Origin of the sequence: Pseudarthrobacter sp. AL07 (assembly GCF_029960665.1) — a bacterium.
In the GTDB taxonomy this organism is placed as follows: domain Bacteria; phylum Actinomycetota; class Actinomycetes; order Actinomycetales; family Micrococcaceae; genus Arthrobacter.
This window is the reverse complement of record NZ_JASBRB010000004.1, coordinates 1-55945: the sequence shown is the minus strand read 5'-3', so window position 1 is coordinate 55945 and position 55945 is coordinate 1. Positions and strand designations below refer to the sequence as shown.

General features: G+C 66.1%; 53 protein-coding genes, 3 tRNA genes and 1 pseudogene (1 of these 57 cut by a window edge). 34 read left to right on the top strand and 23 right to left on the bottom strand.

From position 1 onward, the window contains the following. Both QK290_RS05520 and QK290_RS05515 read right to left on the bottom strand, forming a co-directional pair. Positions 1-323 carry the 5' portion of a tripartite tricarboxylate transporter TctB family protein gene (locus tag QK290_RS05520; protein WP_282329679.1) on the bottom strand. The gene continues 190 nt to the left of window position 1, outside the view, so only the first 323 of its 513 coding nucleotides appear in the window; it begins with the start codon at positions 321-323; the stop codon falls past the left edge of the window. After that, positions 320-1330, bottom strand: a complete 1011-nt coding sequence (locus tag QK290_RS05515; RefSeq protein ID WP_282329678.1) for a tripartite tricarboxylate transporter substrate-binding protein — start codon at positions 1328-1330, stop codon at positions 320-322. The genes QK290_RS05520 and QK290_RS05515 overlap by 4 nt, the downstream gene beginning before the upstream one ends. A 225-nt stretch (positions 1331-1555) precedes the next feature. Between QK290_RS05515 and QK290_RS05510 the strand changes: the two genes are divergently transcribed. Further along, entirely contained in the window at positions 1556-3133 is a 1578-nt protein-coding gene (locus QK290_RS05510) for a sensor histidine kinase (protein WP_282329865.1), read from the top strand. After that, complete coding sequence (locus QK290_RS05505; protein WP_282329677.1) at positions 3130-3795, top strand: response regulator; 666 nt, start codon at positions 3130-3132, stop codon at positions 3793-3795. The genes QK290_RS05510 and QK290_RS05505 overlap by 4 nt, the downstream gene beginning before the upstream one ends. Positions 3796-3828: 33 nt before the next feature. On the opposite strand, the gene hutG is transcribed toward QK290_RS05505, so the two are convergent. After that, positions 3829-4812, bottom strand: a complete 984-nt coding sequence (gene hutG, locus QK290_RS05500) for a formimidoylglutamase (RefSeq protein WP_282329676.1) — start codon at positions 4810-4812, stop codon at positions 3829-3831. Between the two features lie 202 nt (positions 4813-5014). Here hutG and QK290_RS05495 point away from each other — a divergent pair, with 202 nt between their 5' ends. Then, a complete protein-coding gene (locus QK290_RS05495; protein WP_282329675.1) occupies positions 5015-6319 on the top strand; it encodes a cation:proton antiporter in 1305 nt (434 codons plus the stop codon). A 1-nt stretch (position 6320) separates the two neighbouring features. Here QK290_RS05495 and QK290_RS05490 read toward each other — a convergent pair whose 3' ends face one another. Continuing rightward, positions 6321-7760, bottom strand: coding sequence for an NCS2 family permease (locus QK290_RS05490; RefSeq protein WP_282329674.1), 1440 nt, complete (start codon positions 7758-7760; stop codon positions 6321-6323). Between the two features lie 107 nt (positions 7761-7867). Between QK290_RS05490 and QK290_RS05485 the strand changes: the two genes are divergently transcribed. Together QK290_RS05485 and QK290_RS05480 are read left to right on the top strand one after the other, a co-directional pair. After that, the gene (locus QK290_RS05485; RefSeq protein WP_282329673.1) at positions 7868-10261 is read left to right on the top strand and encodes an excinuclease ABC subunit UvrA; all 2394 of its coding nucleotides are present in this window, start codon (positions 7868-7870) and stop codon (positions 10259-10261) included. A gap of 111 nt (positions 10262-10372) precedes the next feature. Then, a complete protein-coding gene (locus QK290_RS05480) occupies positions 10373-11002 on the top strand; it encodes a copper resistance CopC family protein (protein ID WP_282329672.1) in 630 nt (209 codons plus the stop codon). Here the strand turns inward: QK290_RS05480 and QK290_RS05475 are convergent. Further along, positions 10999-11619, bottom strand: a complete 621-nt coding sequence (locus QK290_RS05475; protein WP_282329863.1) for an FAD-binding protein — start codon at positions 11617-11619, stop codon at positions 10999-11001. The two genes, QK290_RS05480 and QK290_RS05475, sit on opposite strands and share 4 nt — an antisense overlap. 419 nt (positions 11620-12038) lie before the next feature. Between QK290_RS05475 and QK290_RS05470 the strand changes: the two genes are divergently transcribed. The 5 genes from QK290_RS05470 to QK290_RS05450 all read left to right on the top strand — a co-directional run bounded on the left by QK290_RS05470 (position 12039) and on the right by QK290_RS05450 (position 19041). Beyond that, a complete protein-coding gene (locus QK290_RS05470) occupies positions 12039-13076 on the top strand; it encodes a universal stress protein (RefSeq protein WP_282329671.1) in 1038 nt (345 codons plus the stop codon). A 30-nt stretch (positions 13077-13106) separates the two neighbouring features. After that, complete coding sequence (locus QK290_RS05465; RefSeq protein ID WP_282329670.1) at positions 13107-15833, top strand: PEP/pyruvate-binding domain-containing protein; 2727 nt, start codon at positions 13107-13109, stop codon at positions 15831-15833. Positions 15834-15930: 97 nt separating this feature from the next. Continuing rightward, positions 15931-17193, top strand: coding sequence for a hypothetical protein (locus tag QK290_RS05460; protein ID WP_282329669.1), 1263 nt, complete (start codon positions 15931-15933; stop codon positions 17191-17193). Positions 17194-17267: 74 nt separating this feature from the next. Further along, positions 17268-18212, top strand: coding sequence for an ATP-binding cassette domain-containing protein (locus QK290_RS05455; protein ID WP_282329862.1), 945 nt, complete (start codon positions 17268-17270; stop codon positions 18210-18212). Further along, complete coding sequence (locus QK290_RS05450; RefSeq protein WP_282329668.1) at positions 18202-19041, top strand: ABC transporter permease; 840 nt, start codon at positions 18202-18204, stop codon at positions 19039-19041. Before QK290_RS05455 ends, QK290_RS05450 begins: the two co-directional genes overlap by 11 nt. A 60-nt stretch (positions 19042-19101) precedes the next feature. Here the strand turns inward: QK290_RS05450 and QK290_RS05445 are convergent, their stop codons facing one another. The 5 genes from QK290_RS05445 to QK290_RS05425 all read right to left on the bottom strand — a co-directional run bounded on the left by QK290_RS05445 (position 19102) and on the right by QK290_RS05425 (position 24650). Next, a complete protein-coding gene (locus QK290_RS05445; RefSeq protein ID WP_282329667.1) occupies positions 19102-20490 on the bottom strand; it encodes a C40 family peptidase in 1389 nt (462 codons plus the stop codon). 210 nt (positions 20491-20700) lie between these two features. Further along, positions 20701-21621, bottom strand: a complete 921-nt coding sequence (locus QK290_RS05440) for a cation diffusion facilitator family transporter (protein ID WP_282329666.1) — start codon at positions 21619-21621, stop codon at positions 20701-20703. 10 nt (positions 21622-21631) lie between these two features. Beyond that, complete coding sequence (locus QK290_RS05435; RefSeq protein WP_282329665.1) at positions 21632-22060, bottom strand: metallopeptidase family protein; 429 nt, start codon at positions 22058-22060, stop codon at positions 21632-21634. Positions 22061-22608: 548 nt separating this feature from the next. Further along, positions 22609-23547 carry a DMT family transporter gene (locus QK290_RS05430; RefSeq protein ID WP_282329664.1) on the bottom strand — a complete coding sequence of 313 codons (939 nt, stop codon included), beginning with the start codon at positions 23545-23547 and terminating at the stop codon, positions 22609-22611. A 53-nt stretch (positions 23548-23600) separates the two neighbouring features. Beyond that, on the bottom strand, positions 23601-24650 hold the full coding sequence (locus QK290_RS05425) for a PHP domain-containing protein (RefSeq protein ID WP_282329663.1): 1050 nt from the start codon (positions 24648-24650) through the stop codon (positions 23601-23603). A gap of 167 nt (positions 24651-24817) precedes the next feature. On the opposite strand from QK290_RS05425, the gene QK290_RS05420 reads away from it, so the two are divergent. The 12 genes from QK290_RS05420 (at position 24818) to QK290_RS05365 (ending at position 32642) form a co-directional block, all read left to right on the top strand. Then, positions 24818-24890: transfer RNA gene (locus tag QK290_RS05420), tRNA-Glu, on the top strand. A gap of 90 nt (positions 24891-24980) precedes the next feature. After that, positions 24981-25054, top strand: a tRNA-Asp gene (locus QK290_RS05415). 48 nt (positions 25055-25102) lie between these two features. Continuing rightward, positions 25103-25178 (top strand) — tRNA-Phe (locus tag QK290_RS05410). A gap of 225 nt (positions 25179-25403) precedes the next feature. Next, positions 25404-25880, top strand: a complete 477-nt coding sequence (locus tag QK290_RS05405) for an Asp23/Gls24 family envelope stress response protein (RefSeq protein ID WP_282329662.1) — start codon at positions 25404-25406, stop codon at positions 25878-25880. Further along, positions 25877-26068, top strand: coding sequence for a hypothetical protein (locus QK290_RS05400; protein WP_282329661.1), 192 nt, complete (start codon positions 25877-25879; stop codon positions 26066-26068). Before QK290_RS05405 ends, QK290_RS05400 begins: the two co-directional genes overlap by 4 nt. Further along, entirely contained in the window at positions 26065-26445 is a 381-nt protein-coding gene (locus QK290_RS05395) for a hypothetical protein (RefSeq protein ID WP_282329660.1), read from the top strand. The genes QK290_RS05400 and QK290_RS05395 overlap by 4 nt, the downstream gene beginning before the upstream one ends. A gap of 74 nt (positions 26446-26519) precedes the next feature. Continuing rightward, a complete protein-coding gene (locus QK290_RS05390) occupies positions 26520-27089 on the top strand; it encodes a DUF6286 domain-containing protein (RefSeq protein WP_282329861.1) in 570 nt (189 codons plus the stop codon). Next, entirely contained in the window at positions 27086-27697 is a 612-nt protein-coding gene (locus QK290_RS05385) for a hypothetical protein (RefSeq protein WP_282329659.1), read from the top strand. The genes QK290_RS05390 and QK290_RS05385 overlap by 4 nt, the downstream gene beginning before the upstream one ends. Positions 27698-28100: 403 nt before the next feature. Further along, the gene (locus tag QK290_RS05380) at positions 28101-29441 is read left to right on the top strand and encodes an extracellular solute-binding protein (protein ID WP_282329658.1); all 1341 of its coding nucleotides are present in this window, start codon (positions 28101-28103) and stop codon (positions 29439-29441) included. A 92-nt stretch (positions 29442-29533) separates the two neighbouring features. Then, positions 29534-30499 (top strand): sugar ABC transporter permease, encoded by a 966-nt coding sequence (locus tag QK290_RS05375; protein ID WP_282329657.1) that lies wholly within the window; start codon positions 29534-29536, stop codon positions 30497-30499. Continuing rightward, entirely contained in the window at positions 30496-31473 is a 978-nt protein-coding gene (locus QK290_RS05370; protein ID WP_282329656.1) for a carbohydrate ABC transporter permease, read from the top strand. Before QK290_RS05375 ends, QK290_RS05370 begins: the two co-directional genes overlap by 4 nt. Positions 31474-31589: 116 nt before the next feature. Next, positions 31590-32642 (top strand): LacI family DNA-binding transcriptional regulator, encoded by a 1053-nt coding sequence (locus tag QK290_RS05365; protein ID WP_282329860.1) that lies wholly within the window; start codon positions 31590-31592, stop codon positions 32640-32642. 38 nt (positions 32643-32680) lie between these two features. Here QK290_RS05365 and QK290_RS05360 read toward each other — a convergent pair whose 3' ends face one another. Together QK290_RS05360 and QK290_RS05355 are read right to left on the bottom strand one after the other, a co-directional pair. Next, positions 32681-33652, bottom strand: coding sequence for a hypothetical protein (locus QK290_RS05360; RefSeq protein WP_282329655.1), 972 nt, complete (start codon positions 33650-33652; stop codon positions 32681-32683). Positions 33653-33686: 34 nt separating this feature from the next. Beyond that, positions 33687-34493, bottom strand: a complete 807-nt coding sequence (locus tag QK290_RS05355; RefSeq protein WP_282329654.1) for an exodeoxyribonuclease III — start codon at positions 34491-34493, stop codon at positions 33687-33689. Positions 34494-34647: 154 nt separating this feature from the next. Here QK290_RS05355 and QK290_RS05350 point away from each other — a divergent pair, with 154 nt between their 5' ends. The 4 genes from QK290_RS05350 to QK290_RS05335 all read left to right on the top strand — a co-directional run bounded on the left by QK290_RS05350 (position 34648) and on the right by QK290_RS05335 (position 38974). After that, positions 34648-36147, top strand: coding sequence for a CoA-acylating methylmalonate-semialdehyde dehydrogenase (locus QK290_RS05350; protein WP_282329653.1), 1500 nt, complete (start codon positions 34648-34650; stop codon positions 36145-36147). Beyond that, positions 36147-37226 (top strand): enoyl-CoA hydratase/isomerase family protein, encoded by a 1080-nt coding sequence (locus QK290_RS05345; RefSeq protein WP_282329652.1) that lies wholly within the window; start codon positions 36147-36149, stop codon positions 37224-37226. Before QK290_RS05350 ends, QK290_RS05345 begins: the two co-directional genes overlap by 1 nt. After that, entirely contained in the window at positions 37219-38133 is a 915-nt protein-coding gene (gene mmsB / locus QK290_RS05340) for a 3-hydroxyisobutyrate dehydrogenase (RefSeq protein ID WP_282329651.1), read from the top strand. Before QK290_RS05345 ends, mmsB begins: the two co-directional genes overlap by 8 nt. Before the next feature lie 64 nt (positions 38134-38197). After that, positions 38198-38974: an enoyl-CoA hydratase gene (locus tag QK290_RS05335; RefSeq protein WP_282329650.1), complete on the top strand. Its 777-nt coding sequence runs from the start codon at positions 38198-38200 to the stop codon at positions 38972-38974. Between the two features lie 5 nt (positions 38975-38979). Here QK290_RS05335 and QK290_RS05330 read toward each other — a convergent pair whose 3' ends face one another. Both QK290_RS05330 and QK290_RS05325 read right to left on the bottom strand, forming a co-directional pair. Next, the gene (locus QK290_RS05330; RefSeq protein ID WP_282329649.1) at positions 38980-39489 is read right to left on the bottom strand and encodes a MarR family transcriptional regulator; all 510 of its coding nucleotides are present in this window, start codon (positions 39487-39489) and stop codon (positions 38980-38982) included. Between the two features lie 2 nt (positions 39490-39491). Beyond that, positions 39492-41219 carry an AMP-binding protein gene (locus tag QK290_RS05325; RefSeq protein ID WP_282329648.1) on the bottom strand — a complete coding sequence of 576 codons (1728 nt, stop codon included), beginning with the start codon at positions 41217-41219 and terminating at the stop codon, positions 39492-39494. Between the two features lie 164 nt (positions 41220-41383). On the opposite strand from QK290_RS05325, the gene QK290_RS05320 reads away from it, so the two are divergent. Then, positions 41384-42517: an acyl-CoA dehydrogenase family protein gene (locus tag QK290_RS05320; RefSeq protein ID WP_282329859.1), complete on the top strand. Its 1134-nt coding sequence runs from the start codon at positions 41384-41386 to the stop codon at positions 42515-42517. 81 nt (positions 42518-42598) lie between these two features. On the opposite strand, the gene QK290_RS05315 is transcribed toward QK290_RS05320, so the two are convergent. The 3 genes from QK290_RS05315 to QK290_RS05305 all read right to left on the bottom strand — a co-directional run bounded on the left by QK290_RS05315 (position 42599) and on the right by QK290_RS05305 (position 44858). After that, positions 42599-42802 carry a cold-shock protein gene (locus tag QK290_RS05315; protein WP_013599688.1) on the bottom strand — a complete coding sequence of 68 codons (204 nt, stop codon included), beginning with the start codon at positions 42800-42802 and terminating at the stop codon, positions 42599-42601. A 170-nt stretch (positions 42803-42972) separates the two neighbouring features. Continuing rightward, positions 42973-43599, bottom strand: coding sequence for a response regulator transcription factor (locus QK290_RS05310; RefSeq protein WP_282329645.1), 627 nt, complete (start codon positions 43597-43599; stop codon positions 42973-42975). Next, a complete protein-coding gene (locus QK290_RS05305; RefSeq protein WP_282329644.1) occupies positions 43596-44858 on the bottom strand; it encodes a sensor histidine kinase in 1263 nt (420 codons plus the stop codon). The genes QK290_RS05310 and QK290_RS05305 overlap by 4 nt, the downstream gene beginning before the upstream one ends. Positions 44859-45107: 249 nt before the next feature. Here QK290_RS05305 and QK290_RS05300 point away from each other — a divergent pair, with 249 nt between their 5' ends. Together QK290_RS05300 and QK290_RS05295 are read left to right on the top strand one after the other, a co-directional pair. Next, positions 45108-45695 (top strand): heme-binding protein, encoded by a 588-nt coding sequence (locus QK290_RS05300; RefSeq protein WP_282329643.1) that lies wholly within the window; start codon positions 45108-45110, stop codon positions 45693-45695. Between the two features lie 10 nt (positions 45696-45705). After that, positions 45706-46419: an ankyrin repeat domain-containing protein gene (locus QK290_RS05295; RefSeq protein ID WP_282329642.1), complete on the top strand. Its 714-nt coding sequence runs from the start codon at positions 45706-45708 to the stop codon at positions 46417-46419. 99 nt (positions 46420-46518) lie between these two features. Here the strand turns inward: QK290_RS05295 and QK290_RS05290 are convergent, their stop codons facing one another. From QK290_RS05290 to QK290_RS05280, 3 genes are all read right to left on the bottom strand, one after another. Further along, positions 46519-47715: an acetyl-CoA acetyltransferase gene (locus tag QK290_RS05290; protein ID WP_282329641.1), complete on the bottom strand. Its 1197-nt coding sequence runs from the start codon at positions 47713-47715 to the stop codon at positions 46519-46521. After that, positions 47712-48386, bottom strand: a complete 675-nt coding sequence (locus QK290_RS05285) for a CoA transferase subunit B (protein ID WP_282329640.1) — start codon at positions 48384-48386, stop codon at positions 47712-47714. Before QK290_RS05285 ends, QK290_RS05290 begins: the two co-directional genes overlap by 4 nt. Positions 48387-48461: 75 nt before the next feature. Beyond that, the gene (locus QK290_RS05280; protein ID WP_282329639.1) at positions 48462-49181 is read right to left on the bottom strand and encodes a CoA transferase subunit A; all 720 of its coding nucleotides are present in this window, start codon (positions 49179-49181) and stop codon (positions 48462-48464) included. A gap of 199 nt (positions 49182-49380) precedes the next feature. Between QK290_RS05280 and QK290_RS05275 the strand changes: the two genes are divergently transcribed. Beyond that, the gene (locus tag QK290_RS05275; RefSeq protein ID WP_282329638.1) at positions 49381-50151 is read left to right on the top strand and encodes an IclR family transcriptional regulator; all 771 of its coding nucleotides are present in this window, start codon (positions 49381-49383) and stop codon (positions 50149-50151) included. A 123-nt stretch (positions 50152-50274) separates the two neighbouring features. On the opposite strand, the gene nadE is transcribed toward QK290_RS05275, so the two are convergent. Together nadE and QK290_RS05265 are read right to left on the bottom strand one after the other, a co-directional pair. Next, positions 50275-51096: an ammonia-dependent NAD(+) synthetase gene (gene nadE / locus QK290_RS05270; protein WP_282329637.1), complete on the bottom strand. Its 822-nt coding sequence runs from the start codon at positions 51094-51096 to the stop codon at positions 50275-50277. 118 nt (positions 51097-51214) lie between these two features. After that, positions 51215-51496 (bottom strand): annotated as a pseudogene (locus QK290_RS05265) (substrate-binding domain-containing protein); the annotation flags it as partial. On the opposite strand from QK290_RS05265, the gene QK290_RS05260 reads away from it, so the two are divergent. From QK290_RS05260 to QK290_RS05250, 3 genes are all read left to right on the top strand, one after another. Continuing rightward, positions 51405-52151, top strand: a complete 747-nt coding sequence (locus tag QK290_RS05260) for a glycoside hydrolase family 3 N-terminal domain-containing protein (RefSeq protein ID WP_348994656.1) — start codon at positions 51405-51407, stop codon at positions 52149-52151. The pseudogene QK290_RS05265 and the gene QK290_RS05260 sit on opposite strands and share 92 nt — an antisense overlap. Before the next feature lie 239 nt (positions 52152-52390). Continuing rightward, positions 52391-52972 (top strand): orotate phosphoribosyltransferase, encoded by a 582-nt coding sequence (gene pyrE, locus QK290_RS05255; protein WP_282329636.1) that lies wholly within the window; start codon positions 52391-52393, stop codon positions 52970-52972. A 130-nt stretch (positions 52973-53102) separates the two neighbouring features. Beyond that, positions 53103-54143 carry an alpha/beta fold hydrolase gene (locus tag QK290_RS05250; protein WP_282329635.1) on the top strand — a complete coding sequence of 347 codons (1041 nt, stop codon included), beginning with the start codon at positions 53103-53105 and terminating at the stop codon, positions 54141-54143. On the opposite strand, the gene QK290_RS05245 is transcribed toward QK290_RS05250, so the two are convergent. Then, a complete protein-coding gene (locus QK290_RS05245) occupies positions 54140-54970 on the bottom strand; it encodes an HAD-IIA family hydrolase (protein ID WP_282329634.1) in 831 nt (276 codons plus the stop codon). The genes QK290_RS05250 and QK290_RS05245 overlap by 4 nt on opposite strands. Positions 54971-55061: 91 nt before the next feature. Here QK290_RS05245 and QK290_RS05240 point away from each other — a divergent pair, with 91 nt between their 5' ends. Further along, the gene (locus QK290_RS05240; protein WP_282329857.1) at positions 55062-55715 is read left to right on the top strand and encodes a TrmH family RNA methyltransferase; all 654 of its coding nucleotides are present in this window, start codon (positions 55062-55064) and stop codon (positions 55713-55715) included. Positions 55716-55945: the final 230 nt, after the last annotated feature.

The following is a 55945-nucleotide window of genomic DNA, read 5'->3' as shown; positions in this document are numbered from 1 at the left end:
AGGATGTTGGCCACGAAGGCTGCCACCAGTGGCAGGACCGTCTTCCAGTCGGCGGGGTGCGAGAGATCCACGTCCTCACCGCCTTCGGCTTCTCCCTGTCCGCCCCGCAGCACGTTGACTGCCAGCAGGACGGCGCAGACCAGGAGCAGACCCGCGATGATGTAGGGCAGGGTCTTCGGTCCCACCGGATCGGACTGGGAATACGGGGTGACCAGTGCGATGGCGTCGACCAGGACGACGACGCCCGCCACTCCGAGCAGGAGGGCAACCCCCAGCTCGGAGCGGCCTTTTAGCCTGGACGCCGAAGTTGGGAAGGAGCTCACGCCAAGCCAAGCTTCGTGAGGACGTCCGCCACCCGCTTGTCCTGCTCGGTCAGGAAGGTTTCGAACTCGTCACCGGTGACGAAGGCATCAGTCCAGCTGTTTTTCTTAAGGGCTTCCTTCCAGGCGTCGGTGCCGTGCATCTTTTCGAGCGCGGCAATCAGCTTGGCTTTGTCGGCTTCGGTGATTCCCGGAGGAGCCACCATGCCGCGCCAGTTGCTGAACACCAGGTCGATGCCGGATTCCTTCAGCGTAGGTGCGTCGACGCCTTCGAGCCGCTCAGTGCCGCTGGTTGCCAGGACTCGGACATCGCCGGATTTGATCTGCTGGAGGTACTCTCCGGCGCCGGAGGCCGCGAAGCCCACCTTATTGCCAAGGATGGCCGGGAGTAGGTCTCCACCGCCGTCGTAGGAAACAAAGTTCACCTTGGTGGCGTCAATTCCGACGGCTCCCGCAAGCTGCATCGGCAGCAAGTGGTCCGGTCCACCGGGGGAGGAGCCGCCGCCGACGCTGATGGAACCGGGGTCAGCCTTCCATGCGCTGACCAGGTCATCGATGGATTTGTAGGGGGAGTTCTTACTGACCATGATCGCGCCGGGCTCTTCGATGAGCCGGGCCAGCGGGGTGGTGTCCGTCAGTTTGGACTCGGACTTGTTGGTGTAGCTCGCGCCCACCACTCCCAGGCCCATGAGCATGGCGAGGTCGCCGTTGCCCTTTTCGTTGACGATGCGGGCCAGGCCGACAGTTCCGCCTGCACCCGCCAGATTGAAGACCTCCGTGTTGGTGGCGACCTTCTCGTCGTCGAGAACCTTCGCTGCGACGCGGGCGGTAGTGTCGTAGCCGCCGCCCGGAGTGTTGGGCACCATGATCTGGAGCCCGGTCACGGGGCCTGCTGCAGCGCCGGTGCTGGCGCCGTCGGTGGAGCTCTTGCCGGTGGCACCGCAGCCGGTGGCCATCAGGGCGATGCCGGCGGCGACGGCGGCAATTCGCAATGCGCGGATCTGGCGCATGGTGTTCCTCTTCTCATCAAGACTGATCAGCTGGGCTGATTTGTAATTCTGATGCTAGGCCCGGCCGTGACCGGCATCACTCTTGTGTACGCAGAGAAAGTTAAGTTCATTGCGTTCACGTTTCCGGTATGCCACCGGGACTCTGCAGTGGGCATCGTTCAGGTAGCCTGACCACCAGAGACCCGCCAACAAGAGGACAGAATTACAGTGACTCGACGAAGAGGAATGTCCCTTGCGGGGCAGTACCTGGTCCTGCAGTTGCTGATAGTCCTCGCCGTCCTGGTTGCCGTAGTAGGCATTTCGCTGGCGCAATCGGCCGCAGCGTTCGAGCGGATCGAGGGCCGCCGGGCGCTGTCCGCCGCCGAAGCTTTAGGCAATAACCCCACGGTCCGCGAACTGCTCCCCGCTGCCGAGCCGCGGGCCGGCGCCGTCCTTCCGGCCGTGGCGGAGTCGGTCCGGACCGTTTCCGGCTCATCCCATGTGACCTTGGCCAAGCTGGACCGGACCATCGTGGCCGCCTCCGATCCCGAACTGCTGGGCACACTCCTGGAGCTTGGCGCCAGCCGAGTGCTGGAAGGCCGTTCGTGGACCGGCGTGGTGGGCGGATCCGGCACCGAGGAACTCTCTGCCCATGTTCCGGTCCTGGATGACGCCGGGATCATGATCGGAATTGCATCCATCAGCCGGAACTACCCCTCCACGTTGGAGCGGCTGGGGGACGCCGTACCTAATCTCCTCACCTATCTCGGCGTGGCCAGCGTGCTGGGTGTTGCCGGCTCGCTGCTGCTCTCCCGTCGGGTGAAGCGGCAGACCCTGGGCATGGAACCGAGCGAAATTACGGGCCTGGTCGAAAACCGCGAGGCCATGCTGCATGGCCTGAAGGAAGGCGTGGTGGCGCTGGACCCGCACGAGCGCATCACCGTCGCCAACGATAGTGCCCGCGCGCTGCTCGGCCTTCCCGCTGATTGCGTAGGCCAGAAGTTGGCCAGCCTCGCCGTGGAGCCTGCGCTGAAGGAGGTCCTCACCCACGAGCAGCCGGAGCCGGACCGGCTGGTGCTCGTCGGGGACAGGTTGGTGGTGCTGAACCGCGTGCCCATCCAGTCGCGCGGCCGGGACATCGGATCGGTCACCACGCTGCGCGATCGTACCGAACTGTCCTCGCTCGAGCAGGAACTCGGCGTAACCCAGACGGCCACCGACACACTCCGCGCCCAGGCCCACGAATTTGCCAACCAGCTGCACGTGATCTCCGGCCTGATCCAGATCGGCGAATACGAATCCGTGGTCCAGTTTGTCAACGGTGCCACGCTGGACAGGACCCGGCTCAACGATGAAGTCACCAGCCGCATCCAGGACCCTGCGCTCGCCGCACTCCTGATCGCCAAGTCGAGTCTCGCCACCGAGCGCGGGGTCACCTTGCAGCTTGAACCCGCATCCGGGCTGGGGCGCGTTGATGAGGATCTGTCCCGCGACCTGACCACCGTCGTCGGGAACCTCGTGGACAACGCGTTCGACGCCGTCGCTGGGCTTCCGGAGGCATTGGTCAGGGTGCTCGTGGAGGACACAGCCGACGGCGTGACGCTCACCGTCCGCGATTCCGGCCCCGGCGTCACCGGGGATCCGGGGGAGATCTTCCGGCAGGGTTTCACCACCAAGGACCCCGGCCCCGGCGGCAGCAGGGGCTTCGGCCTGGCGCTCTCCCGGGTGGTCTGCCGGCGCAGCGGCGGCGACCTCACGGTAACCAACAACAACGGGGCGGTCTTCACCGCCCGGCTGGAACGAACACGGAGAATGCAGCAATGATCAAAGTCCTGATCGTCGATGACGACTTTATGGTGGCCAAGGTCCACGCAGGGTTCATCCAGCGCACTCCCGGGTTCGCCGTCGTCGGGGTGGCCCATACCGGCGCCCAGGCGGTCATCGAAACGGAGCGGCTGCAACCGGACCTGGTGCTGCTCGATATCCACCTGCCGGACATCAATGGCCTGGACCTCATGCACAAACTGCGCGAAGTGGCCCCGGAACTGGATGTCCTGGTGATCAGCGCCGCCCGTGAGGTGGACACGGTGCGCAAGGCCCTCCGCGGCGGGATTGTGCACTACCTCATCAAGCCCTTCTCGCAGACTGACCTGCACGAACGGCTGGAGCACTACCGCAGCGCCTACCAGGGCCTCGACTCGGCCAAGGACGTGGCGGAGCAGTCGGACGTGAACCGGGTGTTCGGGCTGGACCGGACGGACCCGCCCCTGCCGAAGGGCTGCAGCATCGAAACACTGAAGCTGGTGGAAGCTGCCCTGAACGAGGCCGACGGCGACCTCTCCGCCGCCGAGGTGGCCGTCCAGTTGGGCACGTCCCGGGTCAGTGCGCGCCGGTATCTTGAGTACCTCCACGATGAAGGGGTGCTGGAGGTCCGGCTCAAGTACGGCGTGGGCAGGCCCGAGCGGCGCTACGTGCTTAAGGCTTAGCTGTACCGGCAGCCAGCATCCCCAGCCGGGGACTTAGCGCAGCAGCGTGTTAACCAACCGCGCCGCCACCTTCGCGGTCCGGCCGTCGATGTCGAACTCCGGATTCAGCTCCGCCACGTCCAGATGCAGGAGCTTTCCGCTCTCGGCCACCTGCCGACAGACGGCACTGATCACCGGCAGGGGCACTCCATACGCCGCCGGCGCGCTCACACCGGGAGCCACCGACGCCGGCAGGACGTCCAGGTCGATGGTCAGATACAGTACGTCCACGCGGGCCAGGAACGCGGCCACAAATTCCCGCACCCGCTCGGCCGTGCAGTCCTCATCCGGCAGGTACCGCACGCCCAACCGCTCCGCGGTGTTGAAAAGCGCGCGGGTGTTGTTCGGCTCAGATATCCCGACGACGGCGTAACGGAATTCGCGCCCCGCGGCGGCTTCCGCCTCGGCCATCTGGCGGAACGGCGTGCCGGAACTGGGCAGGGCTTCATCGCGGAGGTCGAAGTGGGCGTCCAGGTTCAGGATGCCCAGTCGCTTGCCGCCGCGCACTGCGTCTGATCCGGCCACGCCCAGGTAGCTGGCGAACGCGGTCTCATGCCCGCCGCCCAACACCACCGTGAGCCGGCCGGCGTCGAGCATGGCCGTGATCGCGTGCCCGGCTCGGGCCTGGCCGGCCTCCAGGGCGCCGTCCGAGACCACGACGTCCCCGGCGTCGCACACGGTGCGGTCAAGGTGGAACGCGAGCGGGCCGAGCGCGCCGCGGATGGCTGCCGGCGCCAGTGCGGCGCCGGTCCGGCCCTTGTTGCGGCGCACACCCTCGTCGCTGGCGAAGCCCAGGATTACGGCAGGGCGTGCAGTGAGGGGTGCAGCAGAATCGTGTCCAGGGCTGTCAGACGATTCAGCGCCGGGTGCGTAGGGCGAAACAGCCTGCCACCAGCGCCGGTGCCCGCCGCCGTCGCCGTCGAACCGCCCACTCCAGGGCTGAGGGGGGAAATCGGCGGTGAATGCGGAGGGGGCCATGTTCCAAGCTCACCGCATGCGGACCGCCAAAGCCAGCGGGGCCGCCGTCGTCGTGTCTGTAATTACGGAACCACAGGCCCGGGGTGAAAGACTGGCAGCAGGTGTGGTCTCGGCAGCCGCACGCTAAGGTGGAGCAATCCCTCCGCGGGGCGGGCCCGTCCGCAGGGCAGGCGCCTCAGGGCAAGTCGCAGGTCGGAGCACCATGTTCGAATCCACCAGCATCCTCTTCGCCGTGGCGGGCGTTGCGGTTTTTGTCGCCGCGATTCTCCCCAAGATCCTGCGCCACGTACCGTTCTCCATGCCAATGGTGTTCCTGGGTGCCGGGATCGCAGCTTTCTCGCTGATCCCCAGCCTGCCGGATCCAAATCCGATAGTGCACAGCGACATTGCCGTCCACCTCTCGGAGGTCTGCGTCATTATTTCCCTGATGGGCGCGGGTCTGGCCCTGGACAGGCCCCTGGGGCGCCGGAACTGGGCCACAACCTGGCGGCTCCTGGGAATAGCCATGCCGCTGTGCATCATTGCCCTGACACTGATGGGTTTGTGGTTCCTGGGGCTGGGGCTGGGGGCGGCCTTGCTGGTTGCCGCCAGCCTCGCCCCTACGGACCCGGTGCTGGCCGCTGAGGTCCAGGTGGGCGAACCGGCCGATGATGACGACGAAACGGACAAAGAGGACGAGGTCCGCTTCGGCCTGACGTCGGAAGCCGGCCTGAACGACGGACTCGCCTTCCCGTTTGTGTACCTGGCCATCGCCATTAGTCTGGTGGGCGCGTCGCCGTCGGAGTGGTTCCCCCAGTGGTTCGGTGTAGACGTGGTCTGGCGCCTGGCCATTGGGGTCCTCGGCGGCTTCGCCACGGGCAAGCTGCTGGCCAGGCTGTTTTTCTCCGCGAGGAAGGAAAGCCTGCGGCTCGCCAACCACTCCGAAGGGTTTGTGGCCTTGGCGGCAACGTTCCTGGCGTACGGCCTCACCGAGATGATCGAAGGCTACGGTTTCATCGCGGTGTTTGTCTGCGCGGTCACCATCCGGTCCGCCGAGCATACCCACGGCTACCACCGTGTGCTGCACTCCTACGTGGAACAGCTGGAACGGCTGGTGACCGTGGTGATCCTCGTCCTGCTGGGCGGCGCGATTGGCCGCGGACTCCTGGCCGAGGTCGGCTGGGCGGAACTCCTGGTTGCGTTGGCGTTCCTGCTCCTGGTGCGGCCCGCGGCCGGCTGGATCGGACTGCTTGGCGGAAAGACGGGCCCCTACGAACGCGTTGCCCTTTCTTTCTTCGGGATCCGCGGCATCGGTTCCTTGTACTACCTGGCGTATGCGCTGGGAAAGGGCCGGTTTTCCGAGCAGGCTGAGTGGCTGTGGTCCTTCGTGGGCCTGGTAGTGGCCCTTTCCATCATGATCCATGGGGCCACTACTTCGCCGTTGATGAACCGGCTCGACCGCATGCGGGAGCGGAAGGCCCTGGCAGAATCCGGCGATGAGGGCAAGGCCCCCACCACTGCCGTGTAAGTCACATTCCCAGGGCGGCCTCGATCGGTCCCACGGCGAAGAACAGCAGGAAGGCGGCAGCCACGGCCCACATCAGCGGGTGGATGTCCTTGACCCGGCACTGGACGGTACGGATGATGACGAACGCAATGAACCCGGCACCAAGACCGTTGGCGATCGAGTACGTAAACGGCATCAGCGTGAAAGTCAGGAAAGCAGGGATGGCGATGCCCCAGTCCTGCCAGTCGATCTTGCCCACCTGGGAGACCATCATGAAGCCCACCACCACCAGGGCCGGAGCCACGGCCTCGAACGGGACCAGGTTGATCAGCGGGGTGACGAACATGGCCACCAGCAACAGCAGGCCGGTGACGATGGAAGCAATGCCGGTGCGGGCACCTTCGGCGATTCCGGCGCCGGCCTCAACGTAGATCTGGTTCGAGGAGACGGACGCGCCGCCACCCACGATAGCGCCCAGCGCGTCCACCTGGAGCACACGGTCCACGTCGGGGATGTTGCCGTCCTTGTCCACCGTTCCCGCCTCGTTGGCCAGGCCCACCATGGTGCCCATGGCGTCGAAGAAGATGCTGAGCAGGATCACGAAGGCCAGCAGCGTTGCGGCCACAAAGCCCAGGTGTTCAAAAGCGCCGAACGGGTTGGCCTTCCCGATCAGCGACAGGTCCGGGGCGCTCCACCCCGTAAAGGACGGCGCCACCAGGGACCAGCCCTGCGGGTTGGCGGTGGTGCCGTCAAAGCTGGGACCGATGTGGAGGGTCATTTCCAGGATCACGGAAATGATGGTGGAGGCAATGATGCCGATCAGGATGGCACCCCTGACCTTGCGGACCACGAGGGCGATGGTGAGGATCAGGCCGAAAACAAAGACGGCCGTGGGCCAGCCCAGAAGTTTGCCGTCGTAGCCCAGGCCCACGGGAACAGTGGTGCCGGCAGCGTCGGGGATCCGGCGGACAAAACCGGCATTCACCAACCCGATCAGGGCAATGAACAGTCCGATGCCCACCACGATGGCGGTCTTCAGCCCGTCCGGGACGGCCTTGAAGACGGCGGTCCGGAAGCCGGTGAGGACCAGGATCAGCATGGTCACGCCGGACAGGACCACCAGGCCCATCATGTCCGGCCACGTCAGGCCGGGGTTAGTAGCGACCGTGACGGCAACAAACGCGTTCACGCCCAGCCCCGCGGCCAGCGCGAAGGGGTGCCTGCCCCAGGCGCCCATCAGGATTGTAAGGATGCCCGCCACAAACGCCGTCACAGCAGCCACTGCGGCAAAGCCCAGTGTGGTGCCGGTGGAATCCGGGCCGGAGAGGATCAGGGGGTTAAGCACCACGATGTAGCTCATGGCGAAGAATGTGGCAAAGCCGCCGCGGATCTCGCGGGAGAGGTTGGACCCCCGCTCGGAGATCTTGAAGTACCGGTCCAAGGCAGAGCCCTGCTTAAGCATTAGTCCTCCGGATGTGTTGTTGGGGTTACTCGATCCTAGAGGGCGGAAGCGCGCGCCTAGAATGTCTGTCAGGAACCTCACAAGGCCGAGCATATGTTGGAGACACCATGACTACTGACACATCGACAGGCCAGCAGGTCCCCGCGGCGCACGTCGCCGACAGCCACGATCTGATCAGTGTGCAGGGCGCCCGGGAGAACAACCTCAAAGACATCAGCCTAGAGATCCCCAAGCGCCGCCTGACAGTATTCACCGGGGTGTCCGGCTCTGGCAAGAGCTCACTGGTGTTCGCGACGATCGCTGCCGAGTCCCAGCGGATGATCAACGAGACCTACAGCGCCTTTGTACAGGGGTTCATGCCCAACCTGGCGCGGCCTGACGTGGACCACCTCGAAGGGCTGACCACGGCGATCATCGTTGACCAGGAGCGGATGGGCGCGAACCCCCGCTCCACGGTGGGAACTGCCACGGATGCCAACGCCATGCTTCGGATCCTCTTCAGCCGGCTGGGCATCCCGTATGTCGGGCCGCCCACGGCCTTCTCCTTCAATGTCCCGACGCGGAAGGCCAGCGGTGTAATGAGCACCGAGAAGGCCGGCGGCCGGGTGGAGAAGGCCGTGGTGCAGAACGTTGTGTATCTGGGCGGCATGTGTGCGCGCTGCGAGGGCATGGGCTCGGTCTCCGACGTTGACCTGACCGCTTTGTACGATGACACCAAGTCCCTCGCCGACGGGGCCCTGACCGTCCCCGGCTACAGCATGGACGGGTGGTACGGCCGGCTGTTCGAGGGCATGGGCCTGCCGATGGACAAGCCGGTTGCCACGTTCACGAAGAAGCAGCTCGAGACGATGCTGTATGCCGAGCCCACCAAGATCAAGGTTGAGGGCATCAACCTCACGTTCGAGGGCATCATCCCCAAGATCCAGAAGTCCATGCTGTCCAAGGACGTCGAGGCGATGCAGCCACACGTGCGGCGCTTCGTGGAAAGCGCCATCACTTTCCAGGCCTGCCCCGAGTGCGAGGGCACGCGGCTCAGCCCCGAGGCGAGGTCGTCGAGGATCCAGGGCAAAAACATCGCCGAGCTCTGCGAGATGCAGATCAGCGACCTGGCCGAGTGGGTCCGCGAGTTCGACGAGCCGTCGGTTGCGCCGCTCCTCAAGGGTCTGCGGCACCTGCTGGATTCCTTCGCCGAGATCGGGCTGGGCTACCTCTCGCTGGACCGCCCCGCAGGCACCCTCTCCGGCGGCGAGGCGCAGCGGACCAAGATGATCCGGCACCTGGGCTCGTCCCTCACCGACGTCACCTACGTCTTCGACGAACCCACCATCGGCCTGCACCCGCATGACATCGAACGGATGAACCAGCTGCTGCTGCAGCTCCGGGACAAGGGCAACACCGTCCTCGTGGTTGAGCATAAGCCCGAGACCATCGCCATCGCCGACCACGTGGTCGATCTCGGCCCCGGCGCCGGCACCGCGGGCGGCAGCGTCTGCTTCGAGGGAACTGTGGACGGGCTGCGGCGGAGCGACACCATCACCGGCCGCCACCTCGATGACCGTGCGAAGGTCAGGGGATCCGTGCGAACTTCCACCGGCGCCCTCGAGGTGCGTAGCGCCTCCACGCATAACCTCCAGGATGTCGACGTCGACGTTCCGCTCGGCGTGCTCTGCGTGGTCACAGGTGTCGCGGGTTCGGGCAAGAGCTCGCTGATCCACGGTTCCGTGGCAGGACGTGACGGCGTGGTGGTAGTCGACCAGGGCGCCATTAAGGGCTCGCGCCGCAGCAACCCCGCCACGTACACAGGCCTGCTCGAGCCGATCCGCAAAGCTTTCGCGAAGGCCAACAACGTGAAGCCCGGGCTGTTCAGCTCCAACTCCGAAGGTGCCTGCCCCACCTGCAACGGCGCGGGCGTCATCTTCACCGAACTGGGCGTGATGGCCACGGTCGAGTCCGTGTGCGAGGACTGCGAGGGCCGGCGGTTCCAGGCGTCAGTGCTGGAGTACACGCTGGGCGGCCGCAACATCTCTGAGGTGCTGTCCATGTCCGTGACAGAGGCTGAGGTCTTCTTCAGCGAAGGGGAGGCCCGCACGCCCGCGGCCCACAAGATCCTGGACCGGCTCGTCGACGTCGGACTCGGCTACCTGACGCTCGGCCAGCCGCTCACCACGTTGTCCGGGGGCGAGCGGCAGCGCGTCAAGCTGGCTACGCAGATGGCCGAGAAGGGCGATGTCTACGTCCTGGACGAACCGACCACTGGCCTCCACCTCGCCGACGTCGAAAACCTCCTCGGCCTGCTTGACCGCCTCGTCGAGTCCGGCAAATCGGTCATCGTCATCGAACACCACCAAGCGGTCATGGCGCACGCCGACTGGATCATCGACCTCGGCCCGGGAGCAGGGCACGACGGCGGCAAGGTCGTGTTCGAGGGGACTCCCGCCGAGCTTGTGGCCGCCAAGTCCACGCTCACCGGCAAGCACCTCGCGGCGTACGTCGCCGGCTGAACGCCGGCAGCTGAACGCCGGTGCCCGGCGCCGCCCGTCGCTGCCCGCGAAGTTCGCCCACGGAAGTTCGCCTAGGCTGGAGGGACGCCAACCCAAGGGAGCAGTACACCCATGCGATCCATACGCCGCCAGGTGCTGAGCGTCGTGCTCGGGACCTTCGTTTTCGTAGCCGTTGTCCTGGGACTCGCGGCTCCGGCCTCGGCACACGATGCCGCCGAGTCCAGCAGTCCAGCGCAGGGCGCCACGGTGGCCACGGTCCCGGAGCAGGTGTCCGTCACCTTCAATAAGAACCCGCTGGGCATCGGCGCACAGTTCTCCGTCAAGGATTCGGCCGGTACCGAGTGGGCGGATGGCGATCTTGAGATCGTGGACAACACGGCCAGCCAAAAGCTCAAGGCCGGCGCTCCGGCGGGCGCCTACACGGTGGCCTGGCGCGTCGTCAGCGCGGATTCGCATCCGATCGAGGGGACGTTCGGCTTTACGGCGACCGCCGCTGCGGCGGGTGCCGCGCCTTCGGGAACATCGGCGGGAGCATCGCCGTCGGCCGCTGTTCCCACGATGGGAAGCGCGCAGCCGGGAACCGTGGCGGCGCCGGCGCCGGCTGAAAACGCGTCCCAGCCGTTCCCCTGGAGCCTGGTGATCTTTGCTGCCGTGGCCGTGGGCCTGCTGGTGGCCATCGGTATCCTCGCGAAGCGCCGCCTCACTACACGCAGCGACGACGACGAATCCGAAGAGGCTTAGACGGCGGCGGCGCTTTCCGGGTGGACGGTGGCCGAGATGGCCTGGCCCACGGTCTTGGCCTGACGCAGGACTTCCTTGGGTGAGGGCGTGATGAGCTCGCCCACGCCCACGAGGTAGATGCCGATCTGGCGCATCGCAGCCACCAGGTTGCGGCCAACAGTGATGCCGAGGTCGCTGAGCATACGCCGCAGCTGACTGTGCGCGCACCGGGTCAGCACAATGTTGTCGGCCAGCAGGATGCCGTTGGGCGTATGGACTTCCCACTGGCCGGACGGGGACCCCGCGGCCGCTCCCGTGCTGGTTCCGCCGGGTTCGCCGCTCACCATGGTCAGCTGAACCGCCCGGGTGGTGGTGCGGACATCCATGTGGTGGCTGGCGGCGTAGTTGCGCAGGTGGCGGAGGATCTCGTTGCGTTCCCGGAGGGATTCGGAGTCTGCTGCGTCGCAGCGCTGCAGTGAAGCAGTGTTGGCCGGTTGTGCGGCGCCGAGGATGTCGAGCCCGTCCACTACGATGGCGTCCACGCCACGGCGACGCAGTTCCGCGCCAACCGCCAGGCCTGATAGCCCCGTGCCGATGATCACCGTAGTGGTCCGTTCGGTCCCGCCATTCACAGGCATGCTTGACACTACAGGTTTCCTCCTTGAAAGGCTTTCGGATGCAGGCAGCGTCGCCCCGCATGCGTTCCGTTACCCCCAAAGTCCGGCCGCAGCACCGGCCCGGGACGCACCTTGAATTGGGCGTCGGCGGACCGGCAGTGCCTCGAAGACTACAGAACATTCGGCACCGTGGATAGCCCAAACACAAACATTCTTCTCCGCGATGAATACGCTTTCCGCTCCGTTTGCCGTGGGCTGTGGATAACCGGCCAGCCAGCGGCCCTGGGCCGCTTGCTAAGTGTCCGTGGACCGAGAATAGTGAGAAGCGGAGGCAGGGCTCTCCAGCCCGTCGGGCCACAGATCGCGGCCGGTGCGGGCGGAGGGCGCCGCGTCTGGCAGAATAGCCGCAACATAAGGCAGTATCGCGAGGAGGCGGCCCCATGGGCGCACATGAGTTGCATCCGGATCCGGAACAGGACAGGGCCGGAAATTCGGCGGCTCCGGTGGGGATTGTTGTCGGCGTAGACGGGTCCGACCACGGTCAGTGCGCCTTGGTGTGGGCGGCCCGGGAAGCCGAGCGCCGCCGTCGGCCTTTGCACATTGTCACCGCCTATTCAGTGCCGATCTTTGCGGCGTCCGGGCTGGACGGCGGGTACGCCACCGTGGATGATTCGGTGATCCGCGAGGGCGCCGAAGCGATCGTCAAGCAGGCGCTGGACAAGGTTTCCGGGTACAACATCGAGGTTGACGGCTCCGTGGAGAACGGGGACGCCTCGGGTGTGCTCCTGGAAATGTCCGAGACGGCTGATCTGCTGGTCTTCGGCACCCGCGGCCGTGGCGGATTTGTGGGACGACTGCTGGGCTCGGTGAGCAGCGCCCTGCCTGCACACGCCAAGTGTCCCACCGTTACGGTGCCGCTGGTGTGTTCGGACCGGCTCGGAGAAACCACAGACGACAAACGCATCAGGGCCGAGCAGGACCAGCCAGGGCACAAGCAGGTCGAGAACGTTGTGGTGGTGGGCGTGGACGGTTCCGAACAGGCGCGGGTCGCTGTGCTGGAGGCTGCCGACCAGGCTGAGCGGCTCGGGGCGACCCTGCGCGTAATCTGTGCGGTGCCGCAATTCAGTGGATCCTTGGCCTGGGTCCCGGCCCCCATGGACCGCAAAGCACTCTTCGATGACATCCAGATCCAACTTGACGCTGGAATGGCCTGGTTGAAGAGCCACTACCCGAACCTTGCCGTGGAGTCGGAACTGCTGGACGGTTCTGCCGTGGACGTCCTTGTGGAGGCCAGCCGGCATGTGGAACTGGTCGTGGTGGGCACCCGGGGCCATGGCGGGTTCACCGGCATGCTGCTGGGTTCCACCTCCGGCGGCGTGCTCCATCACGCCAAGAGCCCGGTCCTGGTTGTTCCGGACCGCGACGATCCGCGGCTGGCGGACCGCGACAAGTTTGGGCCGCTCCCCGGCGCAGCCTGACCAGTCACCTTCGCAGCAGGAGGCATGACGATGCCTGACACCGGCAGACCGCCTCCCATCCTGGGATTGGAGGCGGTCACCGCAGCAATGGTTCCCCTGGTGGGTGGCAAAGCGGCCAACCTGGGGGAGTTACTCGCCGCTGGGCTGCCCGTGCCGGACGGCTTCTGCCTCACCACGGAGGCCTACCGTGAGGCGGCCGCGGATGCGCATCGAAGCGGCGGTCCGCTCGCCGAGGTCCACCGGGCGCTGAAAGCAACGCACGACGGCGACCTCCCCGCCTTGGCCGCCCTGGCGTCCCGGGCCCGGAATAGTATCCAAAACGCCCCGGTCCCCACCGAGGTGGCCGCCGCCGTCGAGGCGGCGTACGTAGCCCTGGGTGACAACGTTCCGGTGGCCGTCAGGTCCTCGGCCACTGCCGAAGACCTTCCGTCGGCGAGCTTCGCCGGCCAACAGGACACCTACCTCAATGTGGTGGGCGCCGCCGCCGTTGTGGAAGCCGTGCGTGACTGCTGGGCCTCGCTCTGGACGGACCGGGCCGTCAGCTACCGGGCAAGCCGGGGGATCGATCCGGCCGCGGTGTCGCTGGCGGTGGTGGTCCAGCGGATGGTGGATGCCACCGCCGCCGGTGTGCTTTTTACCGCCAACCCGCTGACGGGCCGCCGGAAGCAAGCCGTGATCGATGCCAGTCCGGGGCTGGGGGAGGCTGTGGTGTCAGGGGCCGTGAACCCGGACCATTTCGTTGTTGACCCGCTCACCGGGCGGGTGCTGGAACGCCGGCTTGGGGACAAACGCATCGCGGTCCGGCCGATCCCCGGGGGCGGAACCCGGACGCTGGCCATCAGCAATGGCGGAGCAGCGGCCTGCCTGACGGACAAGCAGGCCGCCGAGCTGGCGGCTATGGGCCGCCGGGTGGAGGGTCACTTTGGCTCGCCGCAGGACATTGAATGGGCCATCGCCGGCGACGGCCGCCTCTGGCTGACCCAGTCGCGGCCCATCACCACGCTGTTCCCCGTCCCGCAACGGGCGGCCGGGGTGGGCACTCCCGGCGGGGAGGGCACGCGCGTTTACCTTTGCTTCAGCCTGGCGCAGGGCCTGACCCGCCCCATCACGCCCATGGGCCTGGCAGCCTTCCGGCTCATTGCCTCCTCGGTGGCCCGCGCGGCGCAGTTCGACGTGCCCGAGCCACGCCGGGGTCCGTCCCCTTACGCAGTGGCGGGCCAGCGGATTTACGTCGATCTGACCGCAGTAGCCCGCAGCACCACCGGCCGGCGGATCGTTCCGCGCGTCTTTGACGTGATGGAAGCACGCTCAGCCACGGTGCTGCGCAGGGTGTTCGAGGACCCGCGGTTTTCCGTGACCCGCCGGACGCCGCTGGGCTTGCTGCGGCACGTCGTCCCGGCGGCGGTCCAAGCCGGCGTGCCGGAGACGCTGCTCCGGGCCGTCTTCCGCCCCGACGCGGCCCTCCGCAGGACCAACCGGCGCGCGCGCGAGTTCGCCGATTCACTCGAACCGCCCGCGGGCCTCACCCCGCTGCAGCGCCTGGACCACGCCGAACACGTGCTCGGCACCCGCATCTTCTCGGTGGTGCCGTCCATCCTGCCGCTTCCGGCGCTCGGGTTCGCTGCCCTGGCGCTCGCCGGAAAACTGCTGGGCGGCGGCCGGTGGGATGACCTGCAGGTTGTGCTCCGCGGGCTGCCTAACAACGTCACCACCGAGATGGACCTGGAGTTGTGGCGCCTCGCCCAGGTGATTAAGAACGACGGCGGTTCCCGCGCCGCAGTGTCGGACCGGACACCCGCCGAGCTGGCCGAAGACTTCCGCGCGGCCCAGCTGCCCGCCGTGCTGCAGTCCGGGGTGGCCCGGTTCCTGGGCCAGTACGGGCACCGCGCCGTGGCCGAGATCGATGTCGGCATGCCGCGCTGGTCGGACGATCCCACCCACATCCTGGGTGTCCTGGCGAATTATCTCCGGCTCGAGGACTCGGCGCTGGCACCGGATGTTCAGTTCAGCAACGCCGCTGAGGAAGCGGACGCCTGCGTTGACCGTCTCGTTGCGGAGGCACGGAGCCGTGGCCGCTTGCGCGGGATAGCGGTCCGGGCGGCACTGCGTCGGGCCAGGCTTTTCTCCGGATTGCGCGAGCTGCCCAAGTACCAGCTGGTGGTGGGCCTCGCCGAAGTACGGAAGCAACTGGCCCTGGCCGGTGCGGCGCTGGCGGCGGCCGGGGTGGTAGCCGAGGCGGACGACATCTTCTTCCTCGACCTGGACGAAGCCAGGGCCGGCCTCGATTCGGGAGCGGGTGACCTCCGGGACCTGGTGGCGCAGCGGCGCGCGGACTACGCCGTGGAACTTGAACGGCGGCACATACCCCGGGTGCTGCTGTCGGACGGCACGGAGCCGGAAGCCATTCCATCCGGCGACGCTGTGACGGCATCCACGGTGCCGGGGGCACTGAGCGGCAGCCCGGCGTCGGCCGGTGTTGTCACAGCGGCCGCCCGCGTGATCCTCAACCCTGTGGGTGCGCATCTGGAACCGGGAGAAATCCTGGTGGCGCCGTCCACGGACCCCGGCTGGACACCGTTGTTCCTCACCGCGGGCGGACTGGTGATGGAGATGGGCGGACCCAATTCGCACGGGGCTGTGGTGGCCAGGGAGTATGGGATTCCCGCGGTGGTGGGCGTCCCGGACGCCACGCTCCAGCTCTTCACCGGGCAGGAAATAACGGTCGACGGCGGCGCCGGAACCGTGGTGCCTTCGTAGCCGGGCAGCCCCCGGCAAGACTTCCAGAAGAGACGTGTGGCTGGCGGTCCCGAGGCGTAACCTGAAGTATGGGCTCCAAGGATGAGGCAGGGCTGGCATGATCCGCGCATGGCTGCGCTGGGTGCCTGCCGCAGCTGTACCTGCAGTGATAGCCGCCGGCGTGCTGGTGGGATCCATTCCGGCTCGGGCCGGCGATCCATTGCCACAAAAGTCTCCGGCCGAGGTTCTGACCCTCCTTGGCCAGCACAACACCCGGTCATTCTCCGGGACGGTCGAGCAATCCGCCGAGATGGGCCTGCCCGAACTGCCGGCCGCCGGTCCCAGCTCCGGACCGGTGTCGGCCGGCGGGGCCGCGTCGGTCCTGGAGTTCCTGACCGGCGAGCACACCGCCCGGATCTTTATGGACGGGCCAACGAAGATGCGGGTCCAAGTGATGGACCGGCTCGCTGAACGCGACGTCATCCGGCGCGACAACGACGTGTGGTTCTACAACTCCAAGGACAACAGCGCTGCCCACCTTGCCTTGCCGGCGTTCGCCAGCGACCTGCCGATGTCTGTCCCCGAACCTCCCGCTCTGCCAGGACCTCCCGCACCGCCCGGCGACCTGCCAGGCCGGGACCTGCCCTTGCCCATCCTGCCCGGCCCGCCTGTACTGCCGACGCCCGAGGACCTGGCCCGCGAGTTCCTCGCCGTTGTGGACAGTTCCACCGAGGTGACGGTGGGGCCGGACATCGAAATTGCCGGCCGGGCGGCCTACAGCCTGGAACTGGCGCCGAAGACGCAGGGAACTCTGGTTGAGAAAATTGCCATCGCCGTCGACGGCGAGACGGGAATGCCGCTGCGGGTATCCGTGATGGCACGCGGCCAGGCAAAACCGGCTTTACAGGCTGGCTTCACCAGCCTGTCCCTGGCGGCCCCGGAGGACTCGGTATTTTCGTTCGTTGCCCCACCGGGCGCCACGATCAAGGAGCTGCAGGTACCACCGATCCCGCTCCGGCCCGGCCTGCCACCCCTTCCGGCCGTGCCCGGTGGGATTACGCCCGGAGTGGTTCCGGACAGCGCCCCGGATAAGATCCCCGGCAGCGAGGCCAGCCTGCATCACCGTGGTGCACTTCGGCCAACGGTAACTGGCAAGGGCTGGGAGACCGTCGTCGGGTTCCCCGCGGCACCCGACGGCCAAGCGGCTGCCTTGACTGGATCCTTGCTGAAGGATCCGCTCCTGTCCCAGGCCGCCGTCGTCGTTCCCGGCGGACGGCTCCTGTCCACGGCACTGGTCAACGTCCTGCTGACCGACGACGGCAGGATCTTTGTGGGGATGGTCCCGGCTGGGCGGCTCCAGGCTGCCGCCGGCGCGGTGTGACCGCGGCCGGGGGGACGGCGGGACCCGGGATAGCTGCGGCCCGGACCACTTCCGCAGGGAATGGGACAACCGGGCTGACCATCGAGACCCAGGGCCTGACCAAGCGTTTCGGCCACCAGTTGGCGGTGGACAACGTGGACCTCGCCGTTCCCCACGGTGCCGTGTTCGGGTTCCTGGGGCCCAACGGTTCCGGCAAGACCACCACCATCCGGATGCTCTTGGGCCTTGCTGCCGCGTCGGCCGGAACCGTCAGCGTCCTGGGCCTGCCGATGCCGCAGCGCCTGCACGAGGTTCTGCCGCGCGTCGGTGCCCTGGTGGAGGGGCCTGCCTTCTATCCGTTCCTTTCCGGCACCTCCAACCTGCACCGCCTGGACGCGGCCAGCCGGCATGCGGCCCCCGCTACCCGGACCGCCCGCGTGGCCGCCGCACTTGAGCGCGTGGGTCTCTCCCGCGCCGCCGGCAAGCGGGTCCACGCTTACTCGCTGGGCATGAAGCAGCGGCTGGGGATCGCCAATGCGCTGCTGTCGCCGCGGGAGTTGCTGGTGCTTGATGAGCCCACCAACGGGCTGGACCCGCAGGGAACGCGGGAAGTGCGGAGCTTGGTGCGGTCGCTGGCCGCCGACGGCGCCACCGTCTTTGTCTCCAGTCACCTCCTCGCAGAGGTGGAGCAGATCTGCACGCACGCCGCCATCATGAGTGCCGGGCGGCTGGTGGCCCAGGGGCCGCTGGCCGAGCTCCGCCAGGCGGGCGAGACCCGGATCCGCCTGTTAACGCCCGACGCCGGGGCGGCCAGCGAGGTCCTGCTGCGGTTGGGCATGTCCCCGGGAAGGGGAACGCCTGAACCGGACGGCGACGTGCTGACCGCGGTCGCGGCCGCGTCCCGACTTGAGGCCCCGGAGGACATTGTGGCGGAGCTCGTGGCAGCCCGCGTGCGTGTCCGGGGTTTTGCGGTGGAGCGGGAGAGCCTGGAGGAGCGCTTTGTGGCGCTGACGGGGGAGGGGTTCGACATTGCCCAATAGTGCTTCGGGTGCGCCGTCGAGCCTGTCCCTGCTGGGGTCCGAGCTGAAGACGCTGTTCCGGCGCCGCCGGACCGCGGCCATGCTGGTGGCCCTTGCCGCGATACCGGTGCTGATCGCCGCCGCCGTCCGGCTCTCGTCATCCGTTCCTGCCGGGAGGGGACCGGCGTTCCTGGACCGGATCAGCCAGAACGGGCTGTTTGTGGCGGTCACGGCGATGCTGGTCTCGGTGCCGTTGTTCCTCCCCCTGACCATTGGGGTGGTGGCGGGCGATACTATCGCCGGCGAGGCGAGCCTGGGCACGCTTCGTTACCTGCTGGTGGCGCCCGCCGGGCGGGTCCGCCTGCTGCTGGTGAAGTACGCCGGAGCGCTGGCGTTCTGCATCGCCGCGCCCGTCACCGTGGCCCTTGCCGGGGCGGCGATCGGAGCGTCGCTGTTCCCCGTCGGGCCGGTGACGCTCCTCTCCGGCGACGTCGTCCAGCCCCCTGAGGCCGCGCTGCGGCTGGTCCTGATCGCCGCGTATCTTGCGGTGTCCCTGGCCGGACTCGCGGCGATCGGCCTGTTCCTGTCCACCCTGACGGTGGTCCCGGTGGGCGCCATGGCCGCCACGGTGGTGCTGTCAGTGGTTTCCCAAGTGCTGGACCAGCTGCCGCAGTTGGAATGGCTGCATCCCTGGCTGTTTACGCACTACTGGTTCGGCTTCGCGGACGTCCTGCGGCAGCCGGTGCTGTGGGACTCTTTTGCCAGCAATGCGATGCTGCAGGCGGGCTACATCGCCGTGTTCGGGGCGCTCGCCTATGGCCGGTTCGTCACCAAGGACGTGCTGTCCTGAGGCCCCGAGCGCTGGGTCTGCGGTCCGGGGCCGGAGCCTCGGACCGCAGCCCTGTCCGCATCAGTAGCGGGCTGCGTAAGGGTGGAGCTGCATCCCGGCCATCCAGCTCAACTGGGTCACGCTGATGCCCTCGTCCGGATTCAGTGCCTGAACCACCTGGCCGTTGCCCAGGTAGATGGCCACGTGATAGAAGCCCGGGGCTGAGCCCCAGACCAGCAGATCGCCGCGCCGGGCCTGGGAGATCGGCACGTGAACGGGGGCCGCCGCGTACTGCTGGGCAGCGGTGCGCGGCAGGTACTTGCCCGCGGCGGCGAAGGCTGTTTGCACAAGGCCGGAGCAGTCAAAACCGTTGGGGCCGGTGCCGCCGTACTGGTAGAAATAGGGCGACCCCACCTTGGACATCGCCACTGAGATGGCCGTCTCGTTGGAGCCCCCTTGCGATGGGGCCGGAGCTGGCGCAGGAGCCGGGGCAGGCGCGGGCGCGGGAACAGGTGCTGGAGCTGGAGCAGGAGCCGGGGCGGGTGCTGGAGCAGGCGCGGGTGCTGGCGCGGGTGCTGGAGCTGCCGGTAGGTTCCCGCCGCCGGTGGCCGGGTCGGCGGCAGGCCGGTCTGCTGCCTGCGCCGCCGCAGCCCGATCGGCAGCCGCAGCCAGTTCGGCGAGCGTGGCTTCCTCGCGCTGCCTGTCCAAGGCGTCAATGCGAGCTGATTCGAGGGCCACTGTGGTGTTCCGCAGCTGGGCGAGTTGATCCACGAGGATGGTCCGTTGCGCCGCGGCTTCGGTTACCGACTTGGCCTGGGCGGCGTTGGCTTGTTCGGCCTCTTCCTTGCGGGCTTCGGCCTTTTGGGCGGCGTCGTCAGCGGCCCTGTTGGCGTCGTCGGCGGCGGCCGTCAGGGACTGCGCTGCGGACGCTGCCGATGCCGCCGATTCGAAGGCGCGGCTCCGGCTGGCCGAAATGGCTTCCAGTGTCGCAGCCTGGTGCAAGGTTTCGGGGTTGCCGCTGACGAACGTGCCCAGCGTAGGGTTCAGCCCGCCGTTGCGGTATAGGTCGCCGGCGAGCTGACCCACCTGCTTCCGGGTCCTTTCCTGCTCCTGCGTCGCAGCAGTGGCCCTGGTCGTGGCCACGTCCGCCGCCATTTTGCGGTCCTGCAGCTCAACCAGGGCTTCACCGTAGGCGTTATTGGCCTGCAGCGACAAGCCAAACGTGGCTTGCTGGTCGCTCTTGGCGTCCGCGAGGAGGCGTTCAATGCTGGCGACCTTCTCCGCCGTCGCGCGTTCACTGGCCTTGGCTGCGGCGATGTCCTCCGGGGTGGGAAGCTCCGGCGATGCCGGGAGATGGAAACTCGGAGCCTGCGGCAGCGGCGCAGCCTGGGCGGGGAGGGTCATGGTGCCGAAAAGTACGACGGCGGTGCACAGCACGGCGGCCTTCAGGCCGGATCCGGTCAAACCCATTCGCAGAACCTCGCACGCAGTAAGGCTGGGGGAGCGAGGTCTGGTGGCGGCGCAAGGAGCCCCTCTGCTGATCTCCCAGCAGTCCGAGGCTACGTGAGCGTGTGCACTTTGGCAACACTGGTCACATCAATAACATAATCAACAAGAGTGTGATTCCGACGCATCCCGACCGGCGTGTCGTGCCGAGCCTGTGTCGTCCGCCGCAAGGGGTCAGGCGTGTTGGCGCGATTCGTGCTCCGAGTGACTGGCGGGCTCCAGCTGGAAAGTGCAGTGCTCGGTGTCAAAGTGGGAGCCCAGGCACGTGGTCAACTTGTCCAGGAGTTGGTCGGCGCCGCGGGCATTGAGGACGCCGTCCTCCACTACCACGTGGGCCGAAAAGACCGGCACGCCTGAGGTGATCGTCCAGATGTGGATGTCATGGACGTCCACCACGCCGTCAACGCTGAGGATGTGTTCGCGGATCATCTGCACCTCCACGCCTTTGGGGGTCGCCTCCAGCAGGACGTCCACCACATCGCGTAGCAGGCTCCAGGCCCGCGGCAGGATCATCAGGGCGATGAGCACGGAGGCGATCGTATCGGCTGCCTGGTATCCGGTGAATATGATGACCAGGGCAGCAACAATGACGGCAACTGAGCCCAGCAGGTCGCCGAGCACTTCAAGGTAGGCGCCCCGGACGTTCAGGCTGTCCTGGTGTGCGCCGCGCAAAATCAGCAGCGAGACCAGGTTGGCCACCGCGCCCAGGATGGCCGCGAAGAGCATGATGTCGGTGTGGACCTCGGGCGCGGAGCCAATTCGGCGGATGGCCTCGGTGAAGATGACCACCGAGATGACAATCAGGATCAGCGCGTTGGCCAGGGCGGCCAGAACCTCGGCACGCTGGTAGCCGTAGGTCCGCTGCTCGCTTGCGGGGCGTCCGGCGATCCAGGCAGCCAGCAGCGCGATGGTCACGCCTGCCGCATCGGAGAGCATGTGGCCGGCGTCCGCCAGCAGGGCCAAGGATCCGGACAGTGCCGCGCCGATCACCTGGACCACCACCACCGCAAGGGTGATGGCCAGGACGGCAATGAGGCGTTTGCGGTGCCGGCCTGTCGCCGTGATCCCGTGCGTGTGGCTGTGGTCGTGTCCCATGCCTACAAGGCTAGTCCCAGCCGAGCTCGTGCAGCCGCCGGTCGTCGATGCCGAAGTGGTGGGCGATCTCGTGGACCACCGTCACAGCCACTTCCTGGATCACCTCGTCGCGGGACCCGCAGATGTCCAGGATGGGCTGGCGGAAAATGGTGATCCGGTCCGGCATCGAACCGGCATCCCACCATGAATCCCGCTCCGTCAAGGGAACGCCCTCGTAGAGGCCCAGCAGAACGGTGTCCGGATCCTCGCCAGGGCCGGGCACGTAGTCGTCCTCGACAAACACGGCCACGTTGTCCATGGCGGCCGCCAGTTTGGCGGGGATCAGGCCCAGGGCATCCGTGACGGCGGCCTCGAAATCGTCAGCGGACATCTCAAACGGACCGGACTCTTGCGGACCGTCCGGGATGATGGGCAGGCCGGGCGGTAGTTGGGCGGGCATAAGCAGACTCTAGTCCGCAGCCGGGTCGGCGCGCATACTGAAACCCGTTCTTGACCGCATTGGGAGGAGCTTGATGTCTGTCCGCCATCGCCTTTTTGCCGCCACTTACGACACGTTGTCGGCCTCTGTGGAGCGCCGCGAGCTCGCTCCTCGCCGTGCTCGGCTGCTTTCCGGGCTGACAGGAACAGTGGTGGACGTCGGCGCAGGCACCGGGGCCAACCTGCGGCACTTCCGCCGGGCTGAGCGGGTGATCCTCGTGGAACCCGACCGCCACATGCGGGCCAGATTGAGCAAACGTCTGGGGGAGTCGTCGGTTCCGGTGGAGGTTTCCGACGCCGATGCGGAGCACCTGCCGCTGCCGGACGGCGCAGCGGACGCCGTCGTGTTCACCCTGGTGCCACCTCAACCGGAACACGGTGGCATCCATCGGCGAAGCAGGGTTCGAGTTCACGGAAGTCAGCAGGTTGGAGGCCCCAGCGGTTGCCCTGGCCACGCCGATCATCGGGGGCATGGCAAAGCCGAGCCCGACGTTTCGCTGAACGGAGCCCCTACCGGGACCTGCGGCGCGTCAGGCCCACACCCACCAGGCAGACCAGCCCGCCCACCAAACCCAGCACCGCGGGCACTTCGCTGAGGACCAGCCACGAGATCAGGATGGTGGTGCCCGGCACAAGATAAGTGGTGGCCGCCAGTTTTCCGGCGTCAATCAGGGACAGCGCAAAGGCCCAGGTGGTGAAGGCGATGGCGGTGGGGAAGATGCCCAGATAGACCAGGCCCAGTGTCGCCGGCAGCGGTGCCGACTGCAGCTCGGACACCAGTTGGCTACTGAAGGGAAGGCAACAGACCGCCCCCACCATGATGCCGAACCAGGTGGCCTGGCCCGCCGGGAACTTCCGCAGCACCGGCTTCTGGATGATGACACTGACGGCGGCGAGTACGGCGGCGAGGAGGCAGAGCAGCACGCCCGCCACATCCGCCGTCGAACGTACCCCGGAACCTGAGCCAAGCGCTATCAGTGCAACCCCGCCGAACGCCACCAGGCTCCCGATAATCAGCCAGCGCGGGAAGCCCTCCTTCAGGAAGACGCCGGCCATGATCGCAACCAGGATGGGATTGACGTTGATCAGCAAGGCGGCGGTCCCGGCGTCCAGCAGGTGTTCCGCCGCGTTCAGGGCCACGTTGTAGCCGCCGAACCACATCACCCCGTAGCCCAGGATGGGCCACCATTCGCGGCCACGCGGCAGCAGCTTGCTTTTGGCCAGCTGCGGCAGCACCAGCGCGCCGAGCACGACGGCGGCAACCGCCAGCCTGCCCAGGGTCAGGGAACCGGGGGAGAAAGTGGGGCCGATGGCCCGGATCCCCACGAAGGCCGAGGCCCAGAGCACCACGGTGACCACCACGGCAGCGACGCCAAGCGTTTTGGGACGGCCAGGTGACGGACGAAACGCGGTTGCTGCCGCTGCGCTGGGAGGGGTGCCTGAATCCATGCTGCCAATCTAGCCCTGCCGCGGCGCCGACAGCTGGCGGGAATCGGACGCGTCTAGTCGATTTTCTGCCAATCCCGGGCCGACCACTCCAACAGCCGCTCCAGGGGCCAGGTGGTAACGATGCGGTCCGCGGGCACGTTGTTGCGCGCGGCACGGGCCGCCCCGTACTGGAGGAAGTCGAGCTGGCCCGGAGCGTGGGCGTCGCTGTCGATCGAGAACAGGCAGCCGGCGTCAAGGGCCAGCTGGATCAGGTCATCCGGCGGGTCCTGCCGCTCGGGGCGCGAGTTGATCTCGACCGCCACATTGTTTTCGGCGCACGCCGCAAATACCTTCTGGGCGTCGAAGTCCGATTGCGGGCGCGTGCCACGGGATCCCTCCACCAGGCGTCCGGTGCAGTGGCCCAGCACATTGGTCCGGGGGTTCTGGATTCCATGGAGCATCCGCCGGGTCATGGTGGCGCCGTCCGCCCGAAGCTTCGAATGGACGCTGGCCACCACAATGTCCAGCCGGTCCAGCATCTCCGGCGACTGGTCCAGTTCGCCGGATTCCAGGATGTCCACCTCGATGCCGGTCAGGAGCCGGAATCCGTCTTTTTCGCCGTCAGTTGCGGAGGCGGTGTTGATCGCGGCCACAACGTCGAGCTGTTCGGTCAGGCGCTCGGTGCTGAGCCCGTTGGCGATGGTCAGGGTGGGGGAGTGGTCCGTCAGGGCCAGGAACTCGCGGCCCAGCAGGCGCGCGGCGTCTGCCATCAGCTGGATGGGGGAGCCGCCGTCGGACCAGTCGCTGTGGCTGTGGAGGTCGCCGCGGAGGGCTGCGTGGAGCTCGGCCCCGCCGTCCGCCAGAGGCGCCCCGCTGCGCTGGCGAAGATCCTCAAGATACTCTGGCACCTCGCCGTTCACGGCCTGCCGGACCACTTGGTAGGTCCTGTCGCCGATGCCCTTCATGCTCTTGAGCCTGCCGGCCCGGGCCCGGGCGGCCACCTCCGAAGGGTCGAGCCCGGCGATAATCACGGCCGCCTTCCGGAAGGCCTGGACCTTGAACGTGGCAGCGCGTTCCCGTTCCAGCCAGAAAGCAATTTCATTGAGCGCGGAGACGGCATCCATCTGTCCATCTTCGCCTGTATCGGCGGGTTCGGTCAGGTGTCTGCGGGCTGATTTTGAGTTATTCCCGCCGAGGCCCTATAGTTTTAGAGTCCAGTTCGGAGCAACTGCAAAACGAAAGACTGAGAGCCTCGGCTCGAAGCCTTTTATTTTGTGCCGAACGGGTTCTGGCCCCCATCGTCTAGCGGCCTAGGACACCGCCCTTTCACGGCGGCGGCACGGGTTCGAATCCCGTTGGGGGTACGCAAGGATATGGTCTGGCAGGCTGAAAACGTCTGGTAAGCTGGAAGCCTTGAAAAAAGCGGTAGCGATGCCGCGAAGCAAGAAAATCAAGGCCCTGTAGCGCAGTTGGTTAGCGCGCCGCCCTGTCACGGCGGAGGTCGCGGGTTCAAGTCCCGTCAGGGTCGCTCTGATTGCTGGAAGAAATTCCGGCGGTCAAGGTGACATGTCACCTAGGCTCTGTAGCTCAGTTGGTAGAGCGTTCGACTGAAAATCGAAAGGTCACCGGATCGACGCCGGTCGGAGCCACCACTGGGAAGCATCAGTTCTTCGGAACTGGTGCTTTTCTTCTTTAATCGGGCATCCGCCTGCGCAATGTATCCTCCCGCCCGCGTCCGGCGCTTTAAAGGCAATCAGTGGACAGAGCTCAGGAGGGGGCGGGGCCGGCTCATGTGCGAGGATGCGGACTCTCCGCAGCTTCCCACGCCGGAACTGGCGTTAGGGATAGGGTTGGGAGCAATAGAAGGGGAGTGCCTGATGGAATACCAGAACCCACAACCCGATTCGGGTGTCGAGCGCCAGCTGGCTACCAGCCACCGCGCCGCCAGCCAGGCGTCAGTGCCCGGTCATGGCCGCACCGTGATCGCGGAGACCGCCGTGGCAAAAGTTGCCGGCATCGCTGCCCGCGCCGTTCCGGGGGTCTACTCGCTGGGGTCCGCCCCGTCCCGTGCGCTGGGAGCCATCCGGGACGCCGTCGGCAGTTCGGACCACGCCGCCGGCGTCCGTGCCGAGGTCGGTGAGACGCAGGTGGCGGTGGACATCAGCCTGGTGGCATCGTACGGCACGCCCCTGCATTCCCTGGCCAATCAGGTCAGATTGGCCGTTTACCGCGCGGTCGAGGAACTCGTTGGCCTGCAGGTCATCGAAGTGAATGTCGAAATAACCGATGTCTACGTGGCACCGCCAGTGAAGACCGGAGCGCCAGCAGGCGCCGAGAGGGAGGCACTGCTGTGAACCTGACCGTTGTGGGCATCGCCATAGGCGCCTTCGTGGCGTATATGTCCTTCCAGTTCGGGCTGTGGGGCTTCCTGGTTTCCCTCCTCTTTATGGCTATTGGCGCCCTCCTGGGCCGCGCAGCGGAAGGGAAACTGGACCTGCGCGGCGTCCTGGACGCCATCATCGGCCGGCGCTCCTCGTCATGACGTCAGCGTCGCCTTCCGTCCCGGTCCACGTCCTGAACGGACACAACCGCATCAGCACGCAGGCCCTGACCAGCCTTGCCAGGACAGCAGCCGCGGAAGCCCTCGGCGTGGATCCCCACGATGTCCGGGCGGACTGGGCGGACGACGACGGCCTGCTGGCTCTGTCGCTCGTGTCACCTATCAGGATCCCGCCGCTGGCCACCGTGCTCAGGGACGCAGGCCGGGTCGCCGCGTTCGGCGGGTCAATTTGGGACCGGACGGTCGATGCCAAAGCCAGGATCCTCTCGACGGTCACGGCCCTCAGCGGCGCCCGTCTGAGCAGGGTGGATATCCGTATCAGCGGCGTTAAACCGATCGAGGGAGGCAGGGTCCAGTGAGCGGCGGAACAGTGGACGGGGACCTGGCGGATTTGCGGCCAACAAGCCGCGCCCGGGCCCAGCCGCAACCTGACATGCGCCGGATTGTCTACCGGGAGACACATTCCTCGCGGGCAGCGGTGGCAACAGTGGCAGCGGCCTTGGTGATAGGGCTTGCCAGCTACGGGCTTCTCGAAGCGGCCGTGCACGCCATCGGGCAGCCGGCTTGGCTGATCGAGCCACAACTGGCGGCGGAGCGCATCGTTGCCCTGCCGGCTGGTATCCCGCCGTTGCTGCTCGGTGCCGGCGGCGCCGTGGTAGCGATGGTGGGATTGTTTTTCCTGCTCAACGCCATCCTGCCGGGAAGACGCGCACGGCATGTGCTGAACGGCACCGGAGCTTCGTCCGCCGTGGTGGTCGATGACGAGGTCATCGCCTCCGCCTTGGCGCGCAGCGCACGGCTCGCCGCCAATGTCACCCCGGAACAGGTCATGGTGGTGGTGTCCCGGCGGCAGGTCATCGTGAATGTGCGCCCCACCTCAGGAGTTCCGGTGGCCGAAGCTGCGGTGCTGTCCGCTGTCCAGGACGAACTCAGCGGGATGTCTCTGGTCCCGTTGCCTGAGGTCCGCGTCAACGTTTCCACCGTAGGAGTGATCGGCGCATGACGGCCACACCCTCGCTCCTCAATAGGATCCTGCTGGGCATCCTCGGACTCAAGCTCCTCGCCGTGGGCATCCTGCTCGTCCTGCTGGCCACCGTTCCACCAGTGGGCACCTGGTGGCATGCCTGGTCCGGAGCGGCCTGGCGGAGTGTCAACCAGGCCTTCGACGACACCCGCTTTCCGGGACGCCCGGAAAGCTGGCTCTGGATTGTGATGGCGCTTGCCCTGGTGGTTCTGATCGGCCTGATGGTTGCCTGGATCGCGCAGCAGGGCAAAGGCCGGAGCAACCTGCTGGTGGCCGAGGACGATCCCGGGACTGTGGCCGGAGACGTGCGGATCAGCGGGGGAGTGGCCGAACAGGCGTTGAAGCACGCCTTGGCTGAACGGCCTGATCTGGCGGGTGCCACGGTGGCAACGTACGATGTCCAGGGCAGCCCTGCATTGAAAATCCGGCTCCAGCCGCGCCAGGGCGTGGCGCCGCACCTCCTGGCAGCCGAGGTCCATGCCTTGGTAGATGCTTTGGATCAAGTGGTTGGCAAACGGACGCCGGTCCTGATCCACATCGGCGCCGGGGCCAGGACACGGTTCAGCCGGGCCGAACGCGTCCGTTAGGGTCAGGCGGAGGGACGCCTGATCGTGCCCGTGCCAGCGGATATCGGCTGGTAAAAGGCCACCACCACTGTCCGGATGGAATGGCCCGGGAATCTACGAGAACACCTTTAGCGCCAAGATCGCAGGGATGTTCAGGGGCGGCAAAGAGGCCCGAACCATGGGCCTGCCCCACGACGCCCTTCTCTTGTGCGGCCTGTGGCAGCATAGCCGCACGTCCAAGCCGTCTCGCGGCCACGGACTGCCTCGCTGAGGCGCCCAAACCCCCTGGGCGGGGCCGAGATATCCTTTCGGACACAACGGCGTGTAAGCGCTTGCATTTCTGGCTTGGCCTGGATTAGTGTGTGATTCACACCACGCTAATCGCACCTGTTGAAGTTCTGTAACTCACCGAGGAGTCCTCAGTATGAAAAACCGCAAATACCTGCTTCCGGTAGCAGCCACCGGAATTCTGGCCCTGTCACTGACTGCTTGCAGTTCCGGCGGCGGCGGGGGCGGCACCACCACCACTAGCGATTGCTCCGCCTACTCGAGCTACGGCAAGCTCGACGGGAAGACCGTCTCCGTCTACGCCACCATCGTGGCCGACGAGGGAACGAACCTGGAAACCGCATTCAAACCGTTTGAGGACTGCACCGGGGCAACAGTTAAGTACGAGGGCAGCAAGGAATTCGAGACCCAGATCGGTGTCCGGGCGAAGGCAGGGAACGCCCCGGACATCGCCATCTTCCCGCAGCCCGGGCTGATGGCCGATCAGGCCAAGGCCGGGAACCTGAAGCCCGCGCCGAAGGCTGTCTCTGATTTGGTGGACAAGAACTGGTCCGCCGATTGGAAGAAGTACGGCACTGTGGATGGGGTCTTCTACACCGCACCGATGCTGGCGAACGTCAAGGGCTACGTCTGGTACGCCCCGAAGACGTTCAAGGACAAGGGATGGCAAGTTCCCAAGACCTGGGATGAAATGATGACACTATCCAACAAGATCGCCGATGACGGCGCCATGAAGCCGTGGTGCGCAGGTTTCGAATCCGGCGAAGCTACCGGCTGGCCCGGCACCGACTGGGTTGAGGACGTTGTCCTCCGTGCCCAGGGCCCCGAAGTCTATGACCAGTGGGTCACTCACAAGATTCCCTTCAATGATCCCAAAATTGTTGATGCCATGAACAAGACAGGCGAGATCCTCCTGAACTCCAAATACGTCAACGGCGGCTTTGGCGATGTGCGCTCCATCCTGACAACAGGCTTCGCGCAGGCAGGACAGCCTGTCCTTGATGGCCAGTGCGCCATGCACCACCAGGCCAACTTCCAGGCCGCCAACTGGCCGGAAGGGACCGTTGTGGCTCCTGAGGGCGACGTCTGGGCCTTTATGACGCCTCCCATTGACGCCAGCAAGGGTCAGGCAATCACCGGCGGCGGCGAGATGGTGGGCGCGTACAAGGACACTCCCGAGGTCCAGGCATTCCAGGCCTACTTGGCCAGCGCCGAGTTCGCCAACAACCGTGTCAAGCTTGGCGGCGTGATTAGCGCCAACAAGGGACTGGATCCGGCAAATGCCCAGACGGAGCTCGACAAGCAGTCGATCGCCCTGCTGCAGGACCCGGACACCGTCTTCCGTTTTGACGGCTCTGACTTGATGCCCGGCGCCGTAGGTTCCAACTCCTTCTGGAAGGGCATCGTTGCCTGGATCAACGGCACTCCCGCCCAGCAGGTTGCCGACAGCATCGAAGGCAGCTGGCCTAAGAGCTAACCTCCTCACATTGCGCCCTTGGGACAACAAGTCCCAAGGGCGCAATGGTGATCCTGAACGAATTGATCCACGCACACCACGGAGGTTGGGCAATGGAGTTTCTTGGAGGAAAGTTTCTTCAAGTTTTTATCGCCTTGGCGGTATTCGCCGCACTAATTGGGCTGATCATGCTGATTGTGGACAGGGCTCCCAAATCAGTTAAAGACAGACTGACGATCGTTGGCTTTCTGGCGCCAGCGGTGATTTTGATGCTGGTCGGCCTGGTTTATCCGGCCGTGCAAACATCGATCCTGGCGTTCACGAACGCCTCCGGACAGCCAAATGGAGCCGATAACTTCGTCTGGATGTTTACGCAGCCTGAGGCACTGGTTACGCTGCGCAACACCGTTATTTGGACGGTTCTGGTGCCGTTGCTTTCCACCGGTTTCGGCCTCGCTTACGCGGTGTTCATCGACAAAGCCCGCGGCGAAAAGGTGCTTAAAGCACTGGTCTTTATGCCGATGGCCATCTCATTCGTTGGCGCCGGCATCATCTGGAAGCTCGTGTACGATTACCGCGGCCCCGGCATCGAACAGACAGGCGTTATTAACGCCCTGCGGGTAATGCTGGGAATGGATCCCAAGCAGTTCCTCCTGGATGCCCCGGAAAACACCATCTTCCTCATCATCGTGATGGTCTGGATCCAGACAGGCTTTGCCATGGTGATTCTCTCGGCTGCCATCAAGGGCGTGCCCATGGAACTGGTTGAGGCAGCGCGCCTCGACGGCGCCAATGCATGGGAGCAGTTCCGCAACGTGACCGTTCCCGGTATTCGGGGCTCTTTGGTCGTGGTGCTGACGACCATCACCATAGCCACGCTGAAGGTCTTCGACATTGTCCGCACCATGACGGCGGGCAACTATGACACCTCAGTGGTCGCCAACGAGATGTACACGCAAGCCTTCCGTGCCGGCGAACCGGGCAGGGGCGCAGCGCTTGCCCTTATCCTGTTCCTCCTCGTCCTGCCAATCGTGGTCTACAACGCCCGCGTACTCCGTCAGCAAAGGGAAATCCGATGACCGTCATGCCAGCGCCGGATGAGGCGGCCAACACTTCCCGCACCCAGACACGCAAAGACAAGGCCCGTCCCGCGACGCCGGAGGATTCCGCGCCGATCATGCGGCGGGTCAAGACCAAGCTGACCTCACGGTGGGCCACCGCGGCCGCCGTGATTATTGCGACGATCTGGACCGTGCCCACGTTCGGCCTCCTGGTGTCCTCCATCCGTCCTGCGGCCAAGCAGGTGGGACCGCGTTCGGATGGCTGGTGGAACTTTTTTGCGGACTGGGATTTCACGTTCAAGAATTACGTTGATGTCACGGCAGCGGCAGGATCGCAGTCTGCAAACCTTTCGCAGTACTTCGTCAACTCCCTGGCAATCGTCATCCCGGTCACCGTCTTTGTCCTGGTGCTCGCCTCCATGGCGGCCTACATGTTCGCATGGGGCAACTTCAAGGGCCGCGAATGGGCGTTCATTATCGTTTTCGCGTTGCAGATCATCCCGCTGCAAATGGCCCTCATCCCACTGCTAACGCTGTTCACCCAGGTGCTCCAGATTCCGCCCGGGTCCTATACCCAGCTCTGGATTGCCCACACGATGTTCGGGCTGCCGTTGGGCATCTTCCTGCTGCATAACTTCATCTCGGAAATCCCGGGCGAAGTTATCGAGGCCGCGAAGGTGGACGGGGCGGACCACACCACGATTTTCTGGCGGATCATCCTGCCGTTGTCTGTGCCGGCTTTGGCATCGTTGGCCATCTTCCAGTTCCTGTGGGTCTGGAATGACCTGCTCGTGGCTTTGGTTTTCTCCGGTGGAACAGCCGATGTAGCACCGATCACCCAACGGCTCGCTGAGATCTCAGGTACCCGTGGAAACAAGGACTACCTGAACCCTGCGGCCGCGTTCGTGTCGATCATTGTGCCGCTGGCTGTGTTCTTCGGCCTGCAGCGCTACTTTGTCCGTGGGCTCCTGGCCGGCGGCCTCAAGGGCTGACCGGGCGCAAGGGGAGGCAGACAGGGTAACACTGTGACGTCGGGCGGCCCGGAGCCTAGCATGGCTCGGGGGCAAATGCATAGCGGATATTAAAGTTTGAACCCATGAGGGGAACGGTGGCGCGCATGGCTGAGAGGTCTCAACGGGGTGGCCACAGCGGCGTCAGCATTGAGGACGTGGCCGCGGCCGCCGGCGTATCAACCGCCACCGTTTCCCGGGCCGTGCGCGGTCTGCCCAGGGTTTCGCCCGCCACCCGGGAAAAGATTCTCGAGGTGGCGGGTGCTTTGGGTTATGTCGCGTCGTCCTCGGCGTCCGGACTGGCCACCGGCCGCACCAAGACCATTGGCGTCCTGGCCCCGTTCGTGAGCCGCTGGTTCTTCTCCAAGGCCATTGAGGGCGCGGACCGCGAACTTCACTCCCGCCACTACAACCTTTCCCTCTTCAACCTGGGCGGTCACGGAAGTAACCGCGAACGTCTGTTCAGCAAAACCATGGTTTACAAGCAGATTGACGCCTTGCTTGTCCTTTGTATGGCGCTCAGCCACGAGGAACTGGACCATCTCCAGAAGATTGACATCCCGCTGATCGTGGTGGGCGGCCATGTCGAAGAGTGCGCGTACATCGGCATCGACGACTACGCTGCCGCTTCCACGGCCGTCAGGCACCTGATCGATCTCGGCCACAGGGACATTGCCCTGCTGCACGGCGACGACGAAACGGATCTGAACTTCGATGTTCCCCGCGTGCGGATCCTGGCCTTCAAGGACGTGATGGCTGCGGCAGGACTACCGGTCCGGCCCGAATGGGATGAGTGGGGAGACTTTACGGTCCGCAGCGGCCAGGAAGCGTTCCGGCGCCTCTGGGCCGCGCCCGGCCCGAAGCCCAGCGCCATCTTCTGCGCCTCCGACGAGATGGCCATGGGGGTCATCTTCGAAGCCAGCAGGGCGGGCGTCCGCGTGCCTCAGGAGCTCTCCGTGGTGGGGATCGATGACCACGATTTTGCCGATGCGATGGGCCTGACCACGGTGGGTCAGCGGCCTGACGAGCAGGCCGAGCTGGCCACCAAAATGCTCCTTGACGAACTGGACGGCACGGTCGGGGCGGTTCAGTCCGCCCTCGCGCCCCACCGACTCATCGTCAGGCGGACGACGGCGCCGCCTCCTTCCTGAAGAGCCGTGGCGGGGCATCCCAGCCAGGAAAGCAGTACTCAGGACGCGCGGGCGAGTTGCCGGATGGGAATCCAGCGGGAAGCCAGCCTGCGGTAGGCTGCGGCGGCGCCCGTCATGTCGCCCTCCGCCAGGCATTCGATGCCCAGCCGGATGTCCATGGGCGACTCGTCAGGGTAGACCTTGTCCGCCACAGCACCGTAGTCGAGTTCCACCATGGAATTGACGTGGAACAGCTCCAGCCATTCGGTTAGCTGTGCGAGGTCGTCCAGCATGTCCAGGTCCGGGGCGGCCAGCGCCAAGTGGGCCACGGCGTACCGTGCGCGCTCCATGGCCTCGGTGATGGGAGCCCACACCCTGACGGTTAGGATGCGGCCGCCTGATTCCACTACGTCCTTATGGTCGCCTTCCATAAACAGCGAGAACCAGCTGAAAGGGATACCCCAGGTGGAGGCGCGCGTATGCACGCGGATGGCGCCGTCCCGTACCTTGACGTGGTCAATGCGTTCCTGGTGTTTGTCTCGCTGCTCCTCTGGAATCAGCATCTCGGCCAGCGGGCCGTGGATGCCTTCCATGAGGGCATTGGCGGCGAGGCCTGCCCGCAGGACCAGCTGGCTGGGGCAGTACAGGAGTACGCGCCCGGCGTCCCCAGTGTCAGGCCCGGCGGCAGCACCTGTCCCGGTACCCACGCCGGTTTCGGCACCCGGGCCGGCCGCAGCACCGGCGCCGGACGTTCCTGACTGCGGGGCCCGCCCCGGGGGGACGCCGGGAACGCTGGTGACCCGGACCAGGTCCGTCCGCCCGGTGGGGAACGGGTCCCCTCCGGAGCGTGTGATCCTGCCCAGCGAGGCCAATAGTTCGGCGTTTTCGACGGCGGCCCGGGAGGCCGTGCGGGCTCCGGCGGTCCGGATGGCGTCCCGTTGTCCTTCCGGGAAGGCGTCCAGCGGTTCGTAGACGCGCAGGGTGGAGGAGAACGGCAGGCCGGCCTGGCCCCGGTAGAGGTTTCCCGTCATTGCAGTCTCCCTTCCGGGGAGCCGGCTGCAGCCATTAGTCGGCCAGATCCACCAGGACAGGGGCGTGGTCCGAGGCGCCCTTGCCCTTGCGTTCCTCGCGGTCGATCGATGCGCCGGTGACGCGGGCCGCCAAGGCGGGCGAGCCTAGGACAAAGTCAATGCGCATGCCCTCCTTTTTGGGGAAGCGCAGCTGGGTGTAATCCCAGTAGGTGTACACGCCGGGACCGGGCGTGTACTGGCGGGCCACGTCGGTGAACCCGGCCTCTGCGAAAGCGTGAAAAGCTGCGCGCTCCGGCGGGCTGACGTGGGTATGGCCCTGGGACAGGAACAGGTCGATGTCCCAGACGTCCTCATCCAGGGGCGCGATGTTCCAGTCGCCCATGAGCGCAACCTGGGCGTTGGGATCAGCGGCGACCAGGCCCTGGGCGTGGTCCTTGAGGGATTCGAGCCATTTGAGTTTGTACGGCATGTGTTCGTCGTCCAGGGAGCGGCCGTTGGGCACGTAGAGGCTCCAGATCCTGACGCCGCCGCACGTGGCAGCCATCGCGCGGGCCTCCTGGACGGGGTCCTTGCCTTCCTTCCCGAACGGAGGTTGGTCCAGGAACGTGCGCTCCACGTCTTCCAGGCCAACCCGGGACGCGATGGCAACCCCGTTCCACTGGCTAACACCGAAGTGGGCCACCTCGTAGCCCATGCGTTCGAACAGTTCCCACGGGAAGTTTTCGTCCTTGCATTTGGTCTCCTGGATCGCCAGCACGTCGCAGTCGCTGCGCTGCAGCCAGGCCTCCACGCGGTCGGCGCGGGCACGGAGGGAGTTCACATTCCAGGTAGCAATCTTCACAGTCCCTAACTTACCGAACTTGTTGCCCGGAGGCGTTGCCGCGGCGCGGGCGCGGTCGGTTCCGGCCCGACTGGGCGGTCTGGAATTTAGTAGGAAGTCCGAGTATATTCGCTTACAGAGATGACCTGGATCACATGCGAAGGAGCATTGCATCATGGTGCGCGAACTATCCCATTACGTAGACGGCCAACGGGTGACGGGGACCTCTGGCCGCTTCAGCGACATTTTTGACCCCTGCACGGGCCAAGTGCAGGCGCGACTGCCCCTCGCCAGCGGAGAGGAGGTCCGGAACGTGGTGGCCGCCGCGGAGAAAGCGCAGGTCCAGTGGGGCGCCATGAACCCGCAGCGCCGCGGCCGGATCCTGCTTAAGTTTGTTGACCTCGTCAACGAGAACATGGACGAACTCGCCACGCTCCTGTCCTCCGAGCACGGGAAGACGTTCGCCGATTCCAAGGGCGATATCCAGCGCGGCATTGAAGTGGTGGAGTTCGCGGCGGGCGCCCCGCACCTGCTCAAAGGCGAGTTCTCCGACGACGCCGGCGCAGGCATCGACGTTCACTCACTGCGCCAGCCACTCGGCGTGGTCGCGGGCATCACCCCGTTCAACTTCCCCGCCATGATCCCCCTGTGGAAGTCCGGCCCGGCCCTCGCCGCCGGCAACGCGTTCATCCTCAAGCCCTCCGAGCGGGACCCCTCGGTTCCGCTGCGCCTGGCCGAACTCTTCACCGAGGCCGGGCTGCCGGACGGGGTGTTCAACGTGGTCAACGGGGGCAAGGAAGCAGTTGACGCGCTGCTGGAGGACCCGCGCGTGAAGGCCATCGGCTTTGTGGGTTCGACGCCCATCGCCCAGTACATCTACGCCACCGCTGCCGCCCACGGGAAGCGCGCCCAGTGCTTCGGCGGGGCCAAGAACCACATGGTCATCATGCCGGACGCGGACCTGGACATGGCCGCAGACGCCCTGATCGGCGCAGGCTTCGGCTCCGCCGGCGAGCGCTGCATGGCCATTTCCGTGGCTGTCCCGGTGGGGGAGAAGACCGCGGACGCGCTCGTGGCCAAGCTGGCCGAGCGCGTCAAACACCTCAGGGTAGGCCACAGCCTGGACAAGGACTCGGACTTCGGGCCGGTGGTGGCGGCGAGTGCCAAGGAACGGATCGAGGGCTACATCCAATCCGGAGTGGACCAGGGCGCCACCCTGCTGGCCGACGGCCGCGGCCTCACCGTGGACGGCTACGACGACGGCTTCTGGGTGGGACCCACGCTCTTCGACCACGTCACGAAGGACATGAAGATCTACAAAGAGGAAATCTTTGGGCCCGTCCTGAGCGTGCTCCGCGCCGCCGATTACGACGAAGCCCTCCGGCTGTGCTCCGAGCACGAATTCGGCAACGGTGTGGCCATCTTCACCCGCGATGGCGACGCCGCCCGGGACTTTGCCAGCCGGGTGGAGGTGGGAATGGTTGGCATCAACGTCCCCATCCCGGTGCCCATCGCCTATTACACGTTTGGCGGCTGGAAAGCGTCCGGTTTCGGCGACCTGAACCAGCACGGCGCCGACGCGTTCCGTTTCTACACCAAGACCAAGACGGTCACTACACGTTGGCCGTCCGGGATCCGCCAGGGCGCCAGCTTCATCATGCCGGAAGGCAGCTGATGACGGAGGTTCTGTTCGAGAAGCGCGGCCACCTGGGCGTCGTCACGCTCAACCGGCCCAAGGCCGTCAACGCCCTGAACGCGGGCATGGTGGACGCCATGCTGGCCCAGCTCACCGCCTGGGCGGACGACGACGGCGTGGCCACCCTCCTGGTGCGCGGTGCCGGCGAGCGGGGCCTCTGCGCCGGGGGCGACATTGTGGCGATCTACCGGGACATCCTTGGCGGCGGCACGGAAACGGCTGACTTCTGGCAGGCCGAATACCGGCTGAACTCCTTGATTGCCCGCTACCCCAAGCCCTATGTGGCCTTGATGGACGGCCTGGTGCTGGGTGGCGGTGTGGGAATCTCCGCGCACGGTTCGGTACGGGTGGTCACCGAACGGACCCGGACCGGGATGCCGGAGACCACCATCGGGTTTGTGCCCGACGTCGGCGGGACCTGGCTGCTGGCGAAATCACCCGGGGAGACCGGCACGCATGCGGCGCTGACCGGGGCCCACCTGACCGGGTCAGATGCGCTGTTCCTGGGCCTCGCGGACCACTTTGTCCCGGCGGGGAGCCTGCCGGAGCTGGCGGCCGCGCTCGAACACGAAACTGTGGAAGCCGCCGTCGTACGCTTTGCGCAGAACCCGCCGCCCTCCGGGTTGGAGGCGCAGCGCGGCTGGATCGATGCCGCCTACGCCAGCGAAGACGTGGAGGACATTGTCCGGCGGCTGCGGACCATGGATGCGTCGCCGGATGGCACGCCGGGCGTGGAGGGGAACGGGGCGACCGAGGCTGCCAGCACCATCGAGGCGAAGTCGCCGACGGCCGTGAAGGTGACCCTGGAGTCACTTCGCCGCGCCAAGGGACTGACGCTGGACGAAGCACTGGCGCAGGAATACCGGGTAGGTCTTCGGTTCCTGGTTGCGCCAGACTTCCGCGAAGGGATCCGCGCTCAGGTGGTGGACAAGGACCGCACGCCGCAGTGGAAGCCGGCCGCGCTGCACGAGGTGCACGCGACGGACGTGGAACGGTTCTTCGCGCCGCTGGGTGACCGGGAGCTCAACCTGCACACAAAGGAGCCGGACAATGCCTGAACAAACCACTGTCGCTTTCCTGGGCCTGGGCCACATGGGCGGGCCCATGGCAGTGAACCTGGTCCGTGCCGGCTACACTGTGGCGGGCTTCGACGTGGTCCCCGCCGCCCTGGACGCCGCCCAAACCCACGGCGTCCCCACAGCGGCCAGTCCGCTGGACGCCATCGCCGGTGCCGACGTCGTCCTGACCATGTTCCCCAGCGGCCAGCACGTGCTGGACGCCTACCGCGGCGCGGAAGGACAGCCGGGCCTGCTCGCCGAAGCCAAGCCGGGCACCATGTTCCTGGACTGCTCCACCATCAACGTTGACGAGGCGCGGGAAGCCTCCGCGCTCGCCATTGCGGCCGGCCACCGTGCAGTGGACGCCCCGGTCTCCGGCGGCGTGGTGGGCGCGGAAGCCGGCACGCTGACTTTCATGGTGGGCGGCGAGGAGACGGACTTCGAGGCCGTGCGGCAGCTGCTCGAGGTAATGGGCAAGCGGGTGGTCCACTGCGGCGGGCACGGCGGCGGCCAGGCCGCGAAGATCTGCAACAACCTCATCCTGGGGGTCTCCATGATCGCGGTCAGCGAGGCCTTTGTGCTGGGTGAAAAGCTGGGCCTGACGCACCAGGCGCTCTTCGACGTCGCCTCCAACGCCTCCGGACAATGCTGGGCCCTCACCACCAACTGCCCTGTTCCGGGGCCGGTCCCCACCAGCCCCGCCAACTGTGACTACCAGCCTGGCTTCGCAGGGGCACTGATGGCCAAGGACCTGCGGCTCGCGCTGAATGCGCTGGAAAGTACGGGGGTGGCCGCCCGGCTCGGACCGCTCGCCTCGGAAATCTACGATACGTTTGCCGCTGAAGGCGGAGCCGGCCGGGACTTCTCCGGAATCATCACGGATATCCGCGACAAATCGCAGCAGTAGCACCATCAGCGGCAGCGGCAACGCTCGCAGCACGCAACATCCACGAACAGCTGAAAGGTCAAGCATGACGGAATACACGAACATCCTGGTGGAACAGCGCGGCCGGGTAGGGCTGGTCACGCTCAACCGGCCGGAGGCGCTCAACGCCCTGGACAAGGCCACCATGGACCAGCTCGTGGCAGCCGTCACCGCCATGGACGCCGACCCCGGCGTGGGCGCGGTGGTGGTCACCGGCTCGGGCAAGGCGTTCGCCGCCGGGGCCGACATCAAGGAAATGGCCTCGCAGGGCTACATGGACATGTACGCCGCCGACTGGTTCCGGGGCTGGGAGGACTTCACGCGGCTGCGGATCCCTGTCATCGCGGCGGTGTCCGGCTTCGCGCTGGGCGGCGGCTGCGAGCTGGCCATGATGTGCGATTTCATCATCGCCGGGGACAACGCCAAGTTTGGCCAGCCGGAGATCAACCTCGGCGTGCTGCCGGGCATGGGCGGTTCGCAGCGGCTCACCCGGGCCGTGGGCAAGGCCAGAGCCATGGACATGATCCTCACCGGGCGCTTCATCGGCGCCGAGGAAGCGGAACGCTCGGGCCTTGTCTCGCGCGTGGTACCTGCCTCGGATGTAGTGGAGGAGGCCCTGAAGGCCGCGGAAGTCATCGCGTCCAAATCCAAGCCCGTGGCGATGCTCGCGAAGGAAGCCGTCAACGCCGCCTTTGAAACGGGACTCGCCCAGGGTGTCCTGTTCGAACGCCGGATCTTCCACTCGCTCTTCGCCAGCGAGGACCAGAAAGAAGGCATGGCCGCGTTCACGGAGAAACGCCAGCCCGGGTTCAACCACCGCTGACGGGATTAGCCGTCCGTGAAGTCCCCCGCATTCCGGCGGAAGGTGCCCAGGATGCGGATCAGCTGGTCCACATCGGCCGCGTCGAACCCTGACTGGCCAAACACCTCGGTGTTGAGCACCGCCGTCGCGCGTTTGGCCACGGTCCGCCCCTCCGCGGTGAGCTCGATCAGCGTGGTACGCCCGTCCGTAGGGTGCGGCGAACGGGCCACCAGTCCCGAGCCTTCCAAACGGTCGACGGCGTTCGTCACCGAGGTGGGATGGACCTGGAGCAGGGCGCTCGCCTTGTTCATGGGCAGCGCGCCGCTGCGGGCGAAGCTGAGGAGCGCGAGCAGCTCGTAGCGGGCGAAGGTCAGCCCGAACGGCTTCAGGGCACCCTCGATCCGGGCCAGCAGGATCTGCTGGGTGCGCATGATCGCGGTGATCGCGGCCATGGGCGCGGCGACGTCAGCCCAGCCGTGCTCCTCCCAGTTCCGTTGGGCATCGGCGATGGGGTCCCGGGGCAGTGGCGCGGCCATCCTCAGCCTTTCAGCCCAGGGAAATCCGCCTCGGAGTACTCCACGCCGAGGCCGTCAGGATGGGTGACCCCGCCGTGCCGGAGTTGCTCATTGTGCCGCAGCTCCACACGGCGGATTTTGCCCGAGATGGTCTTGGGTAGCGCCGCGAATTCCAACCGCCGGATCCGCTTGAACGGCGCCAGGTGTTCGCGGCAGTACCGCAGGATGTCCTCCGCCAGCTCCGGCCCCGGTTCCAGCCCGGACACCAGGACAACGTAGGCCTTGGGGACGGAGAGCTTGAGCGCATCCGGCGACGGAACCACTGCCGCTTCGGCCACGGCCGGGTGTTCCAGCAGCACGCTCTCCAGTTCGAATGGCGAGAGCCGGTAGTCGGAAGATTTGAAGACGTCGTCGTCGCGGCCCACGTAGGTGATGACGCCCTGTATATCCCGGCTGGCCATGTCGCCCGTGTGGTAGTAACCGCCGCGGAACGCCTCAGCGGTCCGTTCCGCGTCACCGTAGTAGCCCTTCATCAGCCCCACCGGCCGGGGGTCCAGGCGAAGGCAAAGCTCGCCGTCGTCGGCTTCTTCCCCGGTGGTCGGGTCCACCAGCACCACGTTGAAGCCGGGAAGAGGCCGCCCCATGGCGCCTACGGTGACCGGCTGGCTCGGCGTGTTGGCTACCTGGACAGTGGTTTCGGTCTGGCCGAAGCCGTCCCGGATGGTCTGGCCCCACGCGCGCTGGACCTGTTCGATCACTTCAGCGTTCAGCGGTTCGCCCGCGGAGACCACCTTGGTGGGAGGAGTTTTCAGCACTTTCAGGTCCGCCTGGATCAGCATCCGCCAGACCGTGGGCGGGGCGCAGAAGCTGGTGACACGCTCGCGGTCCATCTGCTCCATCAGGGCACGGGCGTCGAACCGTTCGTAGTTGTAGACAAAAACGCACGCCTCCGCGATCCACGGGGCAAAGAAATTGGACCACGCGTGTTTGCCCCAGCCCGGCGATGCCACATTCAGGTGGACGTCACCAGGTTCCAGGCCAATCCAGTACATCGTGGAGAGATGCCCCACCGGGTACGACGTGTGGGTGTGCTCCACCAGCTTGGCCTTCGAGGTGGTTCCGGAGGTGAAATACAGCAGCAGCGTCTCGTCCGCCTGGGTGGGGGCATCGGCCGTGAAGGTGACTGCCGTCGTCGTCGAATCCCTGTACTGGAGGGCCCCGGGGGTGCCGGCTGAACGGCCACCGGCGCCGATTTCGATCAGGCGGTAATCGCCGGGGACGCCGGCAAACTTACCGATGTTGGAACGCCCGACGGCGGCCCAGCCCGCCTCGCCGCGCTCCACGCGTTCGGCCAGGTCCTCTGGTCCCATCAGAGTGGTGGTGGGGATCAGGACAATACCCAGCTTGATGCCGGCCAGCATCAGCTCCCAAAGCTCCACCTGGTTGCCCAGCATGACGATCATGCGGTCCCCGCGGCGCATGCCTTGGCTTCGCAGCCAGTTGGCCACCTGGTTCGAACGGGCGGCCAGGTCCGTGAAACTCCGGCGGGTGGCCGAGCCGTCCTGCTCCACGATGACCAGAGCCGGATTATTGGCCTTCTCAGGATCTGCGGCGATCTGATCGAACCAGTCCAAGGCAAAGTTGAATTCCGTGAACTGCGGCCACACGAACTCGCGCGTGGCCTGGTGGTAGTCCGAATGCAGGGCAAGCAGGCGGTCGCGTGCCTCGCGGAAGTCATCGGTGACTGACATTGGGGGACACCTTTCGTCCAGTGATGCGCATCACTAAAAATCCATCCCTGTGCAATATACTAGGACATCCAAGGGTTTGGAAGACCGAAGGGATATGAAGCGTGCAGCCACAAGGACGTGAGCGTGTTGTGACCGAAGCCCTGCCCTTTCCCGAGGCGGACCTGATGCACATCGTGGACCTCCTGCCGGCGGCGGAACGCGTGCGCTACCTGGAAATCCGGGCGTTCCTGCAGTCCACGGTGCGCCAGGCATCCATCGGCTACTGGAACCGCGAGGAATTCCCGTTCGGGTTGCTGGCGGAAATGGGCAAGCACGGGCTGGGCAGGCTGCAGACGGACGGCACATCCAAGCTCTTCAAGGGCCTGATGTACGTCGAAGTGGCCAGGGCGGACGTTTCGCTGTCGGCCTTGGTAGGGATCCACAACGAACTGATCGTGGGGATGATCGACGCCCTCGGCTCCGCGGAACAGAAGCAGCGGTGGCTGCCTGGCCTGACAACCTTTACCCAACTCGGCGCCTTCGCCCTGACCGAACCCGATCACGGCTCGGACATCGCCGGCGGGCTGGAAACATCCGCGCGGCTCGAGGGCGGCGAGTGGGTGATCAACGGCGCCAAACGCTGGATCGGCTCCGGGACCATCGCGGACTTTGCCCTGGTGTGGGCGCGCGACGCAGCGGACGGGCAGATCAAAGGCTTCATTGTGGAGACGGACCGTGCGGGCTACCGGGCCACCAAGATTGCCAACAAGATCGGCCTGCGGATCATGCAGAACGCGGACATCGTGCTGGACAACGTCAGGATTCCGGCGGCCAACATGCTGCCGGGCGCCACCGACTTCTCCAAAGCCAACGGGCTCCTGCGGGATTCGCGCGCCTGGGTCGGCTGGCAGGGTGCCGGGATCCAGCTGGCCGCGTTCGACGTCGCCCGTTCCTACTCACTGGAACGCAGGCAATTCGGCAAGGAACTGGCCTGCTTCCAGCTGGTCCAGCAGCAACTGGCGGAAATACTCGGCAACGCCTCCGCGTCACTGGCGCTGATGGCACAGCTCGCCCGGATCCAGACGGACGGCAAGCTGGAGATGGCCCAGGCTGCCATGGCAAAGTCCACGTGCACCCGGCTGGCCCGCGCGTCGGTGGCGATGGGACGGTCTCTGCTGGGCGGCAACGGAATCAGCTCGGATTATGAAATGGGCAAGCTGTTTGGCGATGCCGAAATCCTCTATACCTATGAGGGCAGCTATGAAATCAATTCGCTGATTGTGGGCCGGGCCGTCACCGGAAAATCGGCCTTCGTCTAGAAATTTACGGGTCATGGAGAGCTTAACAAAAAACTGCCCTGGCCATGCTTTGCAGCACGGCCAGGGCAGTTAATCAGAACCTTAGAGCGGGCGAATGTTCTCTGCCTGCGGGCCCTTGGGACCTTGGGTCACATCGAATTCGACTTTCTGGTTCTCGTCCAGTGAGCGGTAGCCGCTGCTGGCGATTGCCGAGTAGTGCGCGAAAACATCGGCGGATCCGTCGTCCGGAGCGATGAAGCCAAAGCCCTTTTCAGCGTTGAACCATTTAACTGTGCCTGTTGCCATTGCTAACTTCCTTTGTAACCCTTTTCTGGTCCTGCTCGGACGGCAGGCAGACGCGGAGTCTGTAGTCCGCTGTCTCAAACCTAGGGGCTGCGCGGTGGGCGTGCAATAGCTGCAGTCATCAAGTGTCACTCCTGTTACAGAAGTGGTACCCGGGAATTACCTGCTCCGGGCTAGCGCATACCCTCCCGGCGGATGGCAGTGGCGATGGCAGCGGCGCGGGTTTCCACCCCGAGCTTGGTGTAGATATGCGCCAGATGGGTCTTGACGGTGGCCTCGGAGATGAAGAGCCGCTGGCCCAGTTCCCGGTTGCTGAGCCCCTCGGTCAGGAGGCTTAGCAGCTCAGCTTCCCGGGGCGTCAGGACCTCGTCGGGATTGCGCAGCTGCTGGAAGAGCCGGGAGGCCACCGGGGCGCTCATCACGCTTTTCCCCTGTACGGCAGCGCGGATGGCGGCAAAGATTTCGTCCGGGGCGGCGTCCTTTAGGAGGTAGCCCATGGCGCCGGCGTCCACGGCCCGGACAATGTCCGCGTCCGAATCGTACGTGGTGAACACCAGGATGGCCTGCCGGCTGTTGCGCTGGCGCAGCTGCTTGATGGCCTCGATCCCGTCCATTCCGGCGCCCATGGCCAGATCCATCACCACCACGGCTGGGGAGTGCTGTTCCACCAGCCCCAAGGCATCCTCGCCGGAGGCGGCCTCGGCCACCACGTCAAAGTCAGGCTGCGTGCCCAGCAGCGCCTTGAGCCCGCTCCGGACCACCAAGTGGTCGTCCACCAGGAGGACGGTGATGCCGGTCATGCGTCGTCCCGGGTGCTCTGCTGCGCTGGTGGCACTGACTGCACCCGAACCGGTACTTGTGCGGCCACAATGGTCCCTTCGCCGAGGGTGCTTTCAACCGAGAATACGCCGCCCAGCTGCTCCACACGCTGGCGCATGGCCCGCAGTCCGTATCCTCCGGCGTCCGACGGCGGTGCTGCCGCCGACGGGTCAAAGCCGGTTCCGTCGTCGTAGATGTCAAGGGTGACCGAATCAGGAAGGAACCCCAGTGTCAGGGTTGTGGTGGCGGCGTTTGCGTGCTGCTGGATGTTCGCGGCCGCGCTTTGGACCACCCGCAACAAGGTGTGCCGGACTTCCGGAGGAACGTCCCCCGGCTCGCCGGTGACCAGGAGCCGGGCGTGCGGGACGTACTGGGCGGCCGCTTGGTGCAGGGCCTCGGGAAGCGGCGACGCGTCAAGGCCCGGGGCGGCGAGCTCGTGGACCAGGCTGCGGGTCTCGGAAAGGTTCCGGCGCAGCAGCTCCGTAGCCTGGCTGAGCTCCTGGCGCGATGCCTGGCCCGGCCACGAACGGCCAGCGGCCTCCAGGAGCAGCAGGCTGCTGGCCAGGCCCTGCGTCACGGTGTCGTGGATCTCCCGCGATATGCGTTCGCGTTCGGCGATGGTGCCGGCCCGGCGCTCGCTGGCCGCCAGCTGCCGCTGTGCCAGCGATACCTCCGCATGGAGGCGCCGCTGTTCCGCGGCGTCGTGCTCGATCCGGTCATAGATCAGCGTCAGCATAACGCCGACGGCGAGCGGTCCCAGCAGCATCGCGAGGTCCGTCCCGTCGCTGAGCCGGAACAGCCCGACGGCGGTGGCGGCCGCCGTCGCCCCCGCCGCCACGTAACCCACGGTGCCAGTAAAGGCCGTCCGGCACAGGAAGAAGATCGCAAAGGAACACCAGCCAAAGCTGGGTGCGGCAATGACCAACGCAGCCCAGACGGCCACAAACGCGAGCATCCAGAGCGCCCACGGGCGCCTCTGCCGGGCAAGTGCAGCGATCACGGCGTACAGGGCGCACACCGCTCCTGCCAGGCCGAGGACCAGGAGGTTGTCCGGCAGGCTGTGCCGCATGACATAGCGCACGGCCGACGCGACGAGCAGGACCGCGAAGCCCAAGTGGACGGCGGCGTCGATCCGGCCGAACCGGCCGGCTGCCGAGGCAGGCTCGGCAGGGAGGGAGGATCCGGTGGTCGGTGGGGATCCGGCTGTCAGGGTTTTGCGGGGAGTGGCTGAGGAGGGCATGGGGTCCGGTTCAGGTCAGGAGTGTTCCTATCCCATGCTATTGCCCTTGCCGTTACTGGTCTCTCAGCCTTTTGGCTGATGCCGCTGGCCTTTCGGGGGAGCCCGGCACAGCCGAAGGCCCGATGTTTGTTCCGGCTGGCCTGGACAGGATGGATGGAGCCGATGCCCATGAGGGCATTCCGCCAACGTGGGCCCCATTCCACCAACGTGGTTCCATCAACCCACGTCCATCAACCCAAGGAGATCACCGTGAAGAAATCCAACAAGATTGCCGCCGCTGCCGCTGCCGCCGCCGGAGCTTTGCTGCTGACTGGAGGGCTGACCGTTGCAGCCAATGCCGGGACCAGCCAAGTGGCCGCCCCTGCCGCCGTACCCGCAGTCGACATCCCGCAGGCGCCGGAAACTGTCGTGGCGCAGAACCGCATCGCTGTGGGCGCCTCTTCCGACGCAGTCCGGGCAGCCCTCGCCAAATGCCAGGCGGACAAGCTGCCGTTCGTCACGGTGGCACTGGTGGACAGGTTCGGCACCGTCCAGGCGCTCCTGCGCGGCGACAACGCCGCCGAGCACACGATCGAAGCAGCCAAGCGGAAGGCCTACACCGCCGCCGCGTTCGGTGCGCCGACCAGTGAGCTGGCCAAGCGCGTCAACGGCAACGGGCCCAGCATTGCGGACCTCCCCGGCACCCTGTTCCTCGCCGGTGGCGTCCCGCTGAAGGTGAACGGTGTGTCCGTGGCAGGCATCGGTGTGGGCGGCGCCCCAGACGGGAATCTGGACGAGGCCTGCGCCACAGCCGGCGCCGAGGCTATCGCCGCGCTGGCAGCCAGCCCGGCCAAGTAGGCTCGGCTCCATGAGACGGTTCAGGACTTGGCGCCGGGCACGCAGGGCCGCGGCGCTACTCGCGCTCGCGGCTGGGGTTGCATTGTGCCTGGCCGCCTGCCAGGCGGGTCCCGGTGAGCCGCAGCGGCTGGCGTCGCCGCCGTCGTCCGTCCTGGCGAGCCCGGAGCCCTCGGTTCCGGCCACTTCCACACAGGCAGCCACCACGGCGCCCGTGCTGTCCGGCGAGGCACAGGCACAGCTTGACCAGGAACTGGTCGCCGCGGCGAAGGCGAACAACGTGGCGCTGGTCGGCGAGCTCATCGGCCGCGGCGGCGATGTGAACGCCAAGGACGCAATCCAGGATTCCGCGTTCCTCTATGCCGGAGCCGAGGGATTCAACGACGTTCTCCGGCTGACGCTGGCGGCCGGAGCGGACGTTGCCAGCACCAACCGGTATGGCGGGACTGCGCTGATTCCCGCGAGCGAGCACGGCCACGTGGAGACGGTCCGCATCCTCCTGGCCGCCAGGGTGCCCGTGAACCATGTGAACAACCTCGGCTGGACCGCCATGCAGGAGGCCATCCTGCTCAACAACGGCGGGCCCAGGCAGCAGGACGTCGTGCGCCAACTCCTGGATGCGGGTGGAGACCCGAACATCCGGGATCCCCAGGGGCGGACCGCCTTGGAGAACGCCGAACGCCTGGGCTTTGTGGAGATCGCCAACCTGATCCGTGGCAACGGTTAGTAACCCGCCGCCCCGGCTTGGAGTTTTTGTCCAGATGATGGCACTTAGGTCCGCTTTAGGATCCACTATCTGGACAAAAACTCCGTGGGCTTAGACGGCTTAGACGGTCTCGAGGACGCTGACGTAGTTGGCGATGCCTACGCCGCCCATGTTCTGGACTGCGGCACGGCGCGGGTTGGCCAGCTGCATCGCTCCTGCCGTGCCGGTGAGCTGCATGGCGGCGATGACGTGCTGGGAGACGCCGGTGGCGCCGACGGGGTGGCCTTTGGCCTTGAGCCCGCCGGAGACGTTGACGGGCAGCTTGCCGTCCTTGAAGACCCAGCCTTCCTCGATGGCGCGGGCGCCCTGGCCCGGTTCGGTCAGTCCCATGGCCTCGTACATGAGCAGTTCGGCGATGGTGAAGCAGTCGTGGACCTCAGCGAAGTCCAGGTCTTCAAGCCCGACGCCGGCCATCCCCAGCGCGCGCTGCCAGGACACCCTGGTGGCGGCGAAGGCGGTGGGGTTCCGCCGTTCGGCCGGAAAGAAGTCGTTCGCGTGGCCAAAACCGGCGAGCCTTACCGGCTGAGCCACTCCGCCGGTTGGTGAGACGGAGAGTACAACGGCGGCGGCGCCGTCGGATACGGGGGAGCAGTCGGTGCGGCGCAGGGGATCGGCTACCATGGGGTTCTTGTCCGAAATGGTGCGGCAGAACTCCTCACCGAGGTCCTTGCGGAGCTGGGCGTAGGGGTTGTCCACGCCGTTGCGGTGGTTCTTGGCCGCGATGGAGCCAAGCACGTCGCCCAGCTTTCCGTCGCCGCGACCGTAGCGCTTGTCGTAGTGCTTGGCGACGTCCGCGAACAGGCCTGTAAAGCCGGTGGTGGACGTCTGGCCGGCCATGTCGTAGTCAGCGCCCAGCAGGGCGGCCCCTACGACGTCGGCACCGGCGTGGGTCATTTTTTCTGCGCCGATCACCAGCACTGTCTTCGCCGTCCCGGCCAGCAGGGACTTGGTGCCCTGCTGGAACGCGGCCGAACCGGACGCGCAGGCGTTCTCCACACGTGTGGCAGCGACGTTGGCCAGGTCCGGCGAGACCTGCAGGGCAAGCGACGACGGGAAGGCCAAGGGCATCATGCCGGAGTTGAACTGGCCCAGGTAGATCTCATCGATCTGGCCGGGCTCAATCCCGGCGTTGCCGATGGCCTCGGTGGCCACCTGGACGATCAGGGACTCGAGGGTCTCGTCCGTCAGTTTGCCGAACCGGCTGTGGCCCCAGCCGGTGAGCAGGACGTCCTTGCCGAACTGTTCCTTGAGGCTCATGCTGCCACTTCCTCGTTGTCGAGCTGGACGTCAAAGGCGGCTTCGGTCTTCGCGCGGATTTCATCCACGGTGACCCCCGGCGCAAGGCGAGTCAGTGTGAGCTGCGGCCCGCCGCCGTCGTCCGCTTTCACAAGGTCAAAGACCGCGAGGTCGCTGATGATCCGGTCCACGCACCGCAGGCCCGTGAGCGGCAGGGTGCAGTCGGTGACGATTTTGGCGGTGCCGTCCTTGGCGTTGTGTTCGGTCAGGACCACTACGCGCGGCGTGCCGGCGACGAGGTCCATGGCGCCTCCCATGCCTTTGACCATCTTGCCCGGGATGGTCCAGTTGGCGAGGTCGCCGCGGCCGGAGACTTGCATGGCGCCCAGAATGGCGACCTTAACGTGGCCGCCGCGGATCATGCCGAACGATGTGGGGGAGTCGAAGATGCTGCCGCCGGGCAGGACCGTGACGGTCTGCTTGCCGGCGTTGATGAGGTCGGCGTCTTCCTCACCCTCATAGGGAAACGGACCCATGCCGAGCAGTCCGTTTTCGCTCTGCAGGATCACGCGGACGCCGTCGGGCAGGTTGTTGGCCACCAGCGTGGGGATGCCGATGCCCAGGTTCACGTAGTCGCCGTCGTTCAGTTCCTCGGCCGCGATGGTAGCCATTTCATCCCTGGTCCAGGCCATGGGGTTCTCCTTGTTCAAAAGTTTTGGGGGCTTAAGTGTTCGTTCGCGCTGCGGGTTGGTTCAGGCTGTAGCCGTTCAGGCGGGGACTGTTGCCGCGGCCCGCGAGCGGACAGCGCGCTGTTCGATGTCCTTGACCCGGCCGCTGGCCTGGACCAGGTGCTGGACGTACACGCCCGGGGTGACGATGTGGTTCGGATCCAGTGCGCCCGGCGCCACGATGACTTCAGCTTCGGCGATGGTTACCAGGCCTGCGGTGGCCACTACGGGGTTGAAGTTCCGGGCGGTGTAGCGGTAGACCAGGTTCCCGTCCGTGTCCGCGGTGTGCGCGTGGACCAGTGCGACGTCGGCGCGGATGGCGCGCTCCTGGACGTACGTTTCGCCGTCGAACTCTGCCAGCGGTTTGCCTCCCGCGACAAGGGTTCCCACGCCGGTCTTGGTGTAGAAGGCGGGGATGCCGGCGCCGCCGGCGCGAAGGCGCTCGGCCAGGGTGCCCTGCGGGGTGAACTCCACCTCAAGAAGGCCCGCGAGGTACTGCTCGGCGAAGAGTCTGTTCTCTCCGACATACGACGCGATCACCTTGCGGACCTGGCCGGCTTCGATCAGCACGCCCAGGCCCTTCCCGTCCACGCCCATGTTGTTCGACACGACGGTCAGATCACGCACGCCGGAATCGCGCACGGCCTCGATGAGGTCGGCCGGGATGCCGCTCAGGCCAAAGCCACCGACGGCGAGCGTCATGCCGTCCTGGAGGACATCCGCCAGGGTAGCGGCGGCGTTGGATTTCAGTTTGGACATTCCGTCTCCTCGTCATCGAGCGTGCAGAGCCGTTCGGGGTATCCACCTTGTGGACATAGGGCCTGATGAAGGAGCCTAGGGCGCTCGCGAAAGCTGGTCAACGGTGTTATCCGCCCAGCAGGGAAGATATTTCATAGCGTGGACGCTAAGCTTGGAGGTATCCACATTGTGGAGGATTTCTTGAAATTTGGTGAGTGGAATGACGAATCCAGTCCAAGGGGCGCAAGTGGTGGGCCGCGTCGCCTCACTGCTCCGGCTTGTGGGCCGGAAGCCCGAGGGCAGCTCGATTTCCGGGCTGGTCCGGGAGTCGGGGCTGACCCGTCCCACCGTCCACCGGCTGCTGGCCTCCCTTGCCGCGGAGGGCCTCCTGGACCACGATACCCACAGCGGAAACTGGATCCTGGGCCCGGAGATTTTCCTGCTGGGATCAGTGGCGGCGGCCCGCTTCCCGTTCGAGGACCTGTTCCGGCCAAGCCTTCGCCGGCTGGCGGAGGAGACCGGCGAGAGCGCCTTCTATTCCATCCGCAGGGGCCAGGAGACGGTCTGTGTGCTGCGGGAAGAGGGAAGCTTTCCGGTACGCTCCTTTGTGCTGCATGAGGGAGTCCGTTTTCCGCTGGGCGTGGCCTCGGCCGGGACAGCGGTCATGGCGTTCCTCCCGGACGAGGAAAAGGACGCCATCCTGTCCGGCTGGGACCGGCACGCCGGCGGTTTCGCAGCAGGCCACAGCCTGGACGTGCTCCGCCGGAATCTGGAACTGACCCGGCTGCATGGCTTTGCCGTGAATCCCGGGCTGGTGCTTGAAGGCAGCTGGGGCATGGGGGCTGCCGTGTTCGACCAGCTGGGCAGGCCGGTCGGTGCCCTTTCGCTCACCGGCATCGAACCCCGGTTCCGGCCGGAACGGCAGGAGCTCCTGGGCAAGTTGCTGATGGAGGAAGCCCACCGGATGACCAACAAACTGGGCGGCAGATAGTCCCGGGCTGCCGCCGCTGAGTCTCCCCGGCTTAGGGAAGGAACGACGACGGCGCGCCGCGCTTTCGGGGCGACGCGCCGTCGTCGTGCCCCAAACGTGGGGAATTCCAGCGCTGTGAAGCGCCTATTTCCACCATGTGTCGAAGATGGTGACCGGCACTGTGCGCTTGTGCCGCGTGCGGAGGTACTTCTGCTCGATCAGCTCAGCGGCCGCTTCCGGGATTTCCCGGCCTTCCAGGTAATCGTCGATCTGGTCATAGGTCAGGCCCAGTTCGTCCTCGTCGGTACGTCCGGGCTTGCCGTCCAGGAGGTCGGCGGTGGGTACTTTTTCCCAGACGCGGGCAGGAGCGCCCAACTCGGCGAGCAGTTCACGGTTCTGGCGCTTGTTGAGGCCGAACAGCGGCAGGATGTCTGCGCCGCCGTCGCCGAATTTCGTGAAGAACCCGGTGACGGACTCTGCGCCGTGGTCGGTGCCGATCACCAGGTAGTTGTGCTCGCCGGCCAGGGCGTACTGCGCGATCATCCGCGTGCGTGCCTTGGTGTTTCCCTTGTGGAAATCGGAGATGCCGTTCCCCACCGTCTTCTCGAATTCGTCCTCGAAGCCATCCACGGCGGCGGAAATGTTGAAGGTCCATTCCGTCTTGGCCTGGATGAAGTCCAGGGCGGCCTGGGCGTCGTCCTCGTCATGCTGGACGCCATACGGAAGGCGGACGGCGACGAAGTTGGCCTCCACGCCCTCGGCTTCAAGTTCCTCCACGGCCAGCTGGGCCAGCCTGCCGGCGAGGGAGGAATCCAGCCCGCCCGAGATGCCCAGGACAAAGCCCTTGGTGTGGGTTGCCCGGAGGTAATCCTTGAGGAAATCCACCCGCTTGCGCACCTCCCCGACGGGGTCGATCCGGGGCTGCACGCCCATTTCTTCGATGATGGTGGCCTGGAGTTCGCGCATGTGACCCAGCCTAGTCAGCGCTGTCAACAACGCTCAATTGTGTCCAGCCAAACCTCGCACGGTTCAGCGCGAACGGACTCTTGGGCACCCGGGCGCGAACGGACACTTCGGGCCCAGGCTACCGCGTTCCCGGCGCCGCTCCGGTTGAACCGCGGACGGTCAGGTGTGTGGGCATCAGCGACCGGCTGCGGCTGCCACCGCCTGCCAGCGGGTTGAGCTGGGCCAGGAGCATGGACACGGCCACCCGGCCGGCGTGTTCGATCGGCGATGTCATGGTGGTCAGCGGGGGATTGCAGAAGTCCGCGCCAATGATGTCGTCGCAGCCCACCACGCTGATGTCCGCCGGAACCCGGATGCCGCGTTCGCACAGCCGCTGGAGCATGCCTGTGGCGATGAGGTCCAAGACGTACGGCCACGTGTACCGCGAGATGATCGGGCACGGCGTGCAGTCCATCATGATCGGGCACATCGGTGCGCCGGAGCTGTCCCGGCACTTCCGCCCGGGCCTGGCGGACAAGGGCATCCTGTCCGCAACCCTGGCTGCGGAGCTACTCCAGGACGTGCTGCGTGGCGAGCTCGGCTTCAACGGGCTCATCCTCATGGACGCCTCGCAGATGGTCGGCCTGACTCAGGCCATGAAGCGCAAGGACCTGGTTCCGGCGACCGTTGCCGCCGGTTGCGACATGTTCCTGTTCTTCCGCAACGCGGAGGAGGACTTCGGGTACATGCTGGACGGCTACAAGTCCGGCGTTATCACCGAGCAGCGCCTGCATGACGCCCTGCGCCGCATCCTGGTCAAGGACACGGCGCATAACCTGCCCATCCGGCCGGAAACGTACAAGCGGATCCGCCTGTACGGCATCTCCGGCGGCTCGGACTTCACCCGTGCGGACCCGCCGGCGTACCTGGACGCGGTCAAGGACGAGTTGCAAAAAGCCGGCCTCGAGGTGCACCTGTTCAAAACCGCCGCTCAGCGCGAAGCTGCGGGGGAGGCGGGCATCAACCTTATGCCCATCATCTCCGAGGAAGCCACCGGCGACTCTTTGTGTCGCTGAACCAGCCCAACCACCTCATTGACGTGCCGATGGTCAAGACCGCCATCCACGCCGATCCGGGAACCAGGAGACGTTCAACGAGAACGACACCCGGCTCTAGGGTTATCGCCGCGGCTTTAGGCTGACGACCCGCACATGGGATGGCGCTACTCGGATACGCGTAGCGCCATTCCATTTCTGCGTCATGGGTCCATTTCCGCAGCGCGGATCTCCCGCCGGCAGCCAGTAAACTGGAACCCATGACTGCCACCCCTGATGCTGCGTCCAACACTGCTGCCCGTGCCCGCCTGCTGGAACTGATCAAGGAACTTGCCGTGGTCCGCGGCAAGGTAATCCTCTCCAGCGGCGCCGAGGCCGACTACTACATCGACCTGCGCCGCATCACGCTGCACCACGAGGCCTCCAAGCTGGTGGGCCAGGTCATGCTGGCATTGACGGACGACGCCGGGATCGACTTTGAGTGCGCCGGTGGCCTGACCATGGGTGCTGACCCCGTGGGCACCGCTGTTATGCACTCCGCCGGGGACGCCGGGCGCACCGTGGACGCGTTTGTGGTCCGCAAGGCACAGAAGTCCTACGGAATGGGCCGCCAGGTTGAGGGTCCGTCGGTTGAGGGCCGCAAGGTCCTGGTGCTGGAGGACACGTCCACCACGGGCGGCTCCGCCCTCACCGCTGTTGAGGGTGTCCGGAAGGCCGGGGGCAACGTGGTTGCCGTGGCCGTCATCGTGGACCGGGACACTGGCTCCAAGGAAAGAATCGAAGCTGAGACCGGCGTGCCCTACCTGTTCGCCTTCGGCAAGGACGAGCTGGGCCTCGCCTAGACCGGCGTCTCGTAGCCCTGCCACTCCTGGCGGGTTCGGCCCCTCCCAGCGGGTATGGCGGCCGCTCCCGCCCGGGGTTGCCCCAGGCCGGGTTTGCGGCGGCGGCTTCCGCTGTGGCTACGGTAGATGTGTGTCGTACAGCGAGGAAACAGATCCGCAGGAACGGCTTGGCGCCCATCCAGCCCGGCTGCTTGCCAGTGCCGCCGTGCTCAAGCGGTTTTCGCGTCGCGGGTTCCTGGCCGGAACGGGTGCCTCGGCCCTGCTGGCAGCAGACATGCTGGTTACTCGCCGCATCCAGGCGGAACGGCGGGTCACCAGGATCCTGCAGGTCCCGGACGATTTCTCCGATGCCTATTACCCGAACGCCAGTTGGTTCCTCTTCCCCGGCTACAAGACCAGCTGGGAAGAGGCGCTCTGGATCCTGAACGTCATGCGTGGTGCCCTGAACAAGCGCGGCCAGCTCACCGCCGTCGGCTATTCCAACCAGGGATTGGACATTGATGAGGTGGTGATCGCCGTCATCGAGCATGTCCGGGCGAAAAAGCTCACCAAGCTCTTCTTCTACGGCCACAGCTTCGGCGGCATGGTGGCCACCCAGGTGGCCGCGCGGCTCAGGGAATTCCACGGCGTGGAGGTCGACTTCATCCTGTTGGATTCCAGCCCCTACAGCCGGAGCGACGTGCTGGATGAGAGCTGGTTCGACGGCGTGGTGTTCCTGTACGAGAGCGGCTTCCGGGTCCCGTCGGTGGTCCGCGGCAGCTACGAACTGGGGGAGCGCGTCATCCATAAGGACGAGAGGACCTGGCGGCAGATCCTGGACCAGACCATGGAGCAGTTGTCCCCGATCGCCCCGTCCAGTGTGCTCATCCAGTCCGAGTCGGCCTACATCTACCACTTCGACGGAAACCGGTTTGTGGACAAGCTCGGCGGCACGCGGATGGCGTATATTGGCAACCCGAAAGACCGCACCGTCCGCTACCATACGGCCAAGGACGCGTGGTCGGCAGCGTTCCAACCCCAGATGGTCTCCACGGACCTGCAAACGGACGGTGCCCTGCCGGCGCACGCGAGCCCCGGCTGGAATCCGCTCATCTACCGGCCCATCGTGGAGCGGCTGATGGACGACTTTTTCCCGCTGCCCCGTGGCGGCTCGAAGGTGACGGTCTTCTAAATCTGGTTCTTCAGGTCGGCCACGGAGTTCAGCACCTGGTTGGGCCGGAACGGATAGGCGGCAATGTCTTCGCGCTGCGTAATGCCGGTGAGGACCAGCACCGTGTGCAGGCCTGCCTCCATGCCGGCAATGATGTCGGTGTCCATCCGGTCCCCGATCATCGCGGTGGTCTCGGAGTGCGCATCGATCTGATTCATGGCGGACCGGAACATCATGGGATTCGGTTTGCCCACAATGTACGGCTCCCGGCCGGTTGCCTTCGTGATGAGGGCCGCAATGGCCCCCGTCGCGGGCATGGGGCCGTCCTTGGACGGGCCGGTGGCGTCCGGATTGGTGGCAATGAAGCGGGCTCCGGCCAGGATCAGCCGGATGGCCATGGTGATGGCCTCAAAGGAGTACGTCCGGGTTTCGCCGAGCACCACAAAGTCCGGGTCCTGGTCGGTGAGGATGAAGCCGGCCTCGTGCAGCGCCGTCGTCAGTCCTGCCTCGCCGATCGTGTATGCCCGGTTCCCGGAGCCGGAACCGCGCACCTGGTCCTTCAGGAAGGTTGCGGTGGCCAGCGCGGACGTCCAGATGTTCTCCTCGGGGATCTCCAACCCGGAAGCACGCAGCCGAGCGGCCAGGTCCCGGGGCGTGAAGATCGAGTTGTTGGTCAGCACCAGGAACCGCTTGGACGTGTCCACCCAGCGCTGGATCAGCTCGGCAGCCCCCGGGACGGCATGGTTTTCGTGGACGAGCACGCCGTCCATGTCTGTCAGCCAGCATTCGATCTCCTGGCCGTTGCGGTAAACCGCCGGTGAACCCTGTACCTGGTCTGCTTCTGCCACGTTTACCTCCGCCGGTGATGAATGCTCCAGTGGTCCAGTCTAGTGTTGAGGGGTGAAACAAACGCCCGGAAACCCAGTCGAACCTCATCCGATTCCAGCGGAGGAGCCAGCGCCCGAGGAAGCGCCGGAGCCAAAGGCGGAGGTCGGCGTCGGGCCCTGGGACGGCGAGCTGCCCGCGGGCGACCACTGGGATCCGGAATTGCTGGCCGACGGTGACCGCCGCAACGTGGTGGACCAGTACCGCTACTGGAAGCACGACGCGATCGTGGCGGACCTCGATTCCAAGCGGCACAACTTCCACATCGCCATCGAAAACTGGCAGCACGATATGAACATCGGCACCGTGGTGCGCACCGCCAACGCATTCCTCGCCAAGGAAGTCCACATCATCGGACGACGCCGGTGGAACAGGCGCGGGGCCATGGTCACCGACCGCTACCAGCACGTCCGCCACCACCCCACCGTGGAGGACTTTTTAGTGTGGGCGCAGGGGGAGGGGCTCGCGATCATCGGGATCGACATCTTCCCCGACTCCGTGCCCCTGGAGACGTATGAGCTGCCCAAGGACTGCGTGTTGGTGTTCGGCCAGGAAGGGCCCGGGCTGACGCCGGAGGTCCATGAGGCGGCCTTGGCCACCCTGTCCATCGAGCAGTTCGGCTCCACCCGCTCCATCAACGCCGCCTCCGCCGCCGCGATCGCCATGCACGCCTGGATTCGCCGGCACGTTTTTAGCCAGTCCGTCTGACCTGCGCCACTTCTGACCCGCGCCACTTGTGAACCCCGCCGAGTTGGCTTTGTGAGCGTGAGTGTTACCCGTCCGCGTGACCCGAAACACTGCCCCTGCACAGAAATGGCTAGGATGGTGGCTAGCCGTAAGAGGTCTACTCCAGGGTCACAACCCACAGACGAAAACTCAGCATAGGAGTCAGCATGCCCATTGCAACCCCAGAGATTTACTCCGAGATGATCGATCGT

What these genes read in the sequence shown, in the direction of transcription:
- QK290_RS05280 (WP_282329639.1), bottom strand. Translation starts at nt 49,181, where the DNA reads ATGTCCAAACTGAAATCCAACGCCGCCGCTACCCTGGCGGATGTCCTC.
- QK290_RS05345 (WP_282329652.1), top strand. Translation starts at nt 36,147, where the DNA reads ATGACGGAGGTTCTGTTCGAGAAGCGCGGCCACCTGGGCGTCGTCACG.
- QK290_RS05360 (WP_282329655.1), bottom strand. Translation starts at nt 33,652, where the DNA reads ATGACGGGAAACCTCTACCGGGGCCAGGCCGGCCTGCCGTTCTCCTCC.
- QK290_RS05480 (WP_282329672.1), top strand. Translation starts at nt 10,373, where the DNA reads ATGCGATCCATACGCCGCCAGGTGCTGAGCGTCGTGCTCGGGACCTTC.
- QK290_RS05445 (WP_282329667.1), bottom strand. Translation starts at nt 20,490, where the DNA reads ATGGGTTTGACCGGATCCGGCCTGAAGGCCGCCGTGCTGTGCACCGCC.
- QK290_RS05290 (WP_282329641.1), bottom strand. Translation starts at nt 47,715, where the DNA reads ATGAGCCTCAAGGAACAGTTCGGCAAGGACGTCCTGCTCACCGGCTGG.
- QK290_RS05485 (WP_282329673.1), top strand. Translation starts at nt 7,868, where the DNA reads ATGACTACTGACACATCGACAGGCCAGCAGGTCCCCGCGGCGCACGTC.
- QK290_RS05470 (WP_282329671.1), top strand. Translation starts at nt 12,039, where the DNA reads ATGGGCGCACATGAGTTGCATCCGGATCCGGAACAGGACAGGGCCGGA.
- QK290_RS05380 (WP_282329658.1), top strand. Translation starts at nt 28,101, where the DNA reads ATGAAAAACCGCAAATACCTGCTTCCGGTAGCAGCCACCGGAATTCTG.
- QK290_RS05465 (WP_282329670.1), top strand. Translation starts at nt 13,107, where the DNA reads ATGCCTGACACCGGCAGACCGCCTCCCATCCTGGGATTGGAGGCGGTC.
- QK290_RS05375 (WP_282329657.1), top strand. Translation starts at nt 29,534, where the DNA reads ATGGAGTTTCTTGGAGGAAAGTTTCTTCAAGTTTTTATCGCCTTGGCG.
- QK290_RS05320 (WP_282329859.1), top strand. Translation starts at nt 41,384, where the DNA reads ATGCACATCGTGGACCTCCTGCCGGCGGCGGAACGCGTGCGCTACCTG.
- QK290_RS05495 (WP_282329675.1), top strand. Translation starts at nt 5,015, where the DNA reads ATGTTCGAATCCACCAGCATCCTCTTCGCCGTGGCGGGCGTTGCGGTT.
- QK290_RS05475 (WP_282329863.1), bottom strand. Translation starts at nt 11,619, where the DNA reads ATGCCTGTGAATGGCGGGACCGAACGGACCACTACGGTGATCATCGGC.
- QK290_RS05305 (WP_282329644.1), bottom strand. Translation starts at nt 44,858, where the DNA reads ATGCCCTCCTCAGCCACTCCCCGCAAAACCCTGACAGCCGGATCCCCA.
- QK290_RS05510 (WP_282329865.1), top strand. Translation starts at nt 1,556, where the DNA reads ATGTCCCTTGCGGGGCAGTACCTGGTCCTGCAGTTGCTGATAGTCCTC.
- QK290_RS05505 (WP_282329677.1), top strand. Translation starts at nt 3,130, where the DNA reads ATGATCAAAGTCCTGATCGTCGATGACGACTTTATGGTGGCCAAGGTC.
- QK290_RS05330 (WP_282329649.1), bottom strand. Translation starts at nt 39,489, where the DNA reads ATGGCCGCGCCACTGCCCCGGGACCCCATCGCCGATGCCCAACGGAAC.
- QK290_RS05260 (WP_348994656.1), top strand. Translation starts at nt 51,405, where the DNA reads ATGATGTCGTCGCAGCCCACCACGCTGATGTCCGCCGGAACCCGGATG.
- QK290_RS05385 (WP_282329659.1), top strand. Translation starts at nt 27,086, where the DNA reads ATGACGGCCACACCCTCGCTCCTCAATAGGATCCTGCTGGGCATCCTC.
- QK290_RS05335 (WP_282329650.1), top strand. Translation starts at nt 38,198, where the DNA reads ATGACGGAATACACGAACATCCTGGTGGAACAGCGCGGCCGGGTAGGG.
- nadE (WP_282329637.1), bottom strand. Translation starts at nt 51,096, where the DNA reads ATGCGCGAACTCCAGGCCACCATCATCGAAGAAATGGGCGTGCAGCCC.
- QK290_RS05395 (WP_282329660.1), top strand. Translation starts at nt 26,065, where the DNA reads ATGACGTCAGCGTCGCCTTCCGTCCCGGTCCACGTCCTGAACGGACAC.
- QK290_RS05425 (WP_282329663.1), bottom strand. Translation starts at nt 24,650, where the DNA reads ATGGATGCCGTCTCCGCGCTCAATGAAATTGCTTTCTGGCTGGAACGG.
- QK290_RS05370 (WP_282329656.1), top strand. Translation starts at nt 30,496, where the DNA reads ATGACCGTCATGCCAGCGCCGGATGAGGCGGCCAACACTTCCCGCACC.
- QK290_RS05460 (WP_282329669.1), top strand. Translation starts at nt 15,931, where the DNA reads ATGATCCGCGCATGGCTGCGCTGGGTGCCTGCCGCAGCTGTACCTGCA.
- QK290_RS05490 (WP_282329674.1), bottom strand. Translation starts at nt 7,760, where the DNA reads ATGCTTAAGCAGGGCTCTGCCTTGGACCGGTACTTCAAGATCTCCGAG.
- mmsB (WP_282329651.1), top strand. Translation starts at nt 37,219, where the DNA reads ATGCCTGAACAAACCACTGTCGCTTTCCTGGGCCTGGGCCACATGGGC.
- QK290_RS05315 (WP_013599688.1), bottom strand. Translation starts at nt 42,802, where the DNA reads ATGGCAACAGGCACAGTTAAATGGTTCAACGCTGAAAAGGGCTTTGGC.
- QK290_RS05310 (WP_282329645.1), bottom strand. Translation starts at nt 43,599, where the DNA reads ATGACCGGCATCACCGTCCTCCTGGTGGACGACCACTTGGTGGTCCGG.
- QK290_RS05405 (WP_282329662.1), top strand. Translation starts at nt 25,404, where the DNA reads ATGGAATACCAGAACCCACAACCCGATTCGGGTGTCGAGCGCCAGCTG.
- QK290_RS05325 (WP_282329648.1), bottom strand. Translation starts at nt 41,219, where the DNA reads ATGTCAGTCACCGATGACTTCCGCGAGGCACGCGACCGCCTGCTTGCC.
- pyrE (WP_282329636.1), top strand. Translation starts at nt 52,391, where the DNA reads ATGACTGCCACCCCTGATGCTGCGTCCAACACTGCTGCCCGTGCCCGC.
- QK290_RS05515 (WP_282329678.1), bottom strand. Translation starts at nt 1,330, where the DNA reads ATGCGCCAGATCCGCGCATTGCGAATTGCCGCCGTCGCCGCCGGCATC.
- QK290_RS05440 (WP_282329666.1), bottom strand. Translation starts at nt 21,621, where the DNA reads ATGGGACACGACCACAGCCACACGCACGGGATCACGGCGACAGGCCGG.
- QK290_RS05285 (WP_282329640.1), bottom strand. Translation starts at nt 48,386, where the DNA reads ATGGCCTGGACCAGGGATGAAATGGCTACCATCGCGGCCGAGGAACTG.
- QK290_RS05435 (WP_282329665.1), bottom strand. Translation starts at nt 22,060, where the DNA reads ATGCCCGCCCAACTACCGCCCGGCCTGCCCATCATCCCGGACGGTCCG.
- QK290_RS05275 (WP_282329638.1), top strand. Translation starts at nt 49,381, where the DNA reads ATGACGAATCCAGTCCAAGGGGCGCAAGTGGTGGGCCGCGTCGCCTCA.
- QK290_RS05350 (WP_282329653.1), top strand. Translation starts at nt 34,648, where the DNA reads ATGGTGCGCGAACTATCCCATTACGTAGACGGCCAACGGGTGACGGGG.
- QK290_RS05430 (WP_282329664.1), bottom strand. Translation starts at nt 23,547, where the DNA reads ATGGATTCAGGCACCCCTCCCAGCGCAGCGGCAGCAACCGCGTTTCGT.
- QK290_RS05295 (WP_282329642.1), top strand. Translation starts at nt 45,706, where the DNA reads ATGAGACGGTTCAGGACTTGGCGCCGGGCACGCAGGGCCGCGGCGCTA.
- hutG (WP_282329676.1), bottom strand. Translation starts at nt 4,812, where the DNA reads ATGGCCCCCTCCGCATTCACCGCCGATTTCCCCCCTCAGCCCTGGAGT.
- QK290_RS05390 (WP_282329861.1), top strand. Translation starts at nt 26,520, where the DNA reads ATGCGCCGGATTGTCTACCGGGAGACACATTCCTCGCGGGCAGCGGTG.